Here is a 57671-nt window from a genome sequence, read left to right as displayed (position 1 = left end):
GGGCTTTTTTCGCTTCTTCAATCAGTTCATTGGCTTCCTGCACTGGCATCGATAATGTCTCTGTCAGCAAGGTCGGCAGTAACGCCATTTCTTCTGCCGCGAGGGTTTCATCGGCAAATACCACTTCGAGCAACATACTCGCCGCCGCCAACTTGAGCTGGTGGGCTTTCTCCTCGGGGGAGATGGCCTGAGTGTGGGATTGAAGGAATCGTTTCAGCTTAGCAATCATAAAAGGGCACTGCTCTGGCAAGAAGGGATAACTAAATAGAGTGATTTACGGCGCTAAAGTTCACCCTAAACCATGGGCTTAGGGTGAAAGCGAGGATTACAGCAGGGAATTTAGGCCCTTCATCAGGAGATCTGAGCTGCCTTCGGCGCCATTTGTCTCAAGGTAAGACTTGGCGATATTGATCATCGGCATGGCCAAATCTTTAGAAATACCCAATTTTTCAAAGGCATCTAACACCATAGCACTGCCTTGAAGGGAAGAGCCAATATTACCCGCCTTAGACAATAAGCCTGAAACGCCCGAGTTAGCGTCAAGCTTTGGCGCTGCGGCTAATAGGCTGTCGGCATTCGGAATGCTGGCGGCTAATTTGGTGTAATCATTCGAAACTAGGCTAGACTGGGCTAGGCCTAATAGGCTGCCTAAACCGCCTTCGGCTTGGTTTTGGCTTAAACCGAGTTGCGACATCACGCTACCGACTAACTCGTTGGATTGAGTCGCGGTGCCTGTGGCTACTTTTTCCGTTTTTGCTTGTGTTCCTGCGAGGTTATCTAACCAGCCTGCACTGGCGGGAGCCGCTAAAAGCGTGGCGCTGATCAGGATTGAGAGAGTGAGAGTATGTTTCATGAGTGGCATCCTTTGAGGGTTTGCGCGCAATAAAGGGCCACAGTGTAACGGCTTTGCGACTTTTGTTGCAGTCCTTTTCTGTGATTTACGGTTCACTCAAGTGATTTGTGTTGTGCATTGGGGCGGGATTTTGGGTATCCTTAGCGGCAATTCACGGTGTTAATTTACTTCAATTATTTTGGAAAGGCGCATGTCACTATCCGCAATTTTGACCGAAGCTTATAACTTTTTCCGTAATCATCTCACTCAGCTTGCCATGCTGACAGTGCCATTGCTGTTAGTGCAGGTGGGGATCCAGCTGTGGCTAGGCACAGAGATGAGCAAAGTCGATCTGGAAAACCCGCAGTTTGGCGCGCCGCATATGATCGCCATGATGCTACTGCTGCTGATTTTTTCGGTGCTGATCGCCGCATTAACGCTGTTTTTAGAGCTGAGATCCCAAGGGCATAATCCCTCGACGGGAATGGTATTGAAGGCCAGCTTACCCTTTGTACCACCCCTGCTGCTGGCTGGCGTGTTTTCGGGACTGGCGATTTTAGCGCCTGTAATGCTATTTGCTGCGTTTGGCCCACTGTGGTTAGTCGGCCTCGTCATCAGTTTCTATCTATTTGCGCGACTCGCCTATGTGAACTTTATGGTGGTAGTTGAACGTTTAACACCACTGGAAGCGATTAAGGCAAGCTTTAGCTTCAGTGGTCCTATCGTACTGAAAACCATCGCTTTATTGATGCTTTATCTGCCGCTTTCTGTAGTGGGTGCTCAGCTCTCTGGCGCAGCTTCTCTGGGCGGTTTGCCTGTGCAAATGCTGGCGGATACCTTGATGGCATTTATCGGTTTATTCGTGAACTTAGCGCTGTTCCGCCTGTATATGGTGACTAAACAGCCTACCGCTGAATAATATCAACCGAGTACATTCGAGCTGAGGTAAGGATTTATGGGAACAGGGGCTGAGTTACTGGATAGCGAATTTATCCAAGGGTTTTCGGCCTCTCTCCTCGATGATTACCTCAACGCCAAAAACTATGTGCAGGATGTGCCCACTCAGTCATTGCTGCATATCCGCAGTTTTACCCACAGGCTGACCGAACTGCTCGGTCAGGATAAAGCCGTCAGCTTCACCAGTCCTAACCTCTATGACCGTATCGAGCTGTTAAACCAAAAGCGGCTGATCGATGTGAAGACGACACGAGCTTTACATCGTCTGCGTGGCGATGGCAACCGTGGTGCCCACCCTGAAAAATACCATTTAACCCAAGAGCAGTTGCTCGCCTTGGCCCAAAAGGCCATCAAGGATGTGTTGGCCTTAATTGAGCACTTATATCCTAAGGTGATTGGGCGAGCGGCTCCCGCTTATCGTTACCAAGCCAGTGACGCCGTAACCATCAAAGATCTCTGTTACCGCGCGGTGATGGAAGACGACCCTAAGGCACAATATCTTGTAGGGATCTCTTTTAAAACCAAAGCATTAATGCTTAAAGAGCAAGAGCTTGCCTTGGTTGATCAATCCTATGGTAATGAAGATGAAAATGGCCCAGCGGTAAAGGAAGTGGCGCAAAAAGCCAGTGATACCTTTGCTAAAGCCGCCTATTGGTTTGCCCTTGCGGCGCCAAAACACGCCGATGCCCTCTATGAACATGGGGTTGGGCTTATCCATGGCTATCAAGGACAGGCCGATGCCATTCACGGCGAAGCTGCAATTGCCAAGGCTGCTGAGGCGGGTGTAGTCAATGCGATGGCGTTACTCGGGTATTTTTATCTGGTGGGCAGCGAATCATTTAAGCCAGATTTAGTGCAGGCAAAGCACTATTTACAACTGGCGGCCGAGGGTGAACAGACCGAAGCCATGGCGAATTTAGGAGTGCTCTATTATCAGACCAAAGATCTGACTCAAGCCTATCATTTTATTAATAAAGCGGCGCAAGCGGGTTATCCCCATGCCCAGTACCATTTAGCCTTAATGCTAGCCAACGGCGATGGTTGTCAGCGCGATCCTATCGTGAGTGAGTATTGGATGGCCGAAGCGGCCGAGCAAGGTCAGCTGGATGCAATGCTTACCCGCGCGCAGCACATGCTAAACGACGAAAGTGGTTTGGGTGGCGATGTGAGTCAGGCGGAGCGTTATCTACGTGAAGTGATTAAATATGGTCACAGCGTGCCAGCCATGATTGAACTGAGCATGGCACTCGCGGACGGTATTTTAGGGCGTATCGATGTGGTGGGCTCTGCGGCGCTGCTCAACCTCGCGCGCCGTCATGCTAATGCCAAAGAGGCCGAGATCATCGAGCCCCTGTGGCAATCACTCGCATTGCAAGTTGATACTGTGCTGGAGATGACCCAAGATCCCGGCGAGATTCAAACCCTTAAGCGCGCAAAAACCTTACTAAGCGCTTAGTACTATTTCTCATCCTGTTGATGTTCAAAGGTGCGACCAGTGTAGTGCTCTGCATGGGTTTCACGCACCACATTGGTGGAACGATAAAACTCAGTCTCTTGGCTCGCCGCTTCCTGCGCTTGTGCCTGGGCACGATTAAACTTACTCACTTGGCGCGCCACGTAAATGCGGCTAAATAACACTAAGCAGCCGAGCGCAATGGCGCCAAATAAAAGCACAAAAGGCAATAAAAACAGTGATAAACAGATTAGGCTGACACTAACAGCCATGGCTAACCAAGCCCGTGCTCCTGAAATGCGTGGCTGAAATGGGCTCTGTTGAAATTGTTGATAGATCATAAGAACTCCTAATCAAAATGGGCGAGGCGTAAGGTAAATCATCTAAGGATTTGCCAACTTGGCGTCATCGAGAGGCCTCTTCCCAATGCTATGGAGAGTCAGTGTGCAATAAATAAACGGATTGGGTCACGTTAATTTGGGTTAATTTACGTTGTTTTACGTCTAGAAGCTTGCATTGTTGTGTAATCTGAGGTGTCTGTGATCTTTTGGTTATCATTAGGTTTTTAATGATTTTGATAAAGTTATCTTTATGTTTTTGCTTAATTATTTATTAATTTGATGATAAGTGATTCTTTGTTTGTTGTGCAAGATGTGCGAAAATTTAACCGATATTTTGATTGGTTATGGCTAAATCTGTAAATTTATTACATTGAGTGATGACCATTCGTCCAATACCTTCCTTCAGTGCTGTGTAAATCGTAGATACCAAAATGAACTCATATTCACTTAAACAAAAGATCCTGATTTCGGTCGTGATCGCCTTGTCCCTCGTGATCAGCTTGCTATCTTGGCAAAGCTACTCCAGTCAAAAATCATTGTTATTGCAAAATAGCCTAGAGCAGGTTCAGCGCTTGGGTGAACAACAGGCCGAGCGCATTCAAGAATGGCTGGCTGGACGCCAAGATATCGTAGGCGCATTGGCCTCTAAGGTGGAAGGTAACAGTTTAAGTGCATTGCAACAGGCGCAGGTCTCAGGGCGATTTCAGCTGACTTATTATGGTACCGAGACAGGACAGATGTTAGACTCAGATCCAAGTATCGACCGTACGGGTTACGATCCGAGAACGCGTCCTTGGTATAAACAGGCGATGAATGAGCGCGGTTTAATCCTGACTAAACCCTATGTCGACGTGGCCTATAACGTGTTAGTGGTCACTATGGCGCAGGCCACTTCTCAAGGTGTGGTAGGTGGTGATCTCTCGATTGCGAGCTTAGTCGAGAGCGTGAATCGTATGACGCTCCCCGCCAATGGCTATGCGATCATGATGCACAAAGACGGCACCGTGATTGCTTACAAAGATGCCTCTAAGGCGATGAAGCCTGTCGGCCAAATCGACAACGACCTCAATCATGACTTGCCGCAGCAGAGCCGCCAAGCGGGCGCCTTGCTACCCATGTATTTTGAGAATGAGGGCCGCGACAAGTTAGTCTGGGGCGTCGATATTCCCAATACCGATTGGGAGCTGGTGATTGTGCTGGATAAGGAGACCCTAGAGGCACCTCTGACCGATCTTCTGTTGACGCAATTTGGACTTTCCGCCGTAGTGTTACTCCTGAGCGTATTGGCGATTTCGTGGTTGGTGAATCTACTATTAGGTCCACTCTGGCGCGTGTCACAGGCGCTGGCACGTATTGCCGACGGCAATGGTGATTTAACTCAACGCATTGAGGTCGATACTCAGGATGAAGTGGGTGTGTTGGCCGATAGCTTTAACCGTTTTGTCGGCAGCCAGCATCAACTTATCAGCCATATTCGTCAGTTAGCTAGCGAGCTAGATGCGGATGCTGAGCGCAGTCTTAAAACCAATCATATTGCCGTGGCAGAGTTGCAACGTCAGCAGCAGGAAGTGGCCATGGTGGCAACGGCGGTGACCGAAATGGCGAGCGCGACCAATGAAATTGCCGCTAATGCGGAAAACACTGCGACAGCGGCGCAGCAGTCGGCCGCGAGCAGCTTCCAAGGCAAAGAGCTGGTCAATAAAACCCGCAGTTCGATCAACTCCTTGGCCGATGAAGTCGCTCAGGCAACGGACGTGATTGAAGATTTAAGTCGCCATGCCCAGTCTATTTCCAGCATTTTAGCGACAATTCAAGGGATTGCGGAACAGACTAACCTATTAGCGCTGAACGCGGCGATTGAAGCCGCCCGCGCGGGCGAACAGGGTCGCGGTTTTGCGGTGGTCGCCGATGAGGTGCGGGTATTGTCGCGTCGGACGCAGGATTCGACCCAAGAAGTACATGCGACCATTGAAACCTTGCAACGCACCACAGCTAAAGCGGTGAGTTTGATGGAAAGCAGTCAAATGCTTGCGGGCAACAGCGTGGAAGATGCAAATGCTGCCGCGAAGGCGCTGGAGGAAATCACCCAAGCCGTGAATGTGATTTCGGATATGGCAGGGCAAATTGCCACCGCCGCCGAAGAGCAAACACAAGTTACGGGGGAGATCACCCAAAATACCGTGGCGATCAAGGACGTGACTGACGAAATCACCGAGGCCGCGAAATCGGATCTGACCCAAGCCCAAGGATTAAAGGCGCGTGCGAACGATCTCAATGCTCAGGTAGCGACCTTTATTCTGTAAGTGTGTTGAGTTTAATCGGCCCAGGGTACGCTGGTACCCTGGGCTTTTTTATTGCTTTTATCTTAGGGTTGCATAAGCTTTTCAACACTTTGGCAGATGGTATCGCGCATCCATTTATGCCCTTGGTCTTCATCGTTGCGCTGATGCCAGAGCAGCACATAGGCCATAGGGATAAATTCAAAGGGTAGAGGTAACAGCCTTAGTGGATACAGCTTGCATGCGTGCAGTGCAAAGCTCGATGGTAAGGTAAAAATCAAATCACTGTGGGCACAGATGCTAGCTGCGCCATAAAAATCGGGCACAGTCGTGCTGATTTTGCGCCTGTGGCCAAGGTCGGCCAGAAAGTAATCCAGCGCCCACCAATCACTCCCTTCACAGCGCACCTGCACATGCGCCATATCCAAATACAAATTTAAATCCCACTGGGGCGAGGTGAGTGCGGTCATCAAAGGATGATCTTGGCGCACCAAACACACTTGCCTGTCGGTAAACAGGGTTTGGCAGCTAATGCCATCTGGGAGTCTGTCCGTTTGCGAGTCTGACAGCGGGTGTAGATCCCGCCCAGAGATCCCAAAGTCAATTTGCCCCTGCTGCAAATCGTGCATCGATTTCTCGGTCCACACATAGGAGTCGAGCTTCAGGTTCGGCGCAGTGCTTAATAATGGGCCGATAAAATAGGGAATTAAGGTTTCGTAGGCGCTTTCAACCATGGCAAAGGAAAACTGCCTGTTACTGCTGGCCGGTGTAAACGTCGGCGGCTGAGTGAGTTGATATAAGTCCTGCAAAATATTCGGCAACTTGAGCCCGATATTGAGCGCATGCGCCGTGGGTTTTAGGCCATGGGCAGTGCGTTGGAACAGGGGATCATCTAAGGTTTCTCGCAGGCGATTCAAGCTCTTGCTCAACGCGGATTGGCTAATATGTAATCGACTCGCTGCGCGGGTGACACTCTGTTCTTCGAGCAAAACCTTCAATATCACCAGTAGGTTGAGATCGATTCTGGCTAAGTTGTCGAGATTCATAGATATTCCTCAGAGGAAATTCACTTTGGAAATTATACCATTTCTGTTCATACCTTGAGTTATTTAAAATAGCGCCCACTGAAATACCTTTTACTGTTTAACCGAGATAAGTTTTATGCGGCGCAATCTGTTACCTATTTTGATGTCTTTGGTGCTACTCAGCCCATTGGCGATTGATATTTATCTACCTTCTATGCCAACCATGGCGGCAGAGTTCGCCGTGTCTGCCAGTGAAGTACAGTCCACATTAGTACTGTTTTTATTTGCTATGGGTGTGGGTCAAATTTTGATTGGCCCCTTAGCCGACCGTTACGGACGTCGACCCGTGGCCCTTTTTGGCGTGTTGCTCTACGGCGCGAGCAGTTTACTTGCTGCCGCTGCGATTGAATTCCATTGGTTACAACTTGCCCGTGTGCTGCAAGGGTTAGCGGCCTGTTCAACCTCGATTGTGGTCTTTAGCGCGGTGCGTGACTGTTATTCGCCCAAGGAAGGCGCCCGTATCTACAGCTACTTAAATGGGGCTATCTGCGTGATCCCCGCACTGGCGCCCACCCTTGGCGGGCTATTAGCCATGCAATTTGGCTGGCGCTCGACCTTTGTGTTTATGACCTTATACGCGATTTTGATGATGCTCTTGGTGGGCTATCGTTTACCCGAAACCCGTCCGGCCAATACCGTGAGCAGTGGTCCCTTGTACCGCTGGAGCCGTTATAAGCCTGTGCTGAGCAATACCCATTTCTTGTTCTATGCCTTTGCCTGTATGTCGGCAATGGCAGCGATTTTAAGTTATGTGTCTTACTCTCCCGTGTGGCTTATCGGCCATTTAGGCGTGTCAGAGTTGGCTTTTAGTGGGTTGTTTGGCTTGAATGCTTTGGTCAATATTGTGGCCTGTTTTGCCGCGCCAGTGGTGATCCGCAAGTTAGGTAACCGTCCAACCGCCATCCTTGCCTTATTGTTACTGGTGCTTTCGGCGGTATTGATTATTGCAGCTCAAGCCTTTGGCCCAAGTGTGGGTATAGCTGCCGCCTTTGCCTTTATGTTGCCTATGATGTTGTTGTGTATTGGTTTTGCTTTCTTATTAGGCCCAGCGACCAGCATGGCACTGTCTGCCTTTGGCGAGCGCGCAGGCACTGCAACGGCGATGTTAGGTTTTATTCAGATGAGTGGCGCGTCAGTCATTGCTGGCCTAGTACAGCAAACTAGCCTGACTGCCCCCTATGCGGTGGCGTTAGTGATGGGCGTATTTTCTGTTGGATTACTTTCGATGATGGCATTAAGCCGCTTCGACCACTGGCACCAAGAGCAATTCGCCGCCGAGCATTAATACGCCCTAAACGGCTAATCAAAGAAACACCCTTTGCCCGTAGCTTATTTGACCATAGCTACGGGCATTTTTTTAGAAGCGACCGTTGATACCTAGGCTTAAAAATACACCATCTTCATCGGGCTCGAAGGATTTAGATACACGGGCAATGGCGCTGAATGAGTCAGTGAGTCGCCAGTGATATGCCGTACTAATGCCATAGGGATCGGTATCTTCTTGAACGCTATAGTTAGCACCCACTGACCAAGCGCGGGTGAGATACCAATCTGCGGACAGCATGAGTGCAGTGGTATTGTTGCTATCGCTCATATCTGCACCATAGGGGGTATTTTTCAAGCTGTAATCAGATTCGCTAAAAAAGAGTTGTGCGGTTAAATCGACACCTGCAGTGGTTTGCAATGGCAGAAAACTGCGGATCCCAAGGTTAAAGGTATCAAGGTCGGCACTCGCTTTGGCGCCGAAGCCAATATCTTGGTCTTGGTTGGTACTGCTATAACCTAAGTACACACTCGAGGTGGAATTGAAGTAATAGCCGACTGAGGCGCCATAGGTATCACTGTCAAATAAGTCTGCACTAAGATTTTGATAATTTGCGCCTATAAACCATTTCGAGGCAAACACGTATTGGCCATTTACCCCATAAGCATCTAAATCCCCTTCGAAACCCGCATAGTTAGCACCAATATTTGATGTTTGTGCTAAAAAGCCGCTCAGTGCATAGGGAGCAGTATCTTGGCTAACGGGAACAAAGTAATAACGATAATTAGTATTCCATGTACCGTCATCGAATGCTTCACTTGAGCCTACATACTCTAGTGATGCATCGTGTTGATAGGGGTTATCTGTTGCGGCTAAGGTTGTGGTGCTGGTAAGGGCAAATAGCAGCGCGAGATTAAGTCGATTAATGAGCATTGCAGTTCCTTTTGTTATTAATGACGAATAACTACCTCACCATGGAGAGGCGTTATCAGCCGTTGCGTCCTAGTGAGCGAAAGATACACTTTGTTAACAAGATGTCAATAATGCTTTTGATTCAACAACTAAACAGAATGTCATGCCATGCGAGGTGAACTGCTATACTGCAGGATAAACGTTTTATAGAGATTTTGTTTTGAGCCGCCACTATTGCCCTCATTGTCGTTATCCCCTTACAGCTTGCCTCTGTGCCCATGTGCAACCCATACAGCCGCAAACGCAGCTAGTGATATTGCAACATCCCTCCGAAGTCGAGCATAAAAAGAATAGCGTCAAGGTGTTAAGTCTAGTTATCCCTAACACCCAAGTGTATGTAGGCGAGACGGAAGCGGATTTTGCCTTATTGCGTGAACAATTGATGGATTGTGGGCGCTCTGTCTATCTTGTGTATCCCTCTGAGCAGAGTGTGAGTGTCGAACAACAGAGGCTTAACACCGATAGTGTACTGTTGTTGATCGATGGCACCTGGCGCAAAGCCTTTAAAATCTTGCAACTCAATCCATGGTTGGCTCAATTGCCAGCGGTGCACTTGGCCGAAGGTTATGCCTCGAGATACAAGATCCGCAAATCGAGCCGCAGTGATAGTTTGTCAACCTTAGAAGCGAGTGCTTATATGCTAAAAGCCCTCGAACCGGATTTAGATGTGTCGCCTTTACTGAATGCCTTCGACGCTATGGTGGAGCTGCGCATTCGGGCCATGCCACTTGAGGTGAGGCTGCGTTATCAGAACGGAAAGTAAGTGTTTTTAAATTCTTACGTTTTTGAGACCCCGTACGAATTAAAATAGTTAAAATCTTATTCAGATCACGCTAACGTAACGTAAAACAAGGTTTAATAATGAGGATTCATTTGCGCTGCAAATGATGAGATAGCTTTGCCAGCCAATTGCTTTGCAGGGGAGTGATTCCATACTTTATGGTGTGCTGGCAGGGCTATCGAGCCAATGATTCACCTTGAAACATCCACTCGATAAACCAATCAATTCTTACCGTGTTGCCGCTCAACCTTAAGCGATACACCTCTCGGCTAAAAAGGCTTGGGTAAACTGCTCAACTGAACTGGGGTAGCCAAACAAAAAGCCTTGCGCAAAACCTTGTCCCATATGGGTAATGATGTCTTTTTGCTGCTGCGTTTCAATGCCTTCTGCCACAAAGTGAATATCGAGAGCCTGTGCTAATTGCACTATGGCATGGCAAAGTTTTTGCCCGGAGGCATCGTGTAAACGCAGGGCAAATTCAGCATCAATTTTCACGCTGTCTATTGGTAAAGTGCCTAAGCGACTCAGTGACGAGAGGCCCGTGCCAAAGTCATCAATCGCGATACCGACACCTAAGGCTTTAATGCGCTCAAGGGTCTGGCGAGCCAACTCGGGTTGACGTAACAGTGCTGACTCGGTGATTTCTAAAATCAGTGCTTCAGCGGGCAGGGCGACCATTTCTAGGGCGCTAATTACTTGACCGACAAAATCCACATGCTCCAGCTGCAAGGGAGACACATTGACCGACACTTTAAAATCAGGCTGATAACTTGCGCGCCATATGGCGGCCTGTTTACAGGCTTGCTCAAGTGCCCATTGCCCAATGGTGATGATGAGCCCGGTTTCCTCGAGTAAAGGGACGAACTCGGCCGCTTCATAATGTTCATTTGGGGATTTTTGCCAGCGCAACAGCGCCTCGGCACCTATGGGCTTATTGGTGTGCAAATCCACAATCGCTTGATAGGCAAGATTGAACTGTTTGAGACTATGGGCATGCCTTAGATTATTGATAAGTTTTAATTTAAGCTCGGCGGCTTGGCTCATCGCTTTATCATAAAAGACTAAGTGTGGCTGATTTTTCTTAGCGCTGTACATAGCGGTATCGGCCAAGCTAATCAGCTGTCCGGCTTGATCACTGTGGGTTGGGAACAGCGCGATACCAATACTGGTACCGAGGAAGAACTTTTGCCCTTCGATTTCAAATGGACTGTCGAATAGACTCAGTATTTGCTCGGCAAATAATTGAATTTCTTCCTTACAGCTGCATTCCTGTAGTACTAAGGTAAACTCATCGCCCCCCATACGGGCGATATCAGCCTTCTCAATGCAGCCCGCTTCTAAACGCGCGGCCACCAGTTGTAACACCCTGTCCCCCATGGAATGACCAAAGCTGTCATTGATGTTCTTAAAACCATTGAGGTCTAAAAACATCAGTGCGCCGAGGGTGGAAGGATCATCCTTCAGTTTATCGAGGGCACTATTGAGTATTTGCTTGAGATGATAACGGTTCGGCAACCCCGTTAATGTGTCGTACATAGCGCGGGTGGTGAGCTGCGTTTCGAGCAGTTTTTTGGTGCTGATATCGCTGAAAATATTCACATGATACAGGGCATTATCATCGGTCTCGATTCGGCGACTGCTCTGCCATGCGGGAAAGTGGCTCCCGTCAGATCGCTGTTTAAGCGTCTCGCCATGCCAAAATCCCCGAAGTTTCATGGCGGCTTGGCAATCGGTTTCTTGCCCTGGAGGCAGGAGTTTAGCCTCTAAAAACTCAGGGGTTTTACCGATCAATTGCTCCGCACTGTAACCGCAGATACGGCACATAGCCTTGTTTACGGCCAATATGCGATTATCAGCATCGGTGATGTAAACGGCCTCGGCACTCTCCTCGAGTGTGGTCGCCATAATCTCCCGTGGGATATGGGCAAAGCCATCGGAGATCGACGGCCGAACTTGAGTTCGACGGTTGAGGGCTTGTAGCTCAACGAGCACTACGGCTTGTTGCTGTAAATAACAAGGGTAGAGTCTTACCTTGGTGGGGAGTTCTTTACCCTGTTGGCTCAGGTGGAGCCAACTAAATTCGACATGGTTCCCCGATGCCGCCTCAATAATCATTTCCCGTGCAAATTCAACGCTATTGCGTCCAGAGGATTGGATCCTAGGTGAAAAGTCATAGGGCGTGGTATTCACTAAGGCATCGTATTCGGTACCAAAGTAATCGAGGGTGGCGCTATTTGCGCTAATAAAACTAAAGCCTTGGATCAGGGCGAGGGGAGTCTGGTACGGATCGGCTTGCCAGCATGACAGCTTATCTTGCAATACAGGGTCATCTGTACTGAGTTTATTGAGCAAGTGTTGCCATCTGATCATTTAGGATACTCCCTTGTGACGCAAATTAAGGTCACATCCTATAGCTAGGTACTTCGTTTATAACGAAATTAATTCAAATAGTACATCATTCCAGCGAGGTTAAAATAAACCTAATCGAGGTTTTGCTCAAATAACAACTAAAAACTGACAGTCTAAGATAGCTGATTTTCAGCGTCTTACACGAAAATCATTCTAACTCACCACTGCAAAATACGGTTTTATGCTATGTTTTGCCCTGAATACCCAGTTTGCCGTGTCAATCAGCCGAGGAAGGACTCTAAGGAACATAGGATGCAAAAACTTATCCCCACCATCGCATTAAGTGTCGTTGTCGGCCTAGTATTACCTTCCGCGCACGCGGCTGATCAGTCGAAACCACGGCTGACCTTAGAGCAACGGGCCGATAAGGCGCGTATCGACTCGCAGCGTATCGAGCAGGCGCAGCTTGAAAAGGCACGTCGAGCCGCCCAAGAGACCTCGGCACGGGAAGAAAAAATCCGCCAACAGTCCAATCCGCAGGATTGGGAAGCCCAACAAAAGCTTAAGGCTCAAAAGCAGTTCGATGAAAGGGAAAGCCGCGAGCAAAAATATCTGCAAGAAGCCAAGGAAGCGGCCGCCAAAGAGCGTAAAATCCCCAAACCTTAGTTATTTTTACATTAAGGGCAATATTCGCCGTTTGCCCTTTGATTCTGCTAGGAATTGCCGTTGAACACCTGCCCCCTTTGCCACAGTGCCAATTTAGTGGCTTACCACCAAGATAAACGCCGTCGTTACCAACAGTGCCAGCAGTGTGCCTTGGTGAGCGTGCCTGCCGAATTTTATCTGAGTCCTGCAGCCGAAAAGGCTGAATACGATAAGCACGAGAATCACCCGCAGGATCTCGGTTATCAGCAGTTTCTAGACCGAACCCTCGCCCCCTTGTTGAGCCGCTTTGCGCCAACGGCATTGGGGCTCGATTTTGGTTGTGGTGAGGGCAAAGCTTTGAGTCTACTGGCGCAAACGCGGGGTTATCGGGTCGAAAACTACGATCTCTATTACGCCAACCACCCCGAGTTACTCACGCGGCAATACGATTTCATTACCCTGACAGAGGTCATTGAGCATGTGAGCGATGCCGATGCGTTACTGACCTTATTAAACACCTTGCTCAAACCCAAGGGCATTTTGGCCGTGATGACGAAGCGAGTGCTCAATCCCACGGCCTTTAGCACTTGGCATTATAAAAATGATCCCACCCATATTAACTTTTACTCCGAAGCCACCTTTCAATGGCTCGCCGAGCATTACGGCTGGCAATTGGAAATCATCGACAAAGACGTCGTGTTTTTGCATCAAGCTAATTAACCTGAACTCAGGTTAACTAATGCGCTTGGGGCTTTTGTTGCCGCAGATAAGTTGGGATTTGTAAGTTTTCTAAATCAAACTTGGATGGTGCAGGCTCGGCGATGGATATTGCCTGACGCTTAATAAAATCATGCACATTGATATAGTTGTCATTGACTGCCTGGATAGGAGCTTGAATTTCCGGCGGCGCGAATCCAATCCCCGTTGCTATCACCATGATTTCGAGCTCCGATTCGAGGTTCGGGTCGAGAGTGAGCCCAATAATCACTAGGGCATCCCGCGGTAATTGCTCATGTACAGTTGCGCCGATTTGGTTGTATTGACTGAGCTCTATCGTGTCTTTTGCGACAACACTGACAATTGCCGCTTGTGCTTGATTGAGTTCAATATTATCGAGCAAAGGATGTTGCATGGCGCGTTTAACCGCCGAGATAAGATCCTCGTCGCCCTGAAGGCAGCTCACGCCCATTGCGGCGCGACCTTGGCGGCTGATAACGGAAATAAAGTCATTTAAATCAATATTGATAAGCCCAGCTTGGCTGATGGTATTGGCAAGCCCCAGTAATACATCCTGTAAAATTTTATTGCTCTCTTTGAATGCATTAAGCAGGGTCACTTTGGCGCCAAGCACCTCGGCAAGCTTATCGTTGGGGAGAACGATAACGGCATTGGCGCTCTCCAATAATTCCTGCAGTCCGGCTTCGGCATTGGTCTTTCTGTGCTGGCCCTCAAAGCTAAAAGGCATGGTCACAACGGCGATAACAGGTTTGGTTAACTCTCGAGCGAGCTTTGCCACCTGCGGTAGCGCGCCCGTACCTGTGCCGCCGCCTAATCCCGCGGTGAGAAACACGATATCGCTATGCTGCATTTGTTCAGTTAATGCCTGCGCCGACTCAATCGCTGCTGCGCAGCCGACATCGGGCTTGGCGCCTGCGCCTAAGCCTTTCGTCGTTTGTGGACCAATTTGAATGCGGTAATGGCTGCTGGTGGCGGCCATGGCTTGGGCATCGGTATTGACGGAAATTAATTCTACGCTGGATGGCAGATTGACTTGGCTGAGTTGATTAATGGTATTACAACCACAACCTCCGACGCCGAATACCGTTAATTTGGGCATGGCGCCAGTGGCGGTTTCATGAATTAGTTCAAACATAGCACTCTCACAGTTAGCAATGGTAAAGCAAGACTAACCTTGAGTTGCGACTCAGCTTGTCGCATCACTGCGATAAACGGTTTAACGGTATTTCGCCGCCATTTTTTGGCTGAGGGCGGCAAAGTGCTCCCGCAGTTTTACCGGTGCTAGCACCTCCACGGTATCGGCCATTTCCCACAATGCTGCGCGCAGTTTTGGGGTGTCAGTGACTTCTGCGACCACATAAAAGCGGCCATCCTCGCGTAATTGCATGGTCTGGTTATCGCTAAACTTGGCTTCGCGCATGATAAAACTCGCCTTATCGGAGAGCAGCAGTTCGAGACGCATCTTCTCGCCACGCGAGCCCTGTGCAGTTTTATTGATATCAAAATCGGCACTCTTAACCGCCGCGCTGGGCAATAGCTGCGCATTACGCAGTAAGCCTATCGGTTTGTGGTGGCGGCGCTTATCAAAGCTGCCAATGGTAAAAGCGAGTAGCGCCACCCCATCGCGAATTAAAATTCCTTGTGGATTGATAGGGTTGTAATGCAGCCAATGCATTTTGCCATTGATCCATTTTTTGATATCGCAGCGAATTTGTTTCTTATCCAAAATCGCTTGCTGTATGACCTCTAAGGACTGAGGTTGGTGCTGCGGCAGGATAAAGGGGTAAGGCTCGGGAAGCTGTGCGACTCGGCACGCCCAATAGAGCCAAGGGTTTTCGGGATCGCTAGCCAGCACCTGATCGGCCCTGTCGAAGTAGGGCTGTAGTTGTTGCAAGCTTTGTGGTGGCATCAACTGACTCGCACTGCGCTTTAAGGTGGTTAAAGCCAGCGCCATATGTTGGTCCATTAGCTCTAGGTTCAACCCGCGCCAGCAGGACTCAATCGACCAACCATAGGGCTTGTTTCTATCATCGAGGCGTAAGCCAAAGGTGCCCATTTCATACATGGCCTTTAAATCCCTTTGCACCGAACGCTTACTGATATCCTGCGTGCGGTTTGCCAGCCGCTCGACTAATTCGTTCACCGAGATTTTACGTGGCGCCCGCGGGATTAAGCTCAGTAGTGTCACTTGGCGTTGAAAGTTAGGCTGCATGATGAATTTTTCGATGTTTAGCGGAATAACATTATATTAATCAAAGGCTGCGACAAAAGCTGTCGCAGGTTTTGTATGGTGTGTGAAAATCTTTCAAAATCCCGACTGACTCACCTTATGCGAGTAATCGCATTGTCTCGGCTTTTGATTTCATAAGACCATCAACAATGGATTGTCGGCATATTTTGCAAGCCGCGTGATTTACACTGAGTGTAGTAAAACATTCACTGCGTAATGTCTCCTTACTATTAAATCTATTAACAATTTCTCAATGTCCGTGTAGTTTAGATAGCTTATAAAAACAACAATAGGTTATCGCTATGACTGTATCCTCGGTATCGCGCGCGTTATCAACATCCTCTGTAGCTACATCCTTTGCACCTTATTCCCGTTCACTCGGTGTGAGTCCATCCAAACTGACCAAGAGCTTACTCGCTTCCCTTGTCACCTTGAGCTTAATGGGCGCTGGGGTAAGCGCTGCTAATGCGGCGCAGCCCGACGCGGCCAAGTTAGCGGCGGGTGTGGAGCAAAAGGTGATCGACTGGCGCCGTGATTTGCACCAACATCCTGAGTTATCTAACCGCGAGTTTCGCACCAGCAAGATTATCGAAAAACATCTGAAATCCCTCGGATTAGAAGTACAGACGGGCATTGCCCATACTGGGGTTGTTGCTATCTTGAAAGGCGGAAAGTTAAAGGGCGGTAAACCCGGCCCCTTGATTGCGATTCGCGCGGATATGGATGCTTTGCCCGTGACCGAAGTAGTCGATGTGCCTTTTGCCTCTAAAGCGACAGATACCTATCGCGGTAAAACTGTTGGGGTGATGCATGCCTGCGGTCACGATACCCATGTGGCTATGTTAATGGGCGTGGCCGAGAACTTAGTGAAAGTGAAGGATAGTCTTGCCGGCGATGTGATGTTTATCTTCCAACCCGCCGAAGAAGGTGCGCCTGATGGTGAAGAGGGTGGCGCGGAATTAATGCTAAAACAAGGGCTGTTTGCCAAGCGCAAACCTGACCAAGTGTTTGGCATGCATGTAACTTCGAGTATGCCAAGCGGCATGATTGGTGTGCGTAGCGGCCCAGCCATGGCGAGTGAAGATTCCTTTACAATCAAAGTGAAAGGTCGTCAAACCCATGGTTCTCGCCCCTGGAATGGCGTCGACCCTATCGTCGCCGCGGCGCAAATTATTACCAATGTGCAAACCATTGTCAGTCGTCAGGTGGATATTACCAAAGCGCCCGCTGTGGTGAGTTTTGGCGCAGTCAATGGCGGTATTCGCTCGAATATTATTCCCGATGAAGTGGAGCTGATTGGCACCATCCGCACCTTTGACCAACCTATGCGCGCCGATATTAAGGTGCGCTTGGCCGAAATCGCCGAGTTATCGGCAAGAACTTTAGGTGCCACCGCGACAACTGAAATCCATCAAGGTTATCCCGTGGTGGTGAACAATCCTGAATTGGTCGCCAGTATGCGCCCTGTGCTTGCCAGTGTGGTCGGCGATAAGATGCTGATTGAGCCAGGGTTAATCACAGGTGCCGAGGACTTTTCCTTCTATGCCCTAGAGTCTCCTGGGATGTTTTTCTTCCTCGGGGTAACGCCAAAAGGCACAGATCCTGAAACGGCGGCCAGTAACCATTCTCCCGCCTTCTATGTGGATGAAAGTGCACTCAAAGTCGGGGTAGAAGCCATGACCAAGGTTGCCCTTACGGCACTTAAGGCGCAATAAATCGCTTAAGCCTTATTCCGTCAGCTTTTCGGTATAACTTGAGCTTACAAAAAATCGGCGTGGAAAGGCCTTCCCACGCTTGATTTGCTAGGCAATTTGCCTTCATATGTGGATTTTTACAGCAAGGAGCGAACAAGATGAAGCGCACGCTATCGGCGCTGGTGTTGGCGATGGGACTCTTTAATCCCTTAAGCCAAGCACAGGCCACAACGGCAGAAGACATCAAGAGTTTTACGCTAGCCAACGGCATGAAAATCATGGTGCTAGAGGACTCTTCTATTCCCAATGCCAACATGTATCTGTTTTGGAAAGTCGGTTCCCGCAACGAAGTCCCGGGGATTACCGGTATCTCACACTTTTTCGAACACATGATGTTTAACGGCTCGAAAAAATACGGCCCTAAGATGTTCGACCGTACCATGGAGGCCGCGGGCGGGGCTAACAATGCCTACACCACAGAGGATATGACGGTCTACACCGACTGGTTCCCAGCTAATGCGCTAGAAACCATGTTTGACCTCGAGGCCGACCGTATCGCCAACTTAGATATCAATCCCGATATGGTGGAAAGCGAGCGTGGCGTAGTACAGTCGGAGCGTTCGACTGGGCTTGAAAACTCCAACTGGAATACCCTCGAAGGCGAAGTTAAAGGCGTGGCCTTTTTAGCGCACCCTTACTCTTGGTCTGTGATTGGTCATGAGTCGGATATTGCCGCTTGGACTCTAGAAGATTTAGTGCAATACCATAAAACCTACTATGCGCCGAACAATGCGGTCGTAGTGATTGCCGGTGATGTAAAGCTGGCTCAAGTTAAGGCATTGGCGGATAAGTATTTTGCGCCTATTCCTGCGCAAACACCGCCTAAAGCCGTGCGTACCGTCGAGCCTTTGCAAAAGGGTGAGCGCCGTACTTTCGTTCAAAAAGCCTCGGTCAGTACACCTAACGTGATGTTAGCGTACCATGTGCCAGCGGCGACCCATGCCGATTATTATGCCTTGGATCTGCTCAGCTCTATCCTAAGCCAAGGTAATAGCTCGCGTTTATATCAAGCGCTGGTGGATAAACAAGTCGCGCTCGAAGCCGAGACTTATATGCCGATGTCGGTCGATCCTAATCTGTTCTATGTGATGGGCGTAGCCACGCCTGAAGTGAATGCTAACACCTTAGAGCGCGCGCTGATCGAACAAATTAATAGCATTGCGACCAATGGCGTGACCCAGCAAGAGCTAGATAAAGTCAAAAATATCAAGTTGATGGACTTTTATCGTGCGATGGAAACCATCAATGGTAAGGCCAACACCATAGGCACCTATGAAATGTATTTTGGTAGCTACGATAAATTATTTAATGCGCCAGAGGCCTATAACAAGGTAACGCCTGCGGATATCCAACGTGTTGCCCAAACCTATTTACGCAAATCGAATCGCACTGTTGCGGTATTGGCGGCAAACGAGGAGTCGGATCAATGAAATTCTCCTTTGTTAAATCATCCTTTATAAAATCATCTCTGCAGCCGACTAAGTTAATGGTCGCATTAGCCCTAGGCGCTAGCTTAGCCTTATCCGGCTGTGCCTCCACCACGGCACCAAAACGCGTCGATACCGGCAGCTTTGCCATGCCAAGTTACGACAAGTTAGTGCTAGATAACGGCCTAACCGTGTATTTAATGCCACAGCGCGAAGTGCCGTTAATCACCCTAAACGCGGTCGTGCGTGCTGGGGCGGTAAACGACACCACAGCGGGTATCGCCCAAATGACCGCCGAGGGTTTACTCCTTGGTGCGGCGGGTAAATCCAAGGCCGAGATTGAGCAGCAAGTGGATTTTCTCGGCGCTAGCTTAGGGGCCGAAGCCGACAAAGAAGGCAGTTATCTGGCCGCCGATTTTATGGCGAAAGATACCGATGTGATGCTCGGCCTATTCAGCGCCGCGCTATTAAGCCCAGACTTTGATTCGGCCGAGTTCGACAAGCTTAAGCAGCGCGCCATTGCGGGTTTACAGCAGGATAAAGAAAGCCCGCGCGCCGTGATTGGTCGCTACTTCGATAAACTGGTGTTCGGTGCCCATCCTTACGGTAATGCCTCATCGGGTAATCGCGAGTCACTTGAGCAAGTCACAGTGTCGCAGCTGCGCGCCTTCCATAAAAGCTACTATCAACCTGCCAATACCGCATTAACAGTGGTGGGGGATTTTGATGTGGCGGCGATGAAGGCCAAGCTAACCCAGACTTTTGGTCAGTGGAAAGGCAGCGAAAAACTCGTTCAGCCCGACTTAAACCAAGGTTTGCCAAAGTTAACTGAGGCCAAAGTGCTGCTGGTGGATAAGCCAGATGCGATGGAAACCACCTTTGTTATCGGTGGTTTAGGCATTAGCCGTGATAACCCTGACTATGTGGGGCTAACGGTCGTGAACACCATTTTAGGTGGCCGTTTTACCTCTTGGCTGAACGATGAACTGCGGGTGAATGCGGGGCTAACCTACGGTGCTCGCTCCGGTTTTAGTCCTTATACCGACTCGGGCGTGTTTACCATTAGCACCTTCACTAAGACGGAAACCACTCAAGAAGCGATTGATTTAGCGCTGAAAACCTATGCTCGCTTATGGGAGAAAGGTGTCGACCAAGCGACTCTTGATTCGGCTAAGGCCTATGTTAAAGGTCAGTTCCCGCCTAAGTTTGAAACCTCGGGCCAATTGGCTGGACTCCTATCTGGCATGTATCTCTACGGCTTCGATGATAAGTTTATCAATGAGTTCCAAGCCAAAGTGGATGGCTTAACCTTAGAAGAAACCCAAAGGTTAGTGAAAACTTACTTCCCACAAAAAGACCTGCAGTTTGTGCTGATTGGCAACGCCAGCAAGATAGCACCTATCGCGGCCAAGTATGGCCAAGTGCAAACCGTGGATATTAATGCGGTGGGTTTCGGTCAATAACCACTGGCGTTAGTCTATTTCGCCCAATAAAAAGGTCTGCTTAGTGCAGACCTTTTGTTTTTCTTTTCTAGGTGTTATTGCGCACCGGGCTTAGCGTAATGGGTCATCCAATCCTTCACTTGGTTATACCAATAGATGGAGTTGTTGGGTTTCATGATCCAATGGTTTTCATCGGGGAAATAAATCATCCGCGATTCGACATTACGGGTTTGCAGGGTGCGGAACAGCTCAAAACCTTGGCCGACGGGCACACGGTAATCGAGTTGTCCATGGCTGACTAAGGTTGGGGTGTTAAAGTTGGCGGCAAAGTAATGGGGCGAAATGGCTTTATACAGCTCAGGATTATCCCAGTAGTTACCAAAGCGAGTGCTGTGGACGGCAAAGTCCGCCGACATTTGGGAGTACATGTCGTACACCGCTGCGTGGATCAGCAGCGCCTTGAAGGGATGCGGCTGACCTAAAATAATCGAGGTTAAGTAGCCGCCATAGCTGGCGCCGCCGGCGACCATACGATCGCTATCGATCCAACTTTGTTGCTTAAACCAGTCTGCGGCTTTGAGTACATCTTCGAGGGATTTGTTTTTCCAATCTGGGTTAATAGCATCGGCAAACTCTTGTCCGAAGCCGCTAGAGCCGTGGAAGTTTGGCCAAGCGGTGACATAACCCCAAGAGGCGAAGGTTTGTGCGTTCCAGCGGAAGTGGAAGCCATCGCTAATGGCGTTGTGTGGGCCACCGTGGATCAACATAAACAGCGGGTACTTTTTGCTGCGATCGAAGCCGGGTGGATAGTGCACCCACATTTGAATGTCTTGGCCCTGGTAACCCTTGTAGGTGACCGACTCATAGGTGCCTAAATCGACATCCTTTAAAATCTCGTCGTTAAACTGCTCTAAACGCTCGGTTTTACCATTGCGAGGGTTGATGCTGACTAAACGCGCGGGATACAAGAAGCTTTGATTGGTCGCAATCAACTGGCCATCTTTAGCGATAGCTGGCTGGCTAAAGTCGGTGGCTTGAGTGATGGCCTTGGCCTTACCGCTCTTGGCATCGATATGATAAATACGGTTTGTCGCCGCATCATCAATGCTGGCATAGAAGCCCTTGCTGTCGGGTGTCCACTCGAATTGAGACACTGAGCGATCCCAATCCGCGGTGAGCGTGGTGAGTTTGCGACTGTTCACATCCAGCAGCATCAACCTTGCGGTATCGGCATAAAATCCGGGGATTTTTTGGCGAGTAAAGGCGAGGGTTTTGCCATTAGGGCTAAATGTTGGGTTCAGGTCCGGCGCTGGGTTATCTGGAGTGATATTTTCAGCCTTGCTGCCGCCAATGGTGGCGAGGAACAAGTCTAACTTAGGGTCGACGCGATTATCCGAACCATAGGCGCTGAAGGCTATTAAGCGTTCATCAGGGGAAATATCATAACTTGAGCTGCTTTGGCTTGAGCGTGGCAGTTCATGGCCTAACGGCTGAGTCACGGCTTCAACCGCGCCGCCTGTGGCTGGGATCCTAAATACATGGGCCTGACGGCGCTCATCTAACCAATGATCGAACTGCGAATAGGGCAGCGCATTCCACTGGCGGGCGGAGACTTTATTGTCTTTATCAGTCTTAAGCTGGGCCTTCATTTGCTCCCAATTCTGCTCAGGAAAGATATTGCTGATAAAATACAAATGCTTGCCAATCCACTTGATGCCATTGACGCCGGTGGGGATATCCGTGAGCTTGCTGGCTTCACCCGGGCCGTCCATAGGTAACAGGTAAATTTGGCCCGCGTCATCATCGTTACGTTCGCTGATAAAGGCCAAGGTTTTGCCGTCTGGCGAGAATACTGGCTCGCTGACTTTTAAGCCTTTGGCGGTAATCGCACGGTTATTTTTACCTTCACCGTCGAAGCGCCACAGTTGGGTTGAACCTTTGTCTTCCTTAAGGTCGTATTCAGTCACAGGCGCAATAATGTGCTCGCCCGTGGAGGACACCACTGGGCTACCTATGCGTTTGAGTTGCCAAAGTAATTCGACTGAGAGTGGTTTGCTGGCTTCTGCAAATGCCGTACTGAGGGGCATTAGCAGACTCAGCAGTATAATTCCTGCCTTCTTCACTAGATGTCTCCTTATCATTCAGAGTGTTATCGTTATTTTTCCCATTAAACCCCAAAGTATAAAAACCGAGCATGAAATCAAGCTGAGTCTGTGAAGGTTGAGACGGACTTTTATGTAAGTAACTGTAACCACAGGCCTCATTTTGATGACTAGGTATGACATGCACGGCGCAAACTGTCGTAGCGTATTTGTGGCTAAGGTGTTTTAACGCTAATGTATTGGGAGATTGAAATAGGACTCGAATATGGCGTTAATCATCCCGCAAAAACTGGGCAAGCTATTGATAAAAAATGTATTGATACTCGCCTTGGGCAGCTTAGCTATCTTTCCTGCGCAAGCCGCTAAGATCAGTTTTAAAGCCTTTTGCCCACAAATGGTGGGGCAGTGGCAGGGCAATGCCGCGAAGGTGGGGGAAATCCCGAAGCAAGTCATAGTCAACGGCTTTTGCTCCCATGATCAGCGCCAGTTGATCCTCTCCGTAAGTGTCGGTACACGCGCTCCCTACAGCGAGACATGGTGGTTTCGGGAGCAGGGCGAGCAAGTACTGTTAACCTACTACGACGGTGTCTCGCAGGAAAAGCAGCAAGTCTTTAGTTTATATCAACAAAATGGCGATTATTCCCTGCTTGGCGAGGGAGTCGTGAATGCGCGCGCCGCCTTAATCCAACTGTTATTCGAAGCTAAATCGCCCCAAGGGGCATGGCAGTGGACGCAAAATATTCAATATTTAGACGATGATATCGACCGCTATCAGCTCTTTCGTGGGATAGAGATGGCGCCTGTCGCACCATCGCATTAAGCAGACTTATTCATACTCGACAATACGCAACTCACTTTGGGACAAAAGCGTGTTAGGTCATTAGCCATTGCATATGAATTTCGCATAAAAGTCTCTATGGATAACACGCAGCGGGTAATTTTTTCGTAGTTAGCAAATTGTTAGCCACAAACCGATAACCTCGATCCATTCAGATATGTACAGATACATGCTGTTGAATTCGTTTGGAAGGATAATTTGATTATGTTTGATGAAATTACGAGACTTTTCGAGCTTTTCTATTCTCTGTTTTAGCCAATGCAGTGATGGCATAGAGTGTTCAACGAAACCGGGATTTGTTATTACTAAAAATTTACATTACCTACTGAGGACGGACTTCCAGAAGTGAGAGTTTGCATTAATCCATATCGGTTAATCAAAATATCTTTTCATTCATCAGTTGGCTTGGGTTATACCCAAAGCGTTTTTTAAATGAAAAAGAAAAATGTGAAAGGTTTTCAAAGCCGAGTTCAAGATATATATCTGAAGGTTTCTGTTGTTTCTGTTCAATTAAAAAGTGCGCTTCATCCAACCGTTTTGCGGTTAACCAAGCCGCCGGTGACTGCTGAAATATTTGTTTAAAATCGCGTTTAAACGCCGACAAACTACGACCGCTTAAATAAGCAAAACGCTCAAGGCTGACGTTAAACTTATAGTTTTGTTGCATAAAGGCTTTCAGATCGAGCCTACCGGGTTGCCGGAAATCAAACAGAATTCGGGCTAAATCCGGCTGTTGTTGTAGCAAAATAAGCAGCAGTTCTTCACGTTTTAAATCCGCAAAACGCTGGTCGATATTGCCAGCACCCTGATAGTAAGGCGCCAATGACTGAATAAAGCTTTGTAACAACGAACTTAGTGGAATGCCTACATAAGCTTGCTGCGGTGCTGGGTGCTCTAGATTAATCGGATACTTATCCGCAAAACCCTGCAAAAAAGACTGCTCAAAGATCACCACCACCTTTTCAAAGTGCCCGTCAGTAGGTTGCTTGTTGTAACGTGCCAGATGATTTTTACGCGCTAAACAGCACTGCCCTGCGCGTAATTGATGACGATTTTTACCATCAAAACCGGTTAATACACCCTGCGCCAAAAATATAAACATATGCTCAGGCACAAACTGCTCGGGGGAAATCTCCGGCCCTAAGTAACAAGACTTAATTTCGTTCAGTTTCATCATGTTAAATTAGCTTGTAGTGAACCAGTGACTGAGCGGCGGCCAGCATGGCCTGTTCATTTGAGCGCGGTTGCCAGCCCAACAAAGTACGAGCCTTTTGGTTAGACGCCTGTCGATAAACTCCCACCAAAGGTTTAATCGCTCGCGCTTTGGGATTAAATAATGCCACGATTTTTAATAACCAGGTAGGCAGCGCTTTAGTCGAAATATTAGCACTATGTTGCGGCATGGCTTTTTTCAAATAATGGGCAATATCGATCAATGACATCGTCCCTCCTGCCAGCGCCAAAAAACGCTCCCCCGCCGCCTGTGGTGACAGCATGGCACGTATATGCAAATCCGCCACGTCGCGCACATCTACTATGCCCATGTTAATATCGGGCAACCTTTGCATTTCGCCGCTCATTAGCTGACGCAGCAAGCTATGTCCAGCAGATAGACGTTGATTAATTAAAGGACCAAAGATCCCCATTGGGTTGATAACGGACAACTCCAACCCTTGCCCGTCACTATGGATATAGTCCCATGCGGCGCGCTCCGCCAGCACTTTGGATTTATTATACACAGACAAACCCTTTTGCTTGGGGTTAGTCCAGCTTTGTTCCGTGAGCACTTGGCTGGTATCGGTGTTGCTGTAGCCCACAGCACCAAAATTGGATGTCATTACCACGCGTTTAACCCCCGCCTTTTTGGCAAAAGTTAACACTCTAAGTGTGCCCTCAACCGCAGGTTTAATCACATCATCTTCATTTTTGGGATCGCCCATCGGCAGCGGTGAGGCAACATGCAGCACATAATCACAACCTTGCATTGCAGTTAACCAATTAGTGTCATTTAACAAGTCAGCCTCAATAAGCTGCACGTTATCTTGGCTTGCTTGCATACCGGCACTTTTCAATGTTTCAAACAATTGGCTTTGACTACTCAAACTACGCACTGTGGTGTTGACCCGATAGCCCTGCTGCAACAATTGCACTATCACATGTGTTGCGACAAATCCGGTACCACCGGTGACTAATACTGTTTGTTGTTGCATGCTGACCTCATTCATATTCAATATTTGCCAGACAAAATAACCAAGCCTGCGTGGATATTGGCATTATAGAGGCACTCAATAATTTGATGGTTTATTCAAAAGCTCAGCTTTGTTTTGTTGATTGGCTCAGTGTATGCAGAAAAACTCTGTCAGTGAATCGCCAACATCGCAGTAGCTTTTTAGCCGGATGAACAGTTAAATGGTCGTTAGAACTGTCATTGTTGCAACAGTGACCGTTGGTGGCATGACCGCTCTTTCACATCTGACCCATAGGGATATGGGAAATGCCACTATGATGTTGGGAACATCATTGGCCATGTGAACGCGGCATTTACACTTCCGTGTGCTGCAGATGCCGCCGTCGAGCCTATAGGGATACTTCTTGTAAAATAAAAGGACGGCGTGTCACAGGGGAAACAATGACAATTGATACAGTGCACCTAGCGGCAAAGTTATCTGGCTTTGGTGTGAATTGAGTTAAAGAAATCTTTTAGAGCTGATGGCTGAATGATTTGGCTGAGTAATTGGAATATTGGCTGGTTCAGCCCAGCCAATTCAAATCAGTATTCCTACCTATTAAATAGCGCCTTCAAACCCAAGCTGACGCCAGGCTTCGTAGCTGATAATCGCCACGGCATTGGAGAGGTTGAGGCTGCGACTGGTGGCCGCCATCGGAATGCGTAATCGCTGCTCAGTTGGGATTGACTCGATAATCGACATAGGTAGCCCACGGGTTTCAGGGCCAAATAACAGCACGTCATCCTTGGCAAAACTGAGTTCAGTATGAGGGCGACTGCCCTTAGTGGTACAGGCCATAATGCGTTTTCCTGCCATGGCTTCGAGGAAGGCATCGAAGTTTTTATGGCGAGTCACATTGGTTAAATCGGCATAGTCTAGGCCCGCGCGACGCAGTTTTTTCTCTTCAAAATCAAACCCTAGTGGCTCAATTAGATGAAGTTGGCTGCCGTTGTTTGCACAAAGGCGAATGATATTACCCGTGTTGGGTGCGATTTCTGGCTCATAGAGTGCGATATGGAACATGCTTGCCCGCCTATAAAAAATGACGCCCGATTATACGGCAAACAAGGCATAAGCACAGCTCTGCTTGCGCATATCTAAAGCGGCATAAACGCGGGTCCATTTTTCTTTTCTCCCTATTAACCTTATTTCAGCACTTGCCTGTTTTATTCTCTCAAAGTAATATATCTCAACATCAAGATACTTTTTAAGAAGTCATTATGCCGTTTGTGATTGCGTTACTCGCCCCGGTGTTTTGGGGGACCACCTATGCATTGGTGAGTCTTTACTTACTGGATATGTCGCCCTACTGGGTGGCGGTTTGGCGCGCGCTGCCTGCCGGTATATTGCTGCTGATGCTGCGGCCGCGTTTGCCGACGCTGGCATGGTCTAAATTAAGCTTGCTGGCGTTTTGTAATATTGGCGCCTTCTTTGCGCTGCTGTTTATTGGCGCCTATCGGCTACCCGGCGCCGTTGCGGGTACGCTGGGGGCGACATTGCCATTAATCTTTTTGATCCTCGCTTGGCTGATTGATAAAAAACGCCCGGGAATGAAGTGGCTACTGCTCGGCTTAATGGGCCTCGGTGGCGTGATTTTATTGCTTAATCCCTCGGCGGATCTCGACCCGATTGGTGTCCTGTGTATGCTGAGTGCGACGACGCTGATTGCCTTTGCTTCCCGCTGGATGCAGCGCTGGGATGTGGGCGACTTTTTAGTGCTCACCGCCTGGCAATTACTCTTGGGGGGCTTGATGTTAATCCCGCTGGCGTGGTTTATGGCGGGGCCGCCACAGATCCCGAGTATGGATGTGGTTCCCTCGTTAATTTGGCTAGTTACCGCCAATACCGCGGTGGCCTATTGGGCTTGGCTCTGGTCAATGCGAAATTTAGGACCAGAAATCATGGGGATGGTGGCTTTAGTCAATCCCGTGGTTGCCGTATCATTAGGCGTATTGATTGTGGGTGAAGCCTTAGATATGCGCCAGTGGGCAGGGATTTTAGTGATTTTACTGTCGCTACTGCTGATGAAGTTGCCGCAAAACTTGAGGTGGAATCCCTTAAAAGCGAGGGGTTAAATGCTAAAACACTTAGACTTGAACTTACTGCCCGTACTGGAAATTCTCCTTGAGGAGCAGAGTGTCACGGCCGCGGCGGCGCGGCTGCATTTAAGTCAGTCGGCGGTGAGCAAGCAATTGACTCGCCTGCGCGAAGTGTTTGATGACCCCTTATTCGAACGTACCGCCTACGGCCTCAAACCGACGCCCAAGGCGCTGTCGCTGGCGCCCGACTTGCGCCAATGCTTACAGCAATTAGCGCAATTTACTCGGCCAGATAGTTTTGAGCCCGCCCTAAGCCAACGTCAGTTTCGGATGCATCTGGTCGAAACCACCTATTCACTGACGTTCCCACACTTTATGCCTTCGCTTTTAGCGCAGGCGCCCGGTGTGAGCATTAATTGCCAAACCTGGCGGCTGGATACCATGGAAAGATTGATGCGCTGCGATATCGATCTCGCCATAGGTTGCCGCGAATGGGATGAACGTTCGCCCATGCATGTAAACCATATCCCGGATGATATCCATTATGTTGAATTGGTTCAGGATTACACTGTATGCCTGATGCGCCGTGACCATCCAGCCCTTACGCAGGAATGGAATCTCGACACCTTTTTAAGCTATCGCCAGTTACAGGTTGCCTTTGGTGGCTTGGAGCATTGGTTATTAGACGATGTGCTGCAAATCCAAGGGCGTAAACGGGATATTGCGGTGAATATGACGGACTTTCAGAGCGCGCTGGCCCTGTGCGAGCAGAGCGATTTGATCCTCTGTGCCCCTTCCCGTTACGCCTTAGCTGTGATGAAGTCGTTTGATCTTATGTATTTACCCTCACCGATTAAGCTGATCCCCGGTGCGTATCTGCTGATGTGGCATAAGCATTTCGAACACGATCTCAGCCATAAATGGCTGCGGGAACTGATTATCGACAAGGTCCGCGCCTCGCTCCCTAACTAACTTCTGCCCCAGTGTTTAGCCAAGCCTGTAACTTGGGCAAAATCGCCTGTCCATCGGCTAGGCCTTGGTGATACACGGCGGTCACTTTATCGATATTGCGGTCAAGCCGCGAAAGATTAAGCGGCGCAGCAGGGCGGATCACAAAGATATTGCCACTGGCAACACTCTGGGCGAGTTCCTCTAGGGATTGGTTATAACGTTGGTGACGCACTTTGAGCGCGGCGGCTACCGCCGGATAAGCTTGATAACGCTTGCGCGCTAACCAATTGAACTTCATTGGTGATTTTCGATAGTTTGCATCCTGAGTCAGGATCACCACCTGGCGTTTATAGCCCTCTTGCTGCGCCTGCGCGACCGGAATAGGCGCAGCGATGCCGCCATCGAGGTAGGTTTGGTGGTTTATCGGATAGGGATTGGCCATAAAAGGCAGGCTAGAGGAGGCGATAAGCACGTCGAGCAATTTGTCGTGCTCCTGAAAATCGGCCATGCCAAAGTAATCGGTTTGTCCTGTCTGGCAGTTAAATGCCCCGACCTTAAACTCAGTTCCGCTGGTTAAAAAGGTTTTAAAATCAAAAGGCAGTAACTCATAGGCCATGCGCTTATAGGTAAAATCGGTATTGACGTAATTACCCGTGGCTAACCAGTGGCGCAGCCCCATGTAGCGCTTATCCCGCAGATATTGCTGCTGAATTTGTAAATTGCGGCCAAATTGGCGTGAAACATAAGAAGCGGGATAAATCGCCCCCGCCGATACACCAATCACATAGGGGAAGTGCAATTGTTGCTGCAAAAAGGCATCTAATACGCCGGCGGTATAAATTGCCCTCAGGCCGCCGCCCTCTAACACTAAGGCCACATCTTGCATTGAGTTACTACTGTTTAATCGAATGGATAGAACAGCATACTCTAACTCCACTGAGAAATGAAACGCCTGCCAACAAGGGTTAGGCGGGGATGGCAAATCTTGGCGTGAGCTCGCAGGCGTTGGGCTGAACCAGTGACGCTGGGGTCGGGCTAAAATCCATCTGGCTAAAATATTGACTGAGTGCCGCTATGGCTTCTTTCACTTTAGCGGGCTGTTTGTCCCGCGCGGAGGTCACGCTGTAAACGCTGTAGGTGCGTAGCGACCACTCTGGTAAAAGCGTCACTAGTTGGCCAGATGCAAGATATTGATGCACTTCGGGCTCTGGCAACACGGCAAAGCCTAATCCATCGAGGGTGAGCTGGATTAGCGTCTGCATATTATTGACGTTGATGCGCTGGGCAGGGAGTTCTATTCGCTCTTGAGTCTGTGAATGGGTTAAGAACTCGGGCTTAGCATAGCTGTGGCTAATACGGTTGAAACCTTGTAAGTCGTCAGGGTGTTGCAGACCCTGATGTTGGGGAATATAGCTAGGGGCGGCACACAGCAACATGCGCCAATCTGCCAAGGGGCGAGCGATAAGGTTCGAATCCGATAGGGGACCGATGCAAATTGCCAGATCGATTCCTTCGTTAACTATATCGATTGGGTCATCCTGCAATTGCAGATTGAGGCTGATCTGCGGGTGAGCCGCCAACAGGTGCGCTAATGGCTGGCTGAGTAAACCACCGCCAAAACCGACTGGCGCGGCGATTTTAAGCTCCCCCGAAGGTGTGCCCTTTAATGCGTGCAGCTGTTGTTCGGCGCTTTCTACTATTTTTATGATTTTAATGCAGTTTTCATAAAATAATGTGCCCGCCTCTGTGAGTGTGAGGTGGCGGGTATTACGGTGAAACAGACTAATTCCCATATCCATTTCAAGCTTTGCGACTTGTTGGCTCACCGCCGATGAACTCAGATTAAGCTGTGTTGCCGCAGCACTCATCGAGCCTTTTTCCGCGATGGCGGCAAACACGATCATGCCCTTGACCATATTTCTATTCATTCTTAAGCAACTCTTACAAGTGATTACTCAAAGTCTAACTTGAGCCGATTGTAACATAGGGATACATTGCCGTATTGAAAATTATTATCATTTACAAAGGGTCAAGGGAGATTCGTTGGTTATGTTGTTACGTCGTAAAAAGATCCTCGCACAGCTAGTTTCTGCCGCATTATTGCTACCCGCTACTCAGGTTTTGGCGGATGCCGCACCCGATCAAGACAAGATGATGGAAAGAATCGTTGTTACCGCATCGGGTTTCGAGCAGCAAGTGCGTGACGCGCCCGCTTCTATCAGCGTGATCACCCGTGAGGATCTCGATACACGTTTTTACCGTGACTTAACCGATGCTATGTTAGAAGTGCCCGGCGTGGTGGTGACTGGCGGTGCCGACCGTCGGGACATTAGTCTGCGGGGTATGGGCAGCCAATACACGCTGATCCTCGTCGATGGTAAACGCCAGTCTTCCCGCGAGACACGCACCAACAGCGACGGTCCTGGTGTTGAAGGCGCTTGGACGCCGCCGCTCGCCGCAATCGATAGGATTGAAATTGTCCGCGGACCCATGTCATCCCTTTATGGCTCCGATGCTATCGGTGGGGTGATCAACATCATCACCCGTAAAGTGCCCAATGAGTGGCAGGGGGAGCTGCGCCTTGACACCACGCTGCAGGAAAAGTCGGACTCGGGCAATGTGTATCAGGGCAACTTCTTTTTGAACGGTGGCTTGATTAAAGATCTGCTCGGCGTGCAGTTATACGGCCAATATACTCAACGTGAAGAAGATAGTATTTACGGCGGTTACCGAGGTCGCGATGCGGATAATCTCACCGCCAGATTTGCCCTCACGCCTAACCAAGACCATGACATTATGCTGGAAGTCGGCATCGCCAACCAAGAGTTGGATAGCACCTTAGGGAAAACCGTTGCGCCATTGGCGCCGGGCGCCAGTTGTGGCCGCAGTGGTTGCCCAGCTTCGTCGACAACCGAATATGAAAACAGCACCATTTCCCTATCACACACCGGGCGTTGGGACTTTGGCACCTCGGATACTTATATCAAGCACGAAGTATTTGATAACAAGTCCCGCAAGATGAAGATCAAGAATACCGATGCTCAAACTAGCCTGATCGCCACCTTAGGGGAAAGCCATACCGCCACCTTCGGTGCGGCCTTCAATAAGCAAGATCTTACCGATGAAACCGGCAATCAGGTCAGTGACTTAACCGATATTAGTCGCCGCCAATGGTCGGTGTTCTCAGAGGATGAATGGCGTATCGTCGATAATTTTGCCTTAACCTTGGGCCTGCGTTTAGACGATGATGAAAACTTTGGCGACCACCTCAGCCCGCGGATTTACGGTGTATGGGGGCTGACCGAACATACTACCTTAAAAGGCGGTGTGTCGACCGGCTTTAGGGCGCCGAGCCTGAGGCAAACTGTGCCCGATTGGGGGCAGGTAAGCCGAGGCGGCAATATGTACGGTAACCCAGATTTACAACCCGAAACCTCTGTAAACTATGAGCTAGGCATTTACACCGATCTCACCGATTCCATCACCACCAGTGCTGGCGTGTTTTATAACGAGTTTGAGGACAAGATCACCCGTGTCGCTTGCCCTGCGACTCAATGTACCGATGGGCCGAATCAGTTTGGCTCTGACCCGACTACCTATGTGAATATCGATGAGGCAGTCACCCAAGGGGTTGAGTTTAGTATCGACTATAAAATCTTGAGCAACTTGGCATTGACGGGTAACTACACTTATACCGACTCGGAGCAAAAGACGGGGGCCTATAAAGGTAGTCCATTGAATCAATTGCCTAAACATCTGGTGCAATTGTCGGTTAACTATGAGCCGATAGATAAGTTAAGCACTTGGCTGCGGGTTAACTATCGTGGTGAAGAGAGCCAGCCAACTACTGGGCCTTCCTCGAGCAGTTTGATTGCGCCTTCCTATACGCTGTTAGATTTAGGAGCCAATTATCGGGTTAATGACAGCATTAAGTTCAGCGCGGGTATTTATAACGCCTTCGATAAGGACATCACGGAAGAAGAGTACGGTTATATTGAAGACGGCCGTCGTTACTGGTTAGGCATGACCTATAGCTTTTAATCGCGTTTAAAAATAGTCGCTTAATACAAAAAGCCAGCATTTAGCTGGCTTTTTTGATTATTCAAAATCCGGTTTACGGATAAACAGGATGTTGAGATCCTGCGTTGGTGTGAACTGCTTTTGCTGGAACTCAAAGGTGAGTGGATCGGTTTTTTTAAGCTCGCCATCAAAACACAGGCTAATGAGATCTGTGGGCTGGGATTTTTTCAGCGTCAGTTTGAAGTCCTTAATCGCCCCTTGCCAGTTATTATAGCTAAGGTGGCTCCATTCCACGCCATATTCAACATCTTCGCCGTCTTGTTTAACGATAAGGTTTCGCTTCCGAATACCTTGCTTGGCACTTTCATCTAAACAGGCAAGTTCAGTGTAAGTATCGATAATACTATTGGCAGTATCGGGGATGCCCGTTGAGAGGCTCGGCGTATAACTGTGGCTGATGGAGACAGATTGGCCCGCGGGAAAGGTTTGTTCCCATACAAAGTAGTCACTCAGGGTAAAGGCGATTTGTTGCTCCTCATCTAACCATTCCTTGGGGAGCGCGGGTTTGCCCTTGGGGACTTTGGCATATTCGGCAAAGTAAGCGACTTCCTCTATCCCCCAACCAAGCTGTTTCAGCTCGGCAGTAATATCCGTCTTATCGGCGAGTTGGGCGACGAGCCTGTGCTGAGTTGGCTGGGTATTACCATTCACTTTAAGGGTGAAATTATCGATGCTGCTGTGATCAGCGGAGCCAAAAAACATTGGCGGCATGGGAAAGGCAATGGGGACGATAAGCTCCTGCGAGCTGGTGTTGGTAAACAGATAATCGACCCTAACTTCGGCCTCGCTGATAAAGAGCGACTCCTTGTCCATACTGATATGTGGCTGATATTTAAGGGTGATAGAGCCATTAGCATTACCAAAACTGCTGTCATTGGCTAAGGTTGCTGTGCTCACGAGCAGCGCGAGTAAACTGCCCATTAAGGTCCTAACATGGATTGGCATAAACATCTCTAAAAATCGCAATAAAGATTAGGCGCGGCGGGCAAGCTCAATGGCTGCGGCAATAGCATTGCGTGCCTGTGGGCTGTTCTTCCAGCAAGTGGTGCGTAACATGCTGGCGACTAGGTTGGCGATATCCTCGACCTCATGCTCGGCTAACTGCGCGAGTGAGCTGATACCGATTTCTTCAAAGCGTTTAATGACCGTCGGGCCAACGCCTTTAACGGCGAGTAGTGCTTGTTTTTCTTGCTCATTAAAACCCATAACGAATACTCCTTTATTACTGGGTGACAGACTCATGCGTGAGTGATGGCAAGCGTAGCCTGAAATGGCGCTAACAAAAAGGCCCATCATGGGCCTTTTGTGATTCAACTGATATTTACATATCGCAGGGCTTGAGTGGTTTACGCAATTGCGCGCGCACGTTATCCATGCCGGCGTAGAACTCTTTCATCATTAACAGGCCCATCATCTTGCCGTTATCTGTGATGATCAGATTATCGGGATCGGTGGGATCGTTCTTGATGGCGCCAATCAGCTTCATCGAGGTCATTTCCTTAAACAGCGCTGTGTCTAAGTTAACGCCAAAGGTCTCGCGGAAATATTTGCGCGATAGACGGCCTGAGAACATCCCCAGCAGGAAGCGATACTGCATCACATCCTTTTTACTGTAGTTTTTCTGTTGCTCGACGCCCATCTTGCCGGCGGCGATCCGCTCTTGGTACTTACGCAGCGAGAAAGTGTTGACGTATAAAGTGTCATTCAGGAAGCTAAATGAACCTGAACCCACCCCTAAATACTCATCGTAGTCGATCACATATTCGTCAAAGCCTTCGTCGTTCGCCTTACCAAATGCCCATGCAGACAACTGATTATATTGACCATTTAAACTGTTTAAAATTTGGCGATATTGGTTGGCCATATCCGCCTGTGGCGCTGCCAGTTTACCCTTAACACTCTTACGCGTTTGGTGCGTGATCATCAGCGGATAGGTGGTGATCTGTCTTGGGTCGAGGCGCGAGGCCATGTCTAAGTCGTGCTGGATCACTTCATCGGTTTGACCGCGGAAGCCAAAAATCAGGTCGACGTTGATAATGGGGAACAGCTCCTTGGCCGCCATGATCTTGTCGAAGGTTTGCTGACCAGTGCCGAATTTTTCGAGGCGGTCGGTCATTTTTAAAATATCGTCGTTAAAGCTTTGTACGCCGATGGACATGCGATCCACTAAGCCCTTGAGCTGCTTAAAGCCTGGGCTATCTAAATGCTGTGGGTCCGATTCACAAGACACTTCTTTAATGCTTGGGAAGAGGGTCTTGGCATGCTCAATGGTGCGGGCGAGTTCGTCTTCTAACACTGTAGTAGTGCCGCCGCCAATGTACATAGATTCAAAGTCATAGCCTAAGGCTTTGACCATCTCCATCTCTTTACGCAGAGAGATAAAGTAAGCGCGCGCCTTGTCTTCCTTAAACATAAAACGGTGGAAGGTACAGTATGAACACAAGGTATGGCAGAAGGGCACATGGGCATAAAGCATGTACTTTTTACCTTCGACCGGGGCGGGCATGATGTCGGCAGAGAGCGTATCGAGGCGAAGATTCTTATCGACATAATACTGCATGACTCGTTCCATCGAGCTGAGCATCCAGTTAGGGACGGTAATATTCGCTTGATAAGGCGTTGCGATCGCGCCATTGAGCGTTTGAATAACTGAAGACATAACGATTCCTATCTGAGAGTGCTAACCGTAAACACCGAAATTGCTTTAGGTAATTCACGACCACCTAGCGCAATTAGACTACCTCGTATGGAGTAAGCAAAACGTGAACTGGTTATAAGTTACGGTTTCCTAACAAGGAAATCACTGGCTTTTTGTTAAGCAGATCATGTTTTAGTAATTGTAGATGCATATTTACTGAGGTTTTTGGGCCTTTGTTATTGAATTTGAGCGATTAACTTTAGTGCTCAATCGAAAGACTGAAATGATAAAAAGTTGAGCTTCTTACTTGTGGGCATTTTGACTTGTACTGAGAGTATCTGGCTGTCATTATCCCTGCGGACATGGCTTTATCTCACCAAACCGCCTGAAATCTCGGAGGATCCCCATTGGTTAATATCAACCGCTTTTTTCCGCTATTTGCCTTACTCGGGGCGGGTACGGCGTATTTGATGCCCGCGTGGTTTAGCGGATTGAAAACCAGCATAGTGCCGTTGCTGGTGGTGATTATGTTATCCATGGGATTGACCTTAGATTTGCGGGATTTTGCCAATGCATTCAAGCAGAAGAGCGCCGTTATCACTGGCTTAATCTTACAATTTACCCTAATGCCCTTAAGTGCCTTAGCCATTAGTTTGCTGTTAGGGCTAAATCGTGAATTGACCATAGGCATGGTGCTGGTGGGGAGCGTGGCGGGTGGCACGGCATCGAACGTGATCTGCTATTTGGCCAAGGGTGATGTCGCCTTATCCATCACTATGACGGCGTTATCCACCTTAGTGGGTGTGGTGCTCACGCCGTTGATTATTGAGCTATTAATCGGTGAGATGGTCGCCATTCCTTTAATAGATATGTTAGTCAGCCTCGTTAAAATCGTGCTTATCCCTGTAACTGTGGGTGTGGTACTGAATCATTTCTTTAAACCGCAGGTGGCTAAATTTGCCCCCGCATTACCTATCATTTCTATCGTGGCGATAGTGCTGGCCATCAGCATTATTGTGGCCCTAAATGCGGGCCAATTTTCGCAGGTAGGGCCTGTGATTTTACTCGCGGTGTTTCTACATAATGGTTTGGGGCTTTCTTTGGGGTATATCTGCTGCCGCTTGCTCGGCTTTAGCCATACAGTGTGTAAAACCATTTCGATTGAGGTGGGGTTGCAAAACTCAGGTCTTGCGACCGCACTATGCATCAAGTTTTTTAGCCCGCTCTCCGCCGTCCCCAGCGCCATTTTCTCGATTTGGCATAACCTCTCAGGTGCCCTGCTGGCAGGATATTGGGCGAGCTTAGAGCAAGATCCAGATGGGGTGAAAACCATCACCAAATAGTGGGAAACGATAGCAGCTTATTAATAGGTTGAAGCAACGTATATCTTAATGTCGTAGATGAAATATATGAGTGTTTTATTGATAAGTGAGTATGTGGTCGCTCACTCATAAATGTGCATCACTTAATTAGTATCAACTTATACTGGCCGATTAACTTGTTGTTAAATTATGGATACTTGTTGTTAACTTTAATTAATTCGGTAAAGTAGCAGGCGAATTAAAAATATGATCTGTTTTTGCTAGTTTAGGGAACGAATATGACCGCAAAAGGAATCTGTCTATTACTTGGCAGCACACTAGTTTTATCTGCTTGTGGCGGGGGAGGTGGCGACTCTACAACGCCCACATCACCGACCAATCCTCCTCCGACAACAACTTTTAAAGTTGCTGATTACCCGACGGAAGTTGCTGTCACTTCGCTATCGCTAGCGGAGAGTGTTTTGCAAGTTGGTTTTTTTGCTAATGACATCTTACGCAATTTCGATATCGAGGCTAATGGCGCTGAAAAGTCGTGCTCTAATGGCGGTTTAGCGACGATTGAGTTGATTGATAAGGATGACTCAAAAGGCATTTCTGTCGGCGATAGTCTTAATATGTCCTATCGTGATTGTTACATTCAAGCACTCGACAGTACTGTGAATGGCGAAGGTTCATTAACGCTATCTGAATATCAACAGGGCACTAAGGCAAAGGGGTCGATTGATATTTCTAATCTGCAGGTTAATGGAGATGATAACTTTAATTTGGTTGGTCAAATGTTGTTCGAAAATAACATTTCGCCGCTGCAAAGACAGTTGAACATTCAAAGCAAAAGCACTGTCAAATTAATTGTAAATAGTAATTCGGCGTTAAGTTTTACCAATCTCTCTTTAACGAGAATGGAAAACTTTTCCGATGCAACTTATGCGATTAGTGGTAAAGGCCAGATTTCGGTCGCACAATTTAATAATGGCTTTGGTTTTGAGTTTACTAAACCATTGAAAGGACATTTTAACGAATTTCCCCATGAAGGCTCGATTGTCGCCAGTACATCAGCTCAGGACTCAGTTCAAATGACGAGTAACTTCGTTACTGACTCTAAAATGCTCAATGTGAATACTGCTAAAGAAGCTTACATGGTTTATTGGAGTCAAATTGTTGAGGGAAGTTTGTGGCATCTTGAAGGTGGAAAATCCAACTCATCATTTGAGTTCCGCTCTGACAACTTTAACTATGTTGGCATGATTGAAGATCAGGATTTACAAGCATTTCCTGTGTCCGGCGGGACGATTCGATTACTCATGTCACGCCCTATCAAAGACCAAGTTTACGAAAGTTCTTTTGATGAGGATTCATGGCCATACAGAAAAGTTGCAGCCAAAATTAGCGTGAATGGTGCGATATTAAACATCACGCCAGAGACAGATTTAAAGGCGAATACGGTATATCGCTTTAATGGTGTTTTGCTTGAAAGCAAATTTGGAGCAGTGGCGAATACCATGTGGTCTGAACGTTTTAAAACCAGTGATGCAATCATTATCGATGTGGCTGCAAGTAGCTATTTATATAAAGCCAACGACACGCCAAAGCTCGATGCTTCACAAACCGTCATGAATAAAGGTAGTGCGCTGACATTTAAGTGGGTAGATGTGAATAATGTCGGTATTGTTTTTTCAAATCCAACCAGTGCCAAGACAGGTTTTACCGTTCCAAATGAAGTGACATCTGATGTCGAGATAAAGTTAGAAGTGTCCAATGGACAGGGATACCAAGTATTCCGAACTTTAACGATTCACTATTACGCTGGCAGTGATACATTCATGCACTATGTGAGCCCGCAAGGCGACTACATTGGTGGTGGGAAAACAGTGATTATGGATTCGAGCAGTGCAGTGTTCACGCCAACGAATTACGACAACAGCTTAAATGCAATCACCTTATCTATTGACGGAAATACTTGGTGGAGCTTTGATATTGCTGCACCCGCTGGCGAAAACCTGCAAGTGAAGAAATATATCAATGCTACTCGTTATCCGTTTCAAGGCCCCTTGACGGCAGGTTTGTCATTTACGGGTGATGGCCGTGGCTGCAATCAAAGTATCGGAGATTTTGAGGTGCTTGAGTTGAGTTATAATGCTGATAAATCTGTCAAATCTCTAGCAGTTAACTTTAATCAGCGTTGTGAAAATACCATGCCGCCTTTAAATGGAGTGATTCGTTATCACTCTGCGGTGGGAATTAACCACTAATCGATTATGAAGGCACCTTAGGGTGCCTTTATTTTTTTGATGTATTTAATGGCTCATTATGAATGAAGTGTACGAGTGCAGAGATTGTGATGTTGTCATTAATATCTGTTCAGCCCTTAATCGAAAATGGCCTAACATCTTGCGATATTAGGCCATGGTAACGACTTAGCTGACTCGAGTTAGAGTCTAAAATGCGAGACTACGCCTGCTAACTGTTCTTTAGTGGCGGCCAAAGAGGTCGCGCTATTGAGGGTCGCTTTACCACTTTGATTTAACTCTTCAACCATTTCGCGAATGGTATTCAAGTTACGATTAATCTCTTCACTCACGGCGCTTTGTTCTTCGGCGGCGGTCGCGATTTGATTACTCAATCCATTGATATCAAATACATAGGTCGTTAAGGTTTCAAGGCTTTCAGTGACGAGAGTGGTGGTGTCCGCTGCGTCTTGGCAACTTTTTTTAGTCTCATCCATCGCATTAACGGCACTGTTAGCACCCGTGCGCAGGCGTTCTAACATTTGATTGATTTCGGCCGTGCTCGCTTGGGTGCGAGCGGCGAGGGCGCGTACTTCGTCGGCGACGACGGCAAAGCCTCGACCTTGTTCACCGGCGCGGGCGGCTTCGATGGCGGCGTTAAGGGCGAGTAAGTTGGTTTGGTCGGCGATATCTCCAATCACATCTAAGATGGTGGCGATATGGCGGGTGTTTTCATTCATTTCCGCGATGGTGTGAGCGGCAGTGTCGACCTTACCAACCAAGGCGACGACAGTATTTGCCGCCTGTTCGACAGCCTTTTTCGACTTATCAGCCTGTTCATTCGCCTGTTGGGTAAAGCGTGCGGCGGAGGCGGCATCACCAGCCACGTTATGGGCGGTTGCACTCATTTCGGTCATGGCGGTAACCACTTGGTCGGTTTCTACCGCGTGGGTTTGCAATGCGTGGCTATTGGCATTGGACTGCACATTCAACTGACCAATTTGATCTGACATATGTTCAGAGGCCTGGGCAATATCGGAAATCATATGGCGCAAGTGGTCAATTACCCGGTCAAGATCGGCGCCAAGCGCACAGAGTTCGTTTTGACCACTGATTTGAGTCTTCTGGGTGAGATCGCCATCGGCAAGGTGCTCTACAACACGCTTGATTTGATTAACGATATTGACCAAACGTCTGCTCATAAACAGGGCGCTTAGTAAAGAAGCGACTATTGCGATCAGGATTAAACCAAGGAGCAAAGCCTCGGTGGCATTGACTTTGTCTTCGGCCTGTTTGCCTAGTTCATGGTTGCGTTGGGTGATCAATTTGACTAATTGATTGATCTCATTGCTCACTTTGGGCCCAAGTGCACCACGTTCTGACGTGAGTTCAGGTTCGGTGCCCGTTTGTTTGGCGAAGGCTAACTCCTGCTGATAGAGACGCACATATTGCTCTATTTGCGGTAATAGCGTGCGGATCGTTCTAGCATCTTGCCCCATAAAATCGGTGTTAAATTCTGCGAGTTGCTCGACAAGTTGCCGAACATTGCGTTGCTGCAAGCTGATGGCGTCGCTGTTATGGACTAAGGTGGCTAAGCGCAACTCGAAGAAAGACTCACGCACATTGGTGAAGGTTTCGGCGAGCTTGGTATTGTTGACGAGTCGACTGCTGGTGTTATTGAGTTCAGCAAAGCCCCGATAGGAGGAAATGCCGATAATGATCAATAAAATACTCGCAAACACTGAGGGCAGCGCCGTCAATGTGCTGGTTTTTGCATTGTTAAACATGGTGGCCTACTGGGGTATCAATCAAGAAGGGGTGTAATTAAATTACACATCGTGGCCATTTTAACGCTTGGATTTCACTCGTCGCAAGGCGATATTTTGAACGCAATATCTATAACGCTATGTTTTTAAATACGTTGTTTTTGGTGTGTTAACTGTGGATGGCGTACTGGTTGCTAGGTGTTATGTAAGTTAAATTCATTACATTTGCAGGTTATTGATTTTATTGCGAAAGTTGTTTTGCGAGCGAGTGCTCTTCTACAGTGCATTAACAGGCTAAACAGCCATTGTGAAGCGGATCGCAAAAGTCACAAATGTTTTAAGTTGTATCGTTAACATTTGTCTGTGCGTTCAAAATAAAACACCCCAGCAGTCGCCCTGCTAGGGTGTTTAATCAGTCAGCGAATCGCTTACTCTTTATATTTGAGTGTGCCGTTGGCTTTGATTTCGTCGTACCACAGGTTGTGGTGTTGGGTTGCCCAGTTTTCATCACAATAACCAGACACCATACACTCCATACCGCCTTCAGACATTACCGTTGCCATGAATATATGCACGATAGAGAAGGCGCAGATCACGATAGCGCTCACTGAGTGCAATACCAGCGCGATTAAGCTTAAGGTGCGACTTGGTTCGAAAAGATTTGGGAACAGTAACAACATGCCCGAGGCTGAAATCACTAATCCAAACAGGGCAAAGGCCCAGAACCACATTTTTTCACCGGCGTTAGCAAAACCTGCGTCAGGGTGCTTACCTTTGAAGGGACCAAAGTTGATGTAACCACCCACAACGAGGAACCACTTCACGTCGTACATTTTTGGCAGCTGGTTCTTCGCCCATAACACTGTCATCAATGCCCAGCCGATCATAAACGGAATCGCCATCACATCGTGGATTTGCTTGGCGCCATAGACGATGGCTTCCCAGATGCCTTCGCCCAACCAAGGTTGGAAGAAGAAACGACCCGCTAACAAAGTTAAGCCCGTTAGAATCAGCATTAAGCACGGGATCGCGCCTAACCAGTGGATTGAAACGTCAAACTTTGACCAGCGATACACTAGCTTGCCCGAAAAACCATGGTGTAGCTTGGAGATGCCGTTCACCTTGATAAATAAGACAAAGATAATGATCATGCCGAATAACGCCGCCATTAAGGCCGGTGCTAACCAGTCGCTACGCAGCTCCAGCACACGCAGATCATAGGTATTGATCGGTTGTGCGTGGAACTCGCTTTGGGAGGTAGTGTATCCCGTGGCGCCGTCCTTCAGCTGTGCCCAAATTTGGGCATCAGAGGCTTGAGGTTGGAGCGCCTGTTCATCACCACCATTGGCTAGACACACGGCACTAAACAGCAGTGCTATGGCTAAACCTATGTGTTTGAACCATTTGTTCATCATACATCCTCTCTCGCTTAGTGGCGCCTGCTAGCAGACGCCAAGCTAAGTCTGTGGACAGATCCTGTGACCTGAATTAATTCCAAGCCGCGTTTTTAGCGCCACGGTAAGCCACACGCTCACGGAAGATGCTAGAAACCACTTCTGCATCACCCGCTAACAGGGCCTTAGTCGCACAGAGCTCTGCGCACATTGGCAGTTTGCCTTCGGCAATACGGTTTGAACCGTACTTCTGGCGCTCTGCCTCTGAGTGGTTTTCTTCTGGGCCGCCGGCACAGAAGGTACATTTATCCATCTTACCGCGGCTACCAAAGGCACCTTTTTTCGGGAACTGTGGTGCGCCAAATGGACAGGCGTACAAGCAGTAACCGCAACCAATACAGGCATCTTTGTTGTGTAGCACAATGCCGTCTTCGGTTCTGTAAAAGCAGTTTGCTGGGCAAACCGCCATACATGGCGCGTCTGAGCAATGCATACAGGCGACAGAGATTGAAGCTTCACCGGGTTGACCATCGTTGATAGTCACGACGCGGCGGCGTTGGATACCCCACTCGAGAGCGGAATCGTTTTCGTTTTTACATGCGGTGACACAGCCGTTACATTCGATGCAGCGCTTGGTATCACACAAAAATTTCATTGTAGCCATAGTGGCAATTCTCCTAGCTTAAGCTGCACTTACGCTTTAACGATCTGACAGAGCGACGCTTTGGTTTCCTGCATTTGAGTCACAGGGTCATAACCATAGGTCAGTGCCGTGTTAGCGGATTCACCGATAACGTAAGGCACAGTGCCCTCAGGGTAGTTAGGCGCTAAGCTTTCACCGTGCATCACACCCGCAAAGTGGTATGGCATAAAGGTCACACCTGGTTTAACGCGTGGCGTTACCAGAGCTTGTACTTTAATGCGGCCACCTTCGGCGCCCTCTAACCACACAAACTCACCGTTGCGGATACCGCGATCGGCTGCGTCACCTGGGTTGATTTCAACAAACATTTCCTGTTGAAGCTCAGCCAGCCATGGGTTAGAACGAGATTCTTCACCACCACCTTCGTATTCCACTAAACGGCCAGAGGTCAGTACCAGTGGGTACTTGCCACTGAAGTCTTTCTCTTGGATTGACTTGTACAGTGTTGGCAGACGATGAACTTGCATATCGTCGTAGGTTGGGTATTTAGCCACTAAGTCACGGCGTGCTGTGTATAACGGCTCGCGGTGAACTGGCACTTGGTCTGGGAAAGTCCAAACAATACAGCGGGCTTTCGCGTTACCAAATGGAATACAACCGTGCTTGATAGCGACGCGCACGATACCGCCTGATAAGTCGGTCTTCCAGTTGCGACCTTCGGCTTCGGCTTTTTCTTCCGCAGTCAGGTCATCCCACCAACCGAGTTGCTTCAGCAGCTTATCGGTAAATTCTGGGTAACCATCTTGGATCTCGGCACCTTTAGAGAAAGAGCCTTCAGCCAGCAGGTTTTTACCATTGTATTCAACGCCATAACGAGCACGGAAGTTACCGCCGCCGTCTTTGACGTGTTTAGATTGGTTATACAGAATTTGGGTACCAGGGTGTTTAGCTTCTGGTGTGCCCCAACATGGCCAAGGTAAACCGTAGGTTTCGCCCTTCGCTGGGCCGCCGGCGGCTTCGAGCGTCTTGTTGCTGAAAGTACCCCAGTTTTGGGTGTGCAGCTTGATACGCTCAGGGCTTTGGCCTGTCATACCGATGGTCCACATGCCGCGGTTGATTTCGCGGGTGATTTCTTCGATAACAGGTAAGCCGTTTTCTTTGGCGATGCGTTTAGTGTACTGCTCGGCGATACCGAGTTTTTGCGCTAAACGGTACATGATTTCGATGTCGGTTTTTGACTCGAATAAAGGTTGGATAACCTGCTCACGCCATTGGATAGAACGGCCTGAGTTAGACACTGAACCTTGAGTTTCAAACTGAGTCGCAGCAGGTAACAGATACACGCCATTCTTACGACGGTGCATCACACCCGCCATCGTTGGGAATGGGTCGACAACCACGACTGTGTCCATCTTGTCTAAGGCATCACGAACTTCACGTTGACGGGTTTCAGTGTTGACCGATTGACCCCAGAAGAAGGCCATACGGATGTTGTCTTTCTGTGCCAGCTTGCTCTTGTCTTCTAACACGCCATCGTGCCAGCGAGAACAAGGAATACCTGGGGTGGTCATTGGATCTTTGCCTAAGTAGGCGTTTTGATCGAAGCGGCTCTTCACCCACTCCATATCCAGATCCCACACATGGGTCCAGTGAGTCCAAGCGGCTGAGGTTAAACCGTAGTAACCAGGCAGGTTATCGAACAGCAGACCTAAGTCGGTCGCGCCCTGTACGTTGTCGTGGCCACGGAAAATGTTAGTACCGCCGCCAGAAACGCCCATGTTGCCTAAGGCTAATTGCAGAATACAGTAAGCACGGGTGTTAGCGTTACCAACGTGGTGTTGAGTACCACCCATACACCAAATCACAGTACCTGGACGATTTTCTGCCATCAGTTTTGCGGCTTGATAAACCACTTCTTCGCTCACGCCAGTGATATCCGCCACTTCTTTAGGTGGGAATTTTTTCACTTCTTCGCGGATGGTTTCCATCTCGAATACGCGCTGTTGGATAAAGGTTTTATCTTCCCAACCGTTTTCGAAAATGTGCCATAACATACCGTAGATAAAGGGAATGTCGGTACCTGGGCGAATCGCGCAGTGCAGATCTGAGTGCGCCGCAGTGCGAGAGAAACGTGGGTCAACAACGATGATTTTCGCGTTGTTTTTCTCTTTGGCGATCAGAATGTGTTGCATTGATACTGGATGCGCTTCCGCTGGGTTTGCCCCGATCAGGAAGATAGCATTGGCATTCTGAATGTCGTTGAAAGAGTTAGTTTGCGCACCGTAACCCCAAGTGTTAGCAACACCGGCTACCGTGGTAGAGTGACAAATACGAGCAGAGTGGTCGACGTTGTTTGTGCCCCACATGGCCGCCAGTTTGCGGTACATATAGCAGCCTTCGTTAGAGAACTTAGCGCTACCCATGAAGTACACAGAGTCTGGGCCAGATTCTTTACGAATGTTGAGCATTTGGTCGCCCACTTCGTTAATCGCATCTTCCCAAGAGATTTTTTTCCACTTGCCATCAACCAATTTCATTGGGTATTTCAGGCGTTTTTCACCGTGGCCATGCTCACGCAGTGCAGCACCTTTCGCGCAGTGACCGCCGGCATTGAATGGGTGATCGAATGCGGGTTCTTGACCTGTCCACACACCATTTTGCACTTCGGCATACAGACCACAACCCACAGCACAGGCACTACAAATCGTACGTTTAACTTCGATCGGCGCGTCGTGTGGTACATCTTTGGCTTCTGCGCGGCGCATCATGCCAGTACCCAACAGAGAAGCGGCTGCGATACCACCGGTAGTAATACCTGCTTGCTTCATAAATTGACGACGGCTAATGCCTAACGTCGGTTTGTCGGCCACTTGGGCGACATCGGACTTGCGAGTTAACTTCATCGCTGACTTCTCCTAGATTAGCTACGCAGGCTATCGTAATAGCTGATAATGTGCGCAGTTTCGTGGTAACCCTTAGGCTCTTTGGTTGTTACCTTGCTGCTCTCGCTGGCTTGGGCAGCGCTCATGCCGGTAGCGGCAATTGCGGCGCCGGCAACGCTGCCAACGGTGAGTGCTTTAAGCAAAGAACGGCGAGATAAATCGCTAGGTTGTTGCTTCATGCTGACTCCTGAATGAGGGGTTATGGTTCTTGGATGGCGCGACTTTTCGAGGGAGTTAACTTGTTATCAAAAAGTGAAGATTAGAGGTGGAAAAGATAATGAAATCATCTTGCTTGCCGTTAATCATCGCGCGTGAGGGCAATATAGTAGGAAAAGATTGAGTAGGATTTGATCTAGAACAGTTTGCAGCCGGACAGGCAGGCGTGCTGATGCAAAAGCGTTAACTCGCTCATGGTTTCAGCACTTGTGTGAACACGCAAAAATGGGTCGATTTTCGGATAAAAATGAAACGCTTGTTAATGAGTTGTTGTTTGGGGTCTAGGTGAAAAAACACCCCGCAGTGCGAGGTGTTTTTATTGGGGTAAAGCTTCAGGCTTTAGTTAGTCTTTATAACGCAGACTGCCGTTGGCTTTGATTTCGTCATACCACAAATTGTGGTGCTGGATTGCCCAGTTCTCATCACAATAGCCTGACTTCATACATTCCATACCGCCTTCACTGAGTACGGTCGCCATCCAGATATGCACTATGGTAAAGGCAATCAGGATAACGGCACTGATCGAGTGGATCAGCAGCGCGCCCATTGAGGCTTCACGGGGTAGATCTAAGCCGGGTAATACCAACATGATGCCAGACACACTGATAAACAGTCCGAAGAGGGTCAGTGTCCAGAACCACATTTTTTCACCGGCGTTAGCAAAACCACTGTCAGGGTGTTTGCCTTTGAATGGGCCAAAGTTGATATAGCCACCGACCACTAAGAACCATTTAAGATCGTACATCTTAAAGGTTTGTAGCGGCATCCATTTCACCACGCAGACAATCCACGCCATGATAAAGATGGGACCAGCCCAGTCGTGCACGGTTTTACTGCCGTAGATCAGCGGTGCCCAGATGTCCGGCCCTAGCAGCTCTTGCACAACATGCTTACCGAGCATAATGGTTAAGCCGGTAAACATCAGCGTGAGACAGCTAATTGCCATGATCCAGTGGATCCACAGATCCGCCTTAGACCAACGTGCCACCATCTTGCCTGAAAAGCCGTGGCTGAGTCTTGAAGGACCATTCACCAAGTAAAACAGTAAGAAAGCACCAAACACACCCGTTACAGCCAAGGCCATAATCGGGGTGATGTATTGGTTTCTCAGTTCTTTACCTTGGTTGCCGGCAACGTTAATCAACACCCCAGTTTCGACCCCTTTAGCCGTGGTATAGCCAGTTTCACCCGACTTTACCGCGCGCCACAGATCGGCTTCGCTGGTTTGCGCTTTCGCCTGTTGTTGACTCGATTGCTGATCACTTGCCTGTACTGGGCTTGCGCTCATTACTGAACTTAGGCCCAATCCCATCACGAGTACCATCAGAGCAAACAGACTGCGCAGTGATTTGTTTAACTGTTTGTTTAACATTTTCACTCCTTGCCAGAGGTTAGGGATGACTCCCTAACCTTCACTCTGTTTAGTTAATCTCACCGGTCTTTGGGTTGTAGCCCCAAATCACGTTAGGATTGCCTCGAGAGGCCATACGTTGACGGTAGATGTTTGATACCACTTCCGCATCACCCGCAAGCAGCGCTTTGGTTGAACAAAGCTCAGCACACATAGGTAGCTTGCCTTCAGCAATACGGTTGGCACCGTACTTTTTATGCTCGGCTTCGGAGAAGGTTTCTTCTGGGCCACCGGCACAGAAAGTACACTTGTCCATTTTACCGCGGCTACCGAAGGCGGTTTTCTTCGGAAATTGTGGTGCACCAAACGGACAGGCATAGAAGCAGTAGCCACAACCGATACAGGTATCTTTGTTGTGTAGCACAATGCCATCGTCGGTACGGTAGAAACAATCTGCCGGACATACGGCCATGCAAGGAGCGTCGGTACAGTGCATACATGCGACTGAAATCGATGCTTCACCCGGTTGACCATCGTTAATCGTCACCACGCGGCGACGTTGAATACCCCACTCAAGCGCGGAGTCGTTCTCGTTTTTACATGCTGTGACGCAGCCGTTACACTCGATGCAGCGTTTGGTGTCACACAAAAATTTCATGACTGCCATAATGGCTTATCTCCTCATCAAGTAGGTTAGGCTTTGCTAACTTGGCAAAGGCTGGACTTAGTTTCTTGCATCTGAGTCACAACGTCATAGCCGTAAGTTAAAATGGTGTTTGCCGATTCACCTTGTACATAAGGTACTGTACCTTCTGGGTAATTCTTCGCGAGGTTTTCACCTTCGAAGATACCTGCGAAGTGGTACGGCATAAAACATTCACCCGGAACAACCCGTGGTGTCACCATTGCCTTCACTGTGATCTTGGCGCCTTCAGGGCTATGAACAAAGACATTGTCACCGTCACGGATACCGCGGTCAGCAGCGTCTGCCGGGTTCATTTCGATAAACATTTCTTGTTGTAGCTCGGCCAACCAAGGGTTAGAACGAGATTCTTCACCACCACCTTCGTATTCCACTAAACGACCCGAGGTCAGTGTCAGTGGGAAGCCTTGGGTAAAGTCCTTATCCTGAATTGACTTATACAGCGTCGGTAGACGAGCAACCATACGGTCTTCGTAGGTTGGGTACTTAGCGACTAAGTCACGACGAGGAGTGTAGAGTGGCTCGCGGTGCAGCGGGATATCGTCTGGGAAAGTCCACACGATACAACGTGCCTTCGCGTTACCGAAAGGAATACAGCCGTGCTTGATTGCAACACGTTGGATACCGCCAGACAGGTCTGTCTTCCAGTTTTTGCCTTCGGCGTATTTTTTCTCTTCTTCGGTTAAATCATCCCACCAACCCAATTGCTTGAGCATGTCGGCGGTAAACTCAGGATAACCATCTTGAATTTCACTGCCTTTGGAGAATGAACCGTCGGCAAGAATGCTGACGCCATTGTGTTCAACACCATAACGGGCACGGAAAGTACCGCCACCGTCTTTCACTTCTTTAGATTGATCGTAAAGAATTTGGGTACCAGGGTGTTTCATTTCTGGTGTACCCCAGCATGGCCAAGGTAAGCCGTAAACTTCACCTTTAGCTGGGCCGCCCGGTGCGGTCAGGCTGTTTACATCGAAAGTGCCCCAGTTTTCTTGGTGCATTTTCAAACGTTCTGGGCTTTGACCTGTGTAACCGACGGTCCACATACCTTTGTTGAATTCGCGAGTCACATCTTCAATCAATGGCTCTTCGCCATTGACTTGGATGTGCTTACAGAATTCTTTTTCGATACCCAGCTTTTTCGCCAGTTTGTACATGATCACGTGGTCAGGCAGAGACTCAAACAGTGGCTCAATGACTTTAGAGCGCCATTGAATCGAACGGTTAGTGGCAGACACTGAGCCGTAGGTTTCAAATTGGGTCGCCGCTGGGAGCAGATATACCCCATCTTTACGCTGGTGCATAACACCGGCCATCGTTGGGATTGGGTCGACAACGACCACAGTATCTAACTTGTTCAGCGCTTCACGCACTTCACGGCCACGGGTTTCGGTGTTAACTGATTGACCCCAGAAGAACGCCAGACGGATATTGTCCTTCTGCGCGATCTTGGTTTTATCTTCTAGCACACCGTCGTGCCAGCGAGAGCAGGGGATACCCGTTGAGGTTTGTGGGGTTTGACCTAAGTATTCGCCTTGGTCGAAACGGCCAGCAACCCATTTCGGATCTAAGTCCCAAACGCCAGACCAGTGCGCCCAAGCGCCTGAGGTTAAGCCGTAGTAACCGGGTAAGTTGTCGAATAACAGACCAAAGTCCGTTGCACCTTGCACGTTATCGTGACCACGGAAAATGTTGGTACCGCCGCCAGATACACCCATGTTGCCCAGTGCTAACTGTAAAATACAGTATGAACGGGTGTTGGCGTTACCGACGTGGTGCTGAGTACCGCCCATACACCATACGATGGTGCCTGGTTTGGTTTCGGCTAACATTTTTGCGATACGATACATTTGCGCCTTAGGCACGCCTGCAACGTTTTCGACTTCCTCAGGGGTATATTTTTTCACTTCATCGCGAATACGTTCCATGCCGTAAACACGTTGATTGATGAACTCTTTATCTTCCCAGCCGTTTTCAAAAATGTGCCATAACAGACCATAGATGAAGGGGATATCGGTACCTGGGCGGATATGCACGTACTCGTCAGACTTGGCTGCAGTACGGGTGAAACGTGGGTCAACAACGATGATCTTAGCGCCGCGCTCTTTTGCCACCAGAATGTGTTGCATGGCGACAGGGTGTGCTTCACTTGGGTTTGAACCCACGAACATGATGCACTTAGAGTTGCGGATATCATTTAACGAGTTGGTTTGCGCACCGTAGCCCCAAGTGTTAGCAACACCGGCTACCGTGGTAGAGTGACAAATACGGGCTGAGTGGTCGACGTTGTTTGTGCCCCACAGTGCCGCGAGTTTGCGATATAAATAAGCCTGTTCGTTAGAGAACTTAGCACTACCCATAAAGTAGATAGAGTCTGGACCCGATTCTTGACGAATCGCCGTCATTTTATCGCCTACTTCATTGATCGCTTGTTCCCAAGAGATCTTCTTCCACTTACCGCCTTCTAACTTCATTGGGTATTTCAGGCGTTTTTCACCGTGGCCGTGTTCACGCAGTGCAGCCCCTTTCGCGCAGTGGCCGCCTTGGTTAAATGGATGATCGAACGCGGGTTCTTGACCTGTCCACACACCGTTTTGCACTTCAGCATAGATACCACAACCCACTGCGCAGTGAGAGCAAATGGTACGTTTGACTTCAGTCGGTGCATTATGGGGGATATGTTCCTGCGCTTGTGCTTTACGCATCATACCTGTGCCAAGCATAGACGCGGCGGCGATACCACCAGTGGCAAGACCTGCAGATTTTAAGAATTGGCGACGATTAAGACCGAGGGCGGGCACTTTTGGCTCGACGACTTGGTCTGTTTTGCGGGTTAATCGCATCACACACACTCCTCTGGTTAGTTGTTCAACGACGCATAGTAGTTACGGATATGGTCGGTTTCGCGATAGTTGTCACTCTTAGGTTCGCTTGGGGCAACTGTTGGGGTGGCAGCCAGAGCTTGGCTACTGACAGTCGCAACCGCGCCAGCCGCACTGCCGAGTGCCAATGCTTTGAGCAATTGACGACGGCCCATGTCGGAAGCTTGCTTCTTCATAGTGTCTCCTTGTGTTACTGGGTGAGGTGATGCATACCACGACCACCTCGGTTACTGTGGAAGCCTAAGCTTCCTTTTTGTGGCAAAGGTGAACCTTAAGTCCACCTTTGCCTATCAAACTAAAACGCGATAGGCACTGAATCTGCGTATCGCCAACCGTTTTAAGTTTAGTTCATTAATTCCACTTGTTTTTCTAAATCGCTGGCGGCGGGTTGTAGCTCCGCACTTCCGGGGCAATTGACGGGAATGTCTAAACTCAGTTGCTCAAATTCGGTGGCTTCCATCTCGAAAAATGCCTTCGCAAGATGGGCGACCGTGGCATAAAACGCCGCGCTCGGGGCTTTGCTGACGGCGTCGCAGAAGCGCTGAATCCAACTGCCGATGTGGCGTTGATAGAATGCCAATTGACGGTAGCCTGGCGCTTCTAGGATCAAGATGCCCATGACTTCGCACAGAGCGGCCACATGATCCTCTGGCTCTTTGACGTTTTCTTCACGTTCAAACCCTAATTGCATTAAGTCGTTACGCAATAATGCCAGCGGTTTATCCATCAGTGAGCCCGTCATAAACCAACTGCCATAGGGCAGGATTTCGCCACAACCCACACCGAGGAACAGGGCAAAATACTCATCTTCTAATTGTTCACTGCTGAACTGCTGGGCGGCCAATTGCAGGGATAACCAAGCCTTGGTCATCTCATTGTCTTCATTGGCATCGATTTCAAGATTGGCCAAAAATTGCAGCAGTTCAGGGCTTGGATGGCGACGCAACAGGGCGGCCAACAGTTGATAGATATCGGCTCTCAACTGATCGTTTTCTGATACTTGTCTTACTGATTCGGTCATAGCGGATCTCTTATCGCAGTTGCTTTTCAGGATCTTGAAGAATGTCTTCAAACATGTCTTTTACCCGGCAATCGCCACACATTTTCAGTCGTTCAATATTGGCTGAGAATGCGCTGTGCGCGCCGACCATATCCAGCATCCGATGCACCATAGATTGGGTCGCAAAAGGAGAGCCGCAGCGAATACATTCGAATGGGGCTTCTTCTTTCAGGGTTTGTAATTGCTGACGAGCAGCTTTATCAAAGTTAATTTGTGGTGTCAGGCTGATGACCTTTTCAGGACACGCCGCCTCACATAAGCCACATTGAACACAGTTTTGCTCAATAAAGTGTAGTGCAGGTTTGTCGCCACCATCTTGCAATGCCATGGTGGGGCAAATCGCCACGCAGGACATACACAGAGTACATTTCTCGACATTGACGCTGACTTTGCCGTAGGGGACGTTGTTGATACTCAAACAACTGTTGATTTCACCCGCTTGGCTGTTTAGATGGTCAATCGCATCAAACAGAGTGTTACGTTTGGTGGTCGATGCAAAAGCGCCCGGCACAATCACCGGCCAATCGAGGCTAATATCGAGCAGCGGCTCTAAATTCGCCAGCATGCTTGGGTCGATAAGGCTCAGGCGCTGCGGTTGGCCGATTTCATCTAACATGCTGTTGGCTAAAGCGAGTTCACCTTTCAACATTTGCGTGAGTGTGGGGGCTGTCGCCTCGGTATTGAGGATTAACACTTGGCGTGCGCCCCAAGCCAGAGCAGCTAACCAATGGTCAATGCTGGCAACTGTGATTTCTTCTAGGGCTACGGGGAGCACATCCCCGGCTAAGTCGTCACCTATCAAGCTAGCGCCAACCGCGTTGTCGTGGAATAGGATCACGGGGGCGGTTTGGGCTTGTTCACGGTAACGGTTGATAATCTTATTCAGGTAAGAATGCAGTGCCTGTGGCGTCGGTAAGTCGTAACCAATCGCACCCGTCGGGCAGGCACTCGCACAGCTACCTGCGCCGTGACAGAGGTAAGGATCGACCTCAATTTTCTTGGCGACACTGCTAATCGCATCGGCGGGGCAGAAGTTGAGGCAACGGTTACAGCCGTTGATGCCATTACGGTCATGGGCGCATAGGTCGGCATTGATTTTAACGTAACGGGGTTTATCAAACTGGCCCACCAGTTCGGGCAGTTGCTCCAGCGCATCGGCCAGTTTGGCTTGGTCTTGACCGACATAGAAATAGCCCGGCGGCAGCATTTCTAAATTCAAGCAAGGTGTGCTGCTTAAATCGAGGATCAAATCAAAATGAGGTTTACGAATGGCGACAACACTCAATTCCGCCGCGCCATTTTGATGCTCAACGCTGATTTGGAATTGACCTAAAAATCCTTTAATGCCAATGAGTTTGTTGTAGTAGCTTTCGACATCCGTCGCCGCAGCCATCACCTGTTCAAGGTGGGTTTCATCTTGGCTGGTAATCGCTTCGTTAGCCAAAATCACACGGCTCGCCATAGTGGACAATTTGTCCGCCGCGAGGCGTGCCAGATCCTCAGGGCCAATAATTAGCACTGTGCCTTCAGTGGTGTAGCTCACTGTTGGCGGGATCAGATTCTGTAAAATCTGCGTTTGGGCTAACACATTTTGCCGCGCTTGTTTTAGCGCAAGCTGGGTTTGATTGGTCATCAAATGAGTGCTCACATTGCGTTCCTGAACAGTACTTTGGCTGCTCTTTTATAGCTGTTTTGCTGCAGATTTAGGCGGTAATTTGAGACTAAGTCCTTGCCTTTTCTGCTTTTATCTAAGTTTTTATCCCTTAGTACAGCAATTCACATACCAAAGTTATGGACATAAAAATTAGCTAAACTGACATTAAACAACTGGCTTTTGCATCTGAGCGACCGGCTCTGGTGCATTTTGGGGTAGGTCATCAGTCTCCCCATCCAAATTGTCCGTGATCTGAGTGTTTGCTAATTCGGTTTCGACATCACTGTTTTTTGATTCCATTGCATTTTCTGTATTCACCACCGCGTCGCTGGGGATTGAGGTCGGATCTTCGTCTGACTCTTCATTCTCTTTGGTGATAAAACGGAATACTTTTTGGGCTAGCTCGGCGGAGACCTCAGGCGTCAGCTTTGGCTGATTGCTGTAGTCGAGCGCATATTCCAAGAGACCATCTATCTCATTGAAATGTGGCTGTTTCCACAAGGCTCGTAGCGCCGCTGTTTTGGCCGCTGGGTCAACATTGGCTCCCATAAACTTAGCAAAGCTGCCGCCAATCTCAATTTCTTCGGGATTGGGCAGTTCTTCCGCAGTGAGGAGGCGGTTGGGATCCTCATCGGTTTGTGGGAGGGTATCCTGAGGTTCAGAAGTCGGTGCTGTTGCCGCAATCACCGTTGGCTCAACAGGAGGATTTAAGTTTGCTTCCGCGGTTTTTTCGGCCGTTTGAGCTGCAAGTGCGGCTTCTTCGGCGGCGACCTGCTCACGGCGCTGGCTCCAACGGCTAAAAAAGCCGTTAGCCTTTGGGGTTGAGTCAGCCATTAGTCCCTCCGCAATGGGTCGCGGCTAGGGCCTTGGTTTTTACGGTGGTCGACATGCTTGCGACGATAAGCGGCGATTTCAACTTCGCCGTATTGGGTGATAAAGGCTTCAATCCAGCAGGCGATCGCCTCTGGCATCAGCATGTTGATAACGGGGGTGTTGCCTTCAAGGCAGCCTGCCGCCACGTTTTGATCCGCCGAGAGTAGCGCGGGTACCCAAGTGCCATCTGCCATTTCATCGCAGACCAAGTACAGCATGGCATTATCCATGTCGAGGTTGATGCGATAACTGGCGCGCTCGTCTTTGTGCAGTTCGAGCAGTACTAAGGTTGCGCCTTCGGGGGCTTCGTGGGTGGCGGGCAGTAGATGATCGATTTCCCATTGTACTGAGGTCCAACGGCCCATTTGTTTCTCTACTTTTTTGAGCGAAACGTACATTGGCCAAACACTAGTGGTATGTTGCATTGTCTCTCCGTTTCAGCCGAGAGGGGCGAACCTGAGCGAACGGTTCTCTTTCCCCTACTGATTGCGATAAAAGGTCACTGCAATATTAATGCCATTAAACAGGGGGTATTTGTTTGAGGTGGATCATCAAAATAAGGGTAAATTTAGGACATTTTGTCTAATGTGTCATTTTGTCTGGGACATTTACGCCCACTGGAATATTCATAATTGCGACGGATCACGCATTTAGCCCAGAGTTTCATACCTAGGTATAAATATTGCTATGCTGATGCCATCACACGTAAAGCGGTAACATTATGATTTCTGATAATAGTTCTAATATTGCTCAGCAAGCACAGCCCAATGACCACCCATCGCCAGCGAAACCAGCCTTCACTTTTGTGAAAACCCTGGCTGAAGTGCCGTTAACGATTGCCGTCAAAGCCGTAGACGAATCGGGTGAAGTGATCGATAAGCATGTTGCCTGTGAGCGACCTTTAACGGTTTACCTGAACTGGCGTCCGATTGTGACCCTGATGACCTTAGGAGCTAAACCCGAGTCGCTTGCGTTAGGCTATCTTAAAAATCAAGGCTTTATTTCCGATGTTAGCCAGTTGGACTCAGTGATTGTCGATTGGGATGTGAACTCCGCCGCCGTGTTAACCCGCGAGCAAACTGCCGATATCGAGCAAAAATTATCAGAAAAAACCGTGACTTCAGGCTGTGGCCAAGGAACAGTTTATGGCAGTTTTATGCAGGATTTAGATGATATCCAGCTGCCCACACCAAGCCTGAAGCAAAGTACGCTCTACAGTTTGCTTAAAAATATCAATGAATATAATGACACTTATAAGAATGCCGGCGCCGTTCATGGCTGTGGTGTCTGCGAAAACGACCAAATTCTTGCCTTCGTAGAAGATGTCGGGCGCCACAATGCCGTTGACACCTTAGCGGGTGATATGTGGTTGGCTCAGGATCGGGGCGATAACAAGATTTTCTATACCACGGGGCGACTCACCTCGGAGATGGTGATCAAGGTTGCCAAGATGGGGATCCCCGTATTGCTATCGCGCAGTGGCGTGACGCAAATGGGGCTAGAGCTTGCGCAGCAGCTGGGTATCACCATTATTGCCCGAGCGAAAGGGCGCCACTTTTTGATCTATCACGGTAGTGAAAATATTGAATTTGATGCGAATACCGTTGCAGGCAAATAAGCTGCTCACGATGGTATCGGTTGAATTTAGAAAAGATAGGACGACAAGGACATAAGATGACATCCGCCAGTGAATTGATTTACATGAGCGCGAAGCAGGTTGCTGAGTATTTAGATCTGAACGAGAAGAAAGTCTACGCTATGGCGAATGACCGAATTCTGCCTGCAACGAAAATCACCGGTAAATGGTTATTCCCTAAGGTTCTAATTGACCGCTGGGTGATGGACTCCTGCCACAGCGGTATGTTAACCGACCGGCTCTTGATCACTGGCAGCGATGATCCTCTGCTTTCTATGTTAGTGGCGCGCTTGATGGCACAGGTGGGGAGCCGTGAACTAATCAGTTACAGCGCAACGGGCTCGCGCCTCGGGTTAGAGCTATTAGCAAAGGGCTATGCCGACGTCTGTACTCTGCACTGGGGGAGCATGGAGGATAGGAATATCCGTCATCCAGCCTTACTTAAAGGTTATCAGAACCACCAACAATGGATCATGGTGCATGGTTATTCCCGTCAGCAAGGCTTGATCATGCGTACCGATATGCACCACAGATGCCAAGAAGAGGATAAGGTGCTCACCTTACCCTGGCGTTGGGTCAGTCGCCAAGGTGGCGCTGGTAGTCAGCAACATCTAGAACAATGGCTATTAAAGCAAGGGGCACGTTTAGATCAACTCAATGTGGTGCTAACGGCCTATAGCGAGCGTGAGCTTGCAGGATATATAGCACGGGGTGATGCCGACATAGGTTTCGGTTGCCAATCCGTTGCCTTAGAGAGCGGCTTAAGCTTCGTGCCACTCGTTAAAGAGTCCTTCGACTTTGTGATGCCGCAAAGCATTTACTTTCGCAGACAACTGCAACAGCTCTTTACTATGTTGAGTAGCGGGCATACGCGCCAAATGGCCTCGTTATTAGGTGGGTACGATCTTACCGATTGCGGCCAGTTACTGTGGAGTGCTAACTAACACCACAAGTAAGCGCGCGTTGCGCGACCTTGTACTTTATATAGCTATATAAGTATAAGGTCGCGACTTCCTCTATTTAGCTTTTCCATCCTCATTGCCGAATTTCATCTTTATTCCTTCTTTAATATTGCAACCATGCGTCTGTATTGAGTGATAAATCGTTTCTCTTAGCGATTTTGAGCGGCACTCAGCGGTGATAAATACAGCGATTGTGGATAACTCTGGGCATAACTCGTGGGTAGCTTGTGCCTAGATTGGGTGTAAAAAGGCATTTGAAAAATAATGCAAAAAACTTCAAAAAAGCCCTTGCACAAAAAGTTCTGCTGCCTATAATGCGCATCCACTGATACGGCAGACAGCGAAAGCGAATGCGGTATCAGTGAGAATCGAATGCAAAATGTGCACTTGGTTCGAAAGCTTCAAGAAGTTTGCAAAAACGCCTTGACGCGACTGGGGAAATGCGTAGAATACGCAGCCCTGACCCGCTGAGCGGTAACGCGAAGTGAATGGTCAAATGCTCTTTAACAATCTAAACAAGAAATCTGTGTGGACACTCACAGGTGTTGAGTTAATCGAAATTACTCTGCCGTTTGGCGAGTAATCAAAATTTAAATCAATGAATGAGTGTTCATAGC

Annotated in this window: 48 protein-coding genes (1 of these 48 running past the window's edge); 18 read left to right on the top strand and 30 right to left on the bottom strand. The window is 48.7% G+C overall.

Features of this window, described 5'->3' with window-relative positions; genetic code table 11:
• Both B5P39_RS17785 and B5P39_RS17780 read right to left on the bottom strand, forming a co-directional pair.
• Positions 1–229: the 5' portion of a TerB family tellurite resistance protein gene (locus B5P39_RS17785; RefSeq protein ID WP_088212473.1), read on the bottom strand. It extends 233 nt beyond the left edge of the window; 229 of the gene's 462 nt are visible here — the first part of the coding sequence; its start codon is at positions 227–229; its stop codon lies beyond the left edge, outside the window.
• A 96-nt stretch (positions 230–325) separates the two neighbouring features.
• Complete coding sequence (locus tag B5P39_RS17780) at positions 326–853, bottom strand: DUF2780 domain-containing protein (protein ID WP_088212472.1); 528 nt, start codon at positions 851–853, stop codon at positions 326–328.
• A gap of 190 nt (positions 854–1043) precedes the next feature.
• Between B5P39_RS17780 and B5P39_RS17775 the strand changes: the two genes are divergently transcribed.
• A complete protein-coding gene (locus tag B5P39_RS17775; RefSeq protein WP_011718673.1) occupies positions 1044–1751 on the top strand; it encodes a hypothetical protein in 708 nt (235 codons plus the stop codon).
• Between the two features lie 36 nt (positions 1752–1787).
• Positions 1788–3245: a DUF4145 domain-containing protein gene (locus B5P39_RS17770; protein WP_088212471.1), complete on the top strand. Its 1458-nt coding sequence runs from the start codon at positions 1788–1790 to the stop codon at positions 3243–3245.
• A gap of 2 nt (positions 3246–3247) precedes the next feature.
• Here the strand turns inward: B5P39_RS17770 and B5P39_RS17765 are convergent, their stop codons facing one another.
• Entirely contained in the window at positions 3248–3583 is a 336-nt protein-coding gene (locus B5P39_RS17765) for a hypothetical protein (RefSeq protein ID WP_088212470.1), read from the bottom strand.
• Positions 3584–4014: 431 nt separating this feature from the next.
• On the opposite strand from B5P39_RS17765, the gene B5P39_RS17760 reads away from it, so the two are divergent.
• Positions 4015–5886 (top strand): methyl-accepting chemotaxis protein, encoded by a 1872-nt coding sequence (locus B5P39_RS17760; RefSeq protein ID WP_088212469.1) that lies wholly within the window; start codon positions 4015–4017, stop codon positions 5884–5886.
• A 62-nt stretch (positions 5887–5948) separates the two neighbouring features.
• Here B5P39_RS17760 and B5P39_RS17755 read toward each other — a convergent pair whose 3' ends face one another.
• Positions 5949–6908 carry a LysR family transcriptional regulator gene (locus tag B5P39_RS17755; protein WP_088212468.1) on the bottom strand — a complete coding sequence of 320 codons (960 nt, stop codon included), beginning with the start codon at positions 6906–6908 and terminating at the stop codon, positions 5949–5951.
• Positions 6909–7023: 115 nt separating this feature from the next.
• On the opposite strand from B5P39_RS17755, the gene B5P39_RS17750 reads away from it, so the two are divergent.
• Positions 7024–8232 carry a multidrug effflux MFS transporter gene (locus B5P39_RS17750; protein ID WP_088212467.1) on the top strand — a complete coding sequence of 403 codons (1209 nt, stop codon included), beginning with the start codon at positions 7024–7026 and terminating at the stop codon, positions 8230–8232.
• Between the two features lie 72 nt (positions 8233–8304).
• On the opposite strand, the gene B5P39_RS17745 is transcribed toward B5P39_RS17750, so the two are convergent.
• A complete protein-coding gene (locus B5P39_RS17745; protein ID WP_088212466.1) occupies positions 8305–9144 on the bottom strand; it encodes a putative porin in 840 nt (279 codons plus the stop codon).
• A 199-nt stretch (positions 9145–9343) separates the two neighbouring features.
• Between B5P39_RS17745 and B5P39_RS17740 the strand changes: the two genes are divergently transcribed.
• Positions 9344–9946, top strand: coding sequence for a tRNA-uridine aminocarboxypropyltransferase (locus B5P39_RS17740; RefSeq protein ID WP_088212465.1), 603 nt, complete (start codon positions 9344–9346; stop codon positions 9944–9946).
• A gap of 267 nt (positions 9947–10213) precedes the next feature.
• Here the strand turns inward: B5P39_RS17740 and B5P39_RS17735 are convergent, their stop codons facing one another.
• Entirely contained in the window at positions 10214–12334 is a 2121-nt protein-coding gene (locus B5P39_RS17735) for a putative bifunctional diguanylate cyclase/phosphodiesterase (RefSeq protein ID WP_086903548.1), read from the bottom strand.
• Between the two features lie 291 nt (positions 12335–12625).
• Here B5P39_RS17735 and B5P39_RS17730 point away from each other — a divergent pair, with 291 nt between their 5' ends.
• The gene (locus B5P39_RS17730) at positions 12626–12979 is read left to right on the top strand and encodes a hypothetical protein (RefSeq protein WP_086903549.1); all 354 of its coding nucleotides are present in this window, start codon (positions 12626–12628) and stop codon (positions 12977–12979) included.
• 60 nt (positions 12980–13039) lie between these two features.
• Positions 13040–13678, top strand: coding sequence for a class I SAM-dependent methyltransferase (locus B5P39_RS17725; RefSeq protein ID WP_086903550.1), 639 nt, complete (start codon positions 13040–13042; stop codon positions 13676–13678).
• A gap of 16 nt (positions 13679–13694) precedes the next feature.
• Here B5P39_RS17725 and ftsZ read toward each other — a convergent pair whose 3' ends face one another.
• Together ftsZ and B5P39_RS17715 are read right to left on the bottom strand one after the other, a co-directional pair.
• Positions 13695–14831 carry a cell division protein FtsZ gene (gene ftsZ / locus B5P39_RS17720; RefSeq protein WP_086903551.1) on the bottom strand — a complete coding sequence of 379 codons (1137 nt, stop codon included), beginning with the start codon at positions 14829–14831 and terminating at the stop codon, positions 13695–13697.
• A gap of 81 nt (positions 14832–14912) precedes the next feature.
• Positions 14913–15908, bottom strand: a complete 996-nt coding sequence (locus B5P39_RS17715) for a helix-turn-helix transcriptional regulator (protein WP_086903552.1) — start codon at positions 15906–15908, stop codon at positions 14913–14915.
• A 320-nt stretch (positions 15909–16228) separates the two neighbouring features.
• Here B5P39_RS17715 and B5P39_RS17710 point away from each other — a divergent pair, with 320 nt between their 5' ends.
• From B5P39_RS17710 to B5P39_RS17700, 3 genes are all read left to right on the top strand, one after another.
• Positions 16229–17641 (top strand): amidohydrolase, encoded by a 1413-nt coding sequence (locus B5P39_RS17710; RefSeq protein ID WP_088212464.1) that lies wholly within the window; start codon positions 16229–16231, stop codon positions 17639–17641.
• 137 nt (positions 17642–17778) lie between these two features.
• On the top strand, positions 17779–19110 hold the full coding sequence (locus B5P39_RS17705; RefSeq protein ID WP_011627539.1) for a M16 family metallopeptidase: 1332 nt from the start codon (positions 17779–17781) through the stop codon (positions 19108–19110).
• On the top strand, positions 19107–20570 hold the full coding sequence (locus B5P39_RS17700) for a M16 family metallopeptidase (RefSeq protein ID WP_086903555.1): 1464 nt from the start codon (positions 19107–19109) through the stop codon (positions 20568–20570). The genes B5P39_RS17705 and B5P39_RS17700 overlap by 4 nt, the downstream gene beginning before the upstream one ends.
• A 74-nt stretch (positions 20571–20644) precedes the next feature.
• On the opposite strand, the gene B5P39_RS17695 is transcribed toward B5P39_RS17700, so the two are convergent.
• Positions 20645–22672, bottom strand: a complete 2028-nt coding sequence (locus B5P39_RS17695; protein ID WP_086903556.1) for a S9 family peptidase — start codon at positions 22670–22672, stop codon at positions 20645–20647.
• A 244-nt stretch (positions 22673–22916) separates the two neighbouring features.
• Between B5P39_RS17695 and B5P39_RS17690 the strand changes: the two genes are divergently transcribed.
• Complete coding sequence (locus B5P39_RS17690; protein ID WP_088212463.1) at positions 22917–23471, top strand: hypothetical protein; 555 nt, start codon at positions 22917–22919, stop codon at positions 23469–23471.
• 394 nt (positions 23472–23865) lie between these two features.
• Here B5P39_RS17690 and B5P39_RS17685 read toward each other — a convergent pair whose 3' ends face one another.
• The 3 genes from B5P39_RS17685 to trmL form a co-directional block, all read right to left on the bottom strand.
• The gene (locus tag B5P39_RS17685) at positions 23866–24603 is read right to left on the bottom strand and encodes a helix-turn-helix domain-containing protein (protein ID WP_217895748.1); all 738 of its coding nucleotides are present in this window, start codon (positions 24601–24603) and stop codon (positions 23866–23868) included.
• Positions 24604–24667: 64 nt separating this feature from the next.
• Positions 24668–25699, bottom strand: a complete 1032-nt coding sequence (locus tag B5P39_RS17680; protein WP_088212462.1) for an SDR family oxidoreductase — start codon at positions 25697–25699, stop codon at positions 24668–24670.
• A 576-nt stretch (positions 25700–26275) separates the two neighbouring features.
• On the bottom strand, positions 26276–26740 hold the full coding sequence (gene trmL, locus B5P39_RS17675; RefSeq protein ID WP_088212461.1) for a tRNA (uridine(34)/cytosine(34)/5-carboxymethylaminomethyluridine(34)-2'-O)-methyltransferase TrmL: 465 nt from the start codon (positions 26738–26740) through the stop codon (positions 26276–26278).
• Between the two features lie 197 nt (positions 26741–26937).
• Here trmL and B5P39_RS17670 point away from each other — a divergent pair, with 197 nt between their 5' ends.
• Complete coding sequence (locus B5P39_RS17670; protein WP_088212460.1) at positions 26938–27792, top strand: DMT family transporter; 855 nt, start codon at positions 26938–26940, stop codon at positions 27790–27792.
• Positions 27793–28728, top strand: coding sequence for a LysR family transcriptional regulator (locus B5P39_RS17665; protein WP_088212459.1), 936 nt, complete (start codon positions 27793–27795; stop codon positions 28726–28728).
• On the opposite strand, the gene B5P39_RS17660 is transcribed toward B5P39_RS17665, so the two are convergent.
• Positions 28721–29593 (bottom strand): patatin-like phospholipase family protein, encoded by an 873-nt coding sequence (locus tag B5P39_RS17660; RefSeq protein WP_088212458.1) that lies wholly within the window; start codon positions 29591–29593, stop codon positions 28721–28723. The two genes, B5P39_RS17665 and B5P39_RS17660, sit on opposite strands and share 8 nt — an antisense overlap.
• Before the next feature lie 79 nt (positions 29594–29672).
• Positions 29673–30635, bottom strand: coding sequence for a LysR family transcriptional regulator (locus B5P39_RS17655; protein ID WP_088212457.1), 963 nt, complete (start codon positions 30633–30635; stop codon positions 29673–29675).
• Between the two features lie 121 nt (positions 30636–30756).
• Here B5P39_RS17655 and B5P39_RS17650 point away from each other — a divergent pair, with 121 nt between their 5' ends.
• Positions 30757–32748, top strand: a complete 1992-nt coding sequence (locus tag B5P39_RS17650) for a ligand-gated channel protein (RefSeq protein ID WP_088212456.1) — start codon at positions 30757–30759, stop codon at positions 32746–32748.
• A 57-nt stretch (positions 32749–32805) separates the two neighbouring features.
• Here the strand turns inward: B5P39_RS17650 and B5P39_RS17645 are convergent, their stop codons facing one another.
• The 3 genes from B5P39_RS17645 to B5P39_RS17635 form a co-directional block, all read right to left on the bottom strand.
• A complete protein-coding gene (locus B5P39_RS17645) occupies positions 32806–33708 on the bottom strand; it encodes a DUF4424 domain-containing protein (RefSeq protein WP_254915805.1) in 903 nt (300 codons plus the stop codon).
• A 51-nt stretch (positions 33709–33759) separates the two neighbouring features.
• Positions 33760–33993, bottom strand: coding sequence for a hypothetical protein (locus tag B5P39_RS17640; RefSeq protein WP_011718648.1), 234 nt, complete (start codon positions 33991–33993; stop codon positions 33760–33762).
• A 115-nt stretch (positions 33994–34108) separates the two neighbouring features.
• Positions 34109–35446, bottom strand: coding sequence for a coproporphyrinogen III oxidase family protein (locus tag B5P39_RS17635; RefSeq protein ID WP_088212454.1), 1338 nt, complete (start codon positions 35444–35446; stop codon positions 34109–34111).
• 386 nt (positions 35447–35832) lie between these two features.
• On the opposite strand from B5P39_RS17635, the gene B5P39_RS17630 reads away from it, so the two are divergent.
• The gene (locus B5P39_RS17630) at positions 35833–36768 is read left to right on the top strand and encodes a bile acid:sodium symporter family protein (protein ID WP_088212453.1); all 936 of its coding nucleotides are present in this window, start codon (positions 35833–35835) and stop codon (positions 36766–36768) included.
• Positions 36769–37025: 257 nt separating this feature from the next.
• Positions 37026–38996 carry a hypothetical protein gene (locus B5P39_RS17625; RefSeq protein ID WP_140418337.1) on the top strand — a complete coding sequence of 657 codons (1971 nt, stop codon included), beginning with the start codon at positions 37026–37028 and terminating at the stop codon, positions 38994–38996.
• Positions 38997–39175: 179 nt separating this feature from the next.
• Here B5P39_RS17625 and B5P39_RS17620 read toward each other — a convergent pair whose 3' ends face one another.
• The 13 genes from B5P39_RS17620 to B5P39_RS17560 all read right to left on the bottom strand — a co-directional run bounded on the left by B5P39_RS17620 (position 39176) and on the right by B5P39_RS17560 (position 54881).
• On the bottom strand, positions 39176–40759 hold the full coding sequence (locus B5P39_RS17620; protein WP_088212451.1) for a methyl-accepting chemotaxis protein: 1584 nt from the start codon (positions 40757–40759) through the stop codon (positions 39176–39178).
• Positions 40760–41166: 407 nt separating this feature from the next.
• Entirely contained in the window at positions 41167–42150 is a 984-nt protein-coding gene (locus tag B5P39_RS17615; RefSeq protein WP_086903566.1) for a formate dehydrogenase subunit gamma, read from the bottom strand.
• 76 nt (positions 42151–42226) lie between these two features.
• Positions 42227–42796 (bottom strand): formate dehydrogenase FDH3 subunit beta, encoded by a 570-nt coding sequence (fdh3B, locus tag B5P39_RS17610; protein WP_011627524.1) that lies wholly within the window; start codon positions 42794–42796, stop codon positions 42227–42229.
• A 29-nt stretch (positions 42797–42825) separates the two neighbouring features.
• Positions 42826–45678, bottom strand: coding sequence for a molybdopterin-dependent oxidoreductase (locus tag B5P39_RS17605; protein ID WP_023265398.1), 2853 nt, complete (start codon positions 45676–45678; stop codon positions 42826–42828).
• Positions 45679–45695: 17 nt separating this feature from the next.
• Positions 45696–45896: a twin-arginine translocation signal domain-containing protein gene (locus B5P39_RS17600; protein ID WP_011624444.1), complete on the bottom strand. Its 201-nt coding sequence runs from the start codon at positions 45894–45896 to the stop codon at positions 45696–45698.
• A 380-nt stretch (positions 45897–46276) separates the two neighbouring features.
• Positions 46277–47305: a formate dehydrogenase subunit gamma gene (locus B5P39_RS17595; RefSeq protein ID WP_088212450.1), complete on the bottom strand. Its 1029-nt coding sequence runs from the start codon at positions 47303–47305 to the stop codon at positions 46277–46279.
• Between the two features lie 49 nt (positions 47306–47354).
• Positions 47355–47951, bottom strand: a complete 597-nt coding sequence (gene fdh3B / locus B5P39_RS17590; protein WP_007651894.1) for a formate dehydrogenase FDH3 subunit beta — start codon at positions 47949–47951, stop codon at positions 47355–47357.
• 26 nt (positions 47952–47977) lie between these two features.
• A complete protein-coding gene (locus B5P39_RS17585; RefSeq protein WP_088212449.1) occupies positions 47978–50830 on the bottom strand; it encodes a molybdopterin-dependent oxidoreductase in 2853 nt (950 codons plus the stop codon).
• Between the two features lie 17 nt (positions 50831–50847).
• Entirely contained in the window at positions 50848–51045 is a 198-nt protein-coding gene (locus tag B5P39_RS17580) for a twin-arginine translocation signal domain-containing protein (protein WP_011074127.1), read from the bottom strand.
• Positions 51046–51212: 167 nt separating this feature from the next.
• Positions 51213–51890: a TorD/DmsD family molecular chaperone gene (locus tag B5P39_RS17575; protein WP_088212448.1), complete on the bottom strand. Its 678-nt coding sequence runs from the start codon at positions 51888–51890 to the stop codon at positions 51213–51215.
• Positions 51891–51900: 10 nt separating this feature from the next.
• Positions 51901–53562 carry a 4Fe-4S binding protein gene (locus tag B5P39_RS17570; protein WP_176399996.1) on the bottom strand — a complete coding sequence of 554 codons (1662 nt, stop codon included), beginning with the start codon at positions 53560–53562 and terminating at the stop codon, positions 51901–51903.
• 186 nt (positions 53563–53748) lie between these two features.
• Positions 53749–54417: a DUF3306 domain-containing protein gene (locus B5P39_RS17565; protein WP_088212446.1), complete on the bottom strand. Its 669-nt coding sequence runs from the start codon at positions 54415–54417 to the stop codon at positions 53749–53751.
• The gene (locus B5P39_RS17560; RefSeq protein ID WP_011718638.1) at positions 54417–54881 is read right to left on the bottom strand and encodes a DUF3305 domain-containing protein; all 465 of its coding nucleotides are present in this window, start codon (positions 54879–54881) and stop codon (positions 54417–54419) included. The genes B5P39_RS17565 and B5P39_RS17560 overlap by 1 nt, the downstream gene beginning before the upstream one ends.
• Positions 54882–55177: 296 nt before the next feature.
• On the opposite strand from B5P39_RS17560, the gene B5P39_RS17555 reads away from it, so the two are divergent.
• The gene (locus tag B5P39_RS17555; protein ID WP_088212445.1) at positions 55178–56074 is read left to right on the top strand and encodes a formate dehydrogenase accessory sulfurtransferase FdhD; all 897 of its coding nucleotides are present in this window, start codon (positions 55178–55180) and stop codon (positions 56072–56074) included.
• A 56-nt stretch (positions 56075–56130) separates the two neighbouring features.
• Positions 56131–57036: a helix-turn-helix transcriptional regulator gene (locus B5P39_RS17550; RefSeq protein WP_011718636.1), complete on the top strand. Its 906-nt coding sequence runs from the start codon at positions 56131–56133 to the stop codon at positions 57034–57036.
• Positions 57037–57671 lie beyond the last annotated feature (635 nt).

The sequence above is a fragment of the Shewanella sp. Shew256 genome (genome assembly GCF_002196695.1).
Lineage (GTDB): Bacteria > Pseudomonadota > Gammaproteobacteria > Enterobacterales > Shewanellaceae > Shewanella > Shewanella mangrovisoli.
Note: the sequence above shows the minus strand (reverse complement) of the source record. Positions and strands in the feature narration are given on the sequence as shown.

Excerpts from the sequence above, each read along its gene's own strand:
- B5P39_RS17780 (WP_088212472.1), bottom strand. The coding sequence starts at position 853 with ATGAAACATACTCTCACTCTCTCAATCCTGATCAGCGCCACGCTTTTA.
- B5P39_RS17775 (WP_011718673.1), top strand. The coding sequence starts at position 1,044 with ATGTCACTATCCGCAATTTTGACCGAAGCTTATAACTTTTTCCGTAAT.
- B5P39_RS17770 (WP_088212471.1), top strand. The coding sequence starts at position 1,788 with ATGGGAACAGGGGCTGAGTTACTGGATAGCGAATTTATCCAAGGGTTT.
- B5P39_RS17765 (WP_088212470.1), bottom strand. The coding sequence starts at position 3,583 with ATGATCTATCAACAATTTCAACAGAGCCCATTTCAGCCACGCATTTCA.
- B5P39_RS17760 (WP_088212469.1), top strand. The coding sequence starts at position 4,015 with ATGAACTCATATTCACTTAAACAAAAGATCCTGATTTCGGTCGTGATC.
- B5P39_RS17755 (WP_088212468.1), bottom strand. The coding sequence starts at position 6,908 with ATGAATCTCGACAACTTAGCCAGAATCGATCTCAACCTACTGGTGATA.
- B5P39_RS17750 (WP_088212467.1), top strand. The coding sequence starts at position 7,024 with ATGCGGCGCAATCTGTTACCTATTTTGATGTCTTTGGTGCTACTCAGC.
- B5P39_RS17745 (WP_088212466.1), bottom strand. The coding sequence starts at position 9,144 with ATGCTCATTAATCGACTTAATCTCGCGCTGCTATTTGCCCTTACCAGC.
- B5P39_RS17735 (WP_086903548.1), bottom strand. The coding sequence starts at position 12,334 with ATGATCAGATGGCAACACTTGCTCAATAAACTCAGTACAGATGACCCT.
- B5P39_RS17730 (WP_086903549.1), top strand. The coding sequence starts at position 12,626 with ATGCAAAAACTTATCCCCACCATCGCATTAAGTGTCGTTGTCGGCCTA.
- ftsZ (WP_086903551.1), bottom strand. The coding sequence starts at position 14,831 with ATGTTTGAACTAATTCATGAAACCGCCACTGGCGCCATGCCCAAATTA.
- B5P39_RS17715 (WP_086903552.1), bottom strand. The coding sequence starts at position 15,908 with ATGCAGCCTAACTTTCAACGCCAAGTGACACTACTGAGCTTAATCCCG.
- B5P39_RS17710 (WP_088212464.1), top strand. The coding sequence starts at position 16,229 with ATGACTGTATCCTCGGTATCGCGCGCGTTATCAACATCCTCTGTAGCT.
- B5P39_RS17705 (WP_011627539.1), top strand. The coding sequence starts at position 17,779 with ATGAAGCGCACGCTATCGGCGCTGGTGTTGGCGATGGGACTCTTTAAT.
- B5P39_RS17700 (WP_086903555.1), top strand. The coding sequence starts at position 19,107 with ATGAAATTCTCCTTTGTTAAATCATCCTTTATAAAATCATCTCTGCAG.
- B5P39_RS17690 (WP_088212463.1), top strand. The coding sequence starts at position 22,917 with ATGGCGTTAATCATCCCGCAAAAACTGGGCAAGCTATTGATAAAAAAT.
- B5P39_RS17680 (WP_088212462.1), bottom strand. The coding sequence starts at position 25,699 with ATGCAACAACAAACAGTATTAGTCACCGGTGGTACCGGATTTGTCGCA.
- trmL (WP_088212461.1), bottom strand. The coding sequence starts at position 26,740 with ATGTTCCATATCGCACTCTATGAGCCAGAAATCGCACCCAACACGGGT.
- B5P39_RS17670 (WP_088212460.1), top strand. The coding sequence starts at position 26,938 with ATGCCGTTTGTGATTGCGTTACTCGCCCCGGTGTTTTGGGGGACCACC.
- B5P39_RS17665 (WP_088212459.1), top strand. The coding sequence starts at position 27,793 with ATGCTAAAACACTTAGACTTGAACTTACTGCCCGTACTGGAAATTCTC.
- B5P39_RS17660 (WP_088212458.1), bottom strand. The coding sequence starts at position 29,593 with ATGCAAGATGTGGCCTTAGTGTTAGAGGGCGGCGGCCTGAGGGCAATT.
- B5P39_RS17655 (WP_088212457.1), bottom strand. The coding sequence starts at position 30,635 with ATGAATAGAAATATGGTCAAGGGCATGATCGTGTTTGCCGCCATCGCG.
- B5P39_RS17650 (WP_088212456.1), top strand. The coding sequence starts at position 30,757 with ATGTTGTTACGTCGTAAAAAGATCCTCGCACAGCTAGTTTCTGCCGCA.
- B5P39_RS17645 (WP_254915805.1), bottom strand. The coding sequence starts at position 33,708 with ATGGGCAGTTTACTCGCGCTGCTCGTGAGCACAGCAACCTTAGCCAAT.
- B5P39_RS17640 (WP_011718648.1), bottom strand. The coding sequence starts at position 33,993 with ATGGGTTTTAATGAGCAAGAAAAACAAGCACTACTCGCCGTTAAAGGC.
- B5P39_RS17635 (WP_088212454.1), bottom strand. The coding sequence starts at position 35,446 with ATGTCTTCAGTTATTCAAACGCTCAATGGCGCGATCGCAACGCCTTAT.
- B5P39_RS17625 (WP_140418337.1), top strand. The coding sequence starts at position 37,026 with ATGACCGCAAAAGGAATCTGTCTATTACTTGGCAGCACACTAGTTTTA.
- B5P39_RS17620 (WP_088212451.1), bottom strand. The coding sequence starts at position 40,759 with ATGTTTAACAATGCAAAAACCAGCACATTGACGGCGCTGCCCTCAGTG.
- B5P39_RS17615 (WP_086903566.1), bottom strand. The coding sequence starts at position 42,150 with ATGAACAAATGGTTCAAACACATAGGTTTAGCCATAGCACTGCTGTTT.
- fdh3B (WP_011627524.1), bottom strand. The coding sequence starts at position 42,796 with ATGGCTACAATGAAATTTTTGTGTGATACCAAGCGCTGCATCGAATGT.
- B5P39_RS17605 (WP_023265398.1), bottom strand. The coding sequence starts at position 45,678 with ATGAAGTTAACTCGCAAGTCCGATGTCGCCCAAGTGGCCGACAAACCG.
- B5P39_RS17600 (WP_011624444.1), bottom strand. The coding sequence starts at position 45,896 with ATGAAGCAACAACCTAGCGATTTATCTCGCCGTTCTTTGCTTAAAGCA.
- B5P39_RS17595 (WP_088212450.1), bottom strand. The coding sequence starts at position 47,305 with ATGTTAAACAAACAGTTAAACAAATCACTGCGCAGTCTGTTTGCTCTG.
- fdh3B (WP_007651894.1), bottom strand. The coding sequence starts at position 47,951 with ATGGCAGTCATGAAATTTTTGTGTGACACCAAACGCTGCATCGAGTGT.
- B5P39_RS17585 (WP_088212449.1), bottom strand. The coding sequence starts at position 50,830 with ATGCGATTAACCCGCAAAACAGACCAAGTCGTCGAGCCAAAAGTGCCC.
- B5P39_RS17580 (WP_011074127.1), bottom strand. The coding sequence starts at position 51,045 with ATGAAGAAGCAAGCTTCCGACATGGGCCGTCGTCAATTGCTCAAAGCA.
- B5P39_RS17575 (WP_088212448.1), bottom strand. The coding sequence starts at position 51,890 with ATGACCGAATCAGTAAGACAAGTATCAGAAAACGATCAGTTGAGAGCC.
- B5P39_RS17570 (WP_176399996.1), bottom strand. The coding sequence starts at position 53,562 with ATGACCAATCAAACCCAGCTTGCGCTAAAACAAGCGCGGCAAAATGTG.
- B5P39_RS17565 (WP_088212446.1), bottom strand. The coding sequence starts at position 54,417 with ATGGCTGACTCAACCCCAAAGGCTAACGGCTTTTTTAGCCGTTGGAGC.
- B5P39_RS17560 (WP_011718638.1), bottom strand. The coding sequence starts at position 54,881 with ATGCAACATACCACTAGTGTTTGGCCAATGTACGTTTCGCTCAAAAAA.
- B5P39_RS17555 (WP_088212445.1), top strand. The coding sequence starts at position 55,178 with ATGATTTCTGATAATAGTTCTAATATTGCTCAGCAAGCACAGCCCAAT.
- B5P39_RS17550 (WP_011718636.1), top strand. The coding sequence starts at position 56,131 with ATGACATCCGCCAGTGAATTGATTTACATGAGCGCGAAGCAGGTTGCT.